This is a genomic window from Thioclava sp. IC9, assembly GCF_002213225.1.
GTDB classification, from domain to species: Bacteria; Pseudomonadota; Alphaproteobacteria; order Rhodobacterales; family Rhodobacteraceae; genus Thioclava; species Thioclava nitratireducens.
Genome location: NZ_NBNX01000005.1, coordinates 110,866 through 167,892, shown reverse-complemented (window position 1 = coordinate 167,892; position 57,027 = coordinate 110,866). Strand labels below are relative to the sequence as shown.

The 57,027-nt window shown below is 64.9% G+C and carries 51 protein-coding genes (2 of these 51 cut by a window edge); 18 read left to right on the top strand and 33 right to left on the bottom strand.

Annotation, left to right across the window (positions count from 1 at the left end; genetic code table 11):
- The 12 genes from lpxC to B6V76_RS14370 form a co-directional block, all read right to left on the bottom strand.
- Window positions 1-652, bottom strand: partial view of a UDP-3-O-acyl-N-acetylglucosamine deacetylase gene (gene lpxC, locus B6V76_RS14425; protein ID WP_088722592.1) — the 5' portion only. 269 nt of this gene lie to the left of the window's left edge; only the first 652 of its 921 coding nucleotides appear in the window; the start codon lies at window positions 650-652; its stop codon lies beyond the left edge, outside the window.
- A gap of 234 nt (window positions 653-886) precedes the next feature.
- Window positions 887-2,590, bottom strand: a complete 1,704-nt coding sequence (gene ftsZ / locus B6V76_RS14420) for a cell division protein FtsZ (protein ID WP_088727771.1) — start codon at window positions 2,588-2,590, stop codon at window positions 887-889.
- A 269-nt stretch (window positions 2,591-2,859) separates the two neighbouring features.
- Window positions 2,860-4,185, bottom strand: coding sequence for a cell division protein FtsA (gene ftsA / locus B6V76_RS14415; RefSeq protein ID WP_075775601.1), 1,326 nt, complete (start codon window positions 4,183-4,185; stop codon window positions 2,860-2,862).
- A complete protein-coding gene (locus tag B6V76_RS14410; protein WP_075775739.1) occupies window positions 4,182-5,081 on the bottom strand; it encodes a cell division protein FtsQ/DivIB in 900 nt (299 codons plus the stop codon). The genes ftsA and B6V76_RS14410 overlap by 4 nt, the downstream gene beginning before the upstream one ends.
- A 53-nt stretch (window positions 5,082-5,134) precedes the next feature.
- Window positions 5,135-6,049, bottom strand: coding sequence for a D-alanine--D-alanine ligase (locus tag B6V76_RS14405; protein WP_088727770.1), 915 nt, complete (start codon window positions 6,047-6,049; stop codon window positions 5,135-5,137).
- Window positions 6,050-6,115: 66 nt separating this feature from the next.
- Entirely contained in the window at window positions 6,116-7,048 is a 933-nt protein-coding gene (gene murB / locus B6V76_RS14400) for a UDP-N-acetylmuramate dehydrogenase (protein ID WP_088727769.1), read from the bottom strand.
- Between the two features lie 48 nt (window positions 7,049-7,096).
- Window positions 7,097-7,348: a DUF2484 family protein gene (locus B6V76_RS14395; RefSeq protein WP_075775604.1), complete on the bottom strand. Its 252-nt coding sequence runs from the start codon at window positions 7,346-7,348 to the stop codon at window positions 7,097-7,099.
- A complete protein-coding gene (locus tag B6V76_RS14390) occupies window positions 7,345-8,535 on the bottom strand; it encodes an APC family permease (protein WP_075775605.1) in 1,191 nt (396 codons plus the stop codon). Before B6V76_RS14390 ends, B6V76_RS14395 begins: the two co-directional genes overlap by 4 nt.
- Window positions 8,536-8,619: 84 nt before the next feature.
- Window positions 8,620-10,029, bottom strand: coding sequence for a UDP-N-acetylmuramate--L-alanine ligase (gene murC / locus B6V76_RS14385; protein ID WP_075775606.1), 1,410 nt, complete (start codon window positions 10,027-10,029; stop codon window positions 8,620-8,622).
- Window positions 10,026-11,129, bottom strand: coding sequence for a UDP-N-acetylglucosamine--N-acetylmuramyl-(pentapeptide) pyrophosphoryl-undecaprenol N-acetylglucosamine transferase (locus B6V76_RS14380; protein ID WP_088727768.1), 1,104 nt, complete (start codon window positions 11,127-11,129; stop codon window positions 10,026-10,028). The genes murC and B6V76_RS14380 overlap by 4 nt, the downstream gene beginning before the upstream one ends.
- A gap of 18 nt (window positions 11,130-11,147) precedes the next feature.
- Window positions 11,148-12,314 carry a putative peptidoglycan glycosyltransferase FtsW gene (locus B6V76_RS14375; RefSeq protein WP_075775608.1) on the bottom strand — a complete coding sequence of 389 codons (1,167 nt, stop codon included), beginning with the start codon at window positions 12,312-12,314 and terminating at the stop codon, window positions 11,148-11,150.
- Between the two features lie 155 nt (window positions 12,315-12,469).
- Window positions 12,470-13,702 carry an FAD-binding domain-containing protein gene (locus B6V76_RS14370; protein WP_346426012.1) on the bottom strand — a complete coding sequence of 411 codons (1,233 nt, stop codon included), beginning with the start codon at window positions 13,700-13,702 and terminating at the stop codon, window positions 12,470-12,472.
- 943 nt (window positions 13,703-14,645) lie between these two features.
- Here B6V76_RS14370 and B6V76_RS14360 point away from each other — a divergent pair.
- The 5 genes from B6V76_RS14360 to B6V76_RS14340 all read left to right on the top strand — a co-directional run bounded on the left by B6V76_RS14360 (window position 14,646) and on the right by B6V76_RS14340 (window position 18,993).
- Complete coding sequence (locus B6V76_RS14360) at window positions 14,646-15,041, top strand: cupin domain-containing protein (protein ID WP_088724885.1); 396 nt, start codon at window positions 14,646-14,648, stop codon at window positions 15,039-15,041.
- A 248-nt stretch (window positions 15,042-15,289) separates the two neighbouring features.
- Complete coding sequence (locus B6V76_RS14355; protein WP_088727766.1) at window positions 15,290-15,946, top strand: TetR/AcrR family transcriptional regulator; 657 nt, start codon at window positions 15,290-15,292, stop codon at window positions 15,944-15,946.
- Window positions 15,939-16,892 (top strand): biotin/lipoyl-binding protein, encoded by a 954-nt coding sequence (locus tag B6V76_RS14350; protein WP_088727765.1) that lies wholly within the window; start codon window positions 15,939-15,941, stop codon window positions 16,890-16,892. Before B6V76_RS14355 ends, B6V76_RS14350 begins: the two co-directional genes overlap by 8 nt.
- Complete coding sequence (locus B6V76_RS14345) at window positions 16,889-17,863, top strand: ABC transporter ATP-binding protein (protein WP_088727764.1); 975 nt, start codon at window positions 16,889-16,891, stop codon at window positions 17,861-17,863. Before B6V76_RS14350 ends, B6V76_RS14345 begins: the two co-directional genes overlap by 4 nt.
- Window positions 17,860-18,993, top strand: coding sequence for an ABC transporter permease (locus tag B6V76_RS14340; protein ID WP_088722584.1), 1,134 nt, complete (start codon window positions 17,860-17,862; stop codon window positions 18,991-18,993). Before B6V76_RS14345 ends, B6V76_RS14340 begins: the two co-directional genes overlap by 4 nt.
- 109 nt (window positions 18,994-19,102) lie before the next feature.
- Here the strand turns inward: B6V76_RS14340 and B6V76_RS14335 are convergent, their stop codons facing one another.
- Entirely contained in the window at window positions 19,103-21,367 is a 2,265-nt protein-coding gene (locus tag B6V76_RS14335) for an adenosylcobalamin-dependent ribonucleoside-diphosphate reductase (protein ID WP_075775614.1), read from the bottom strand.
- Window positions 21,368-21,526: 159 nt separating this feature from the next.
- Here B6V76_RS14335 and B6V76_RS14330 point away from each other — a divergent pair, with 159 nt between their 5' ends.
- Window positions 21,527-21,952, top strand: a complete 426-nt coding sequence (locus B6V76_RS14330) for a DUF1489 domain-containing protein (protein WP_075775615.1) — start codon at window positions 21,527-21,529, stop codon at window positions 21,950-21,952.
- On the opposite strand, the gene B6V76_RS14325 is transcribed toward B6V76_RS14330, so the two are convergent.
- From B6V76_RS14325 to B6V76_RS14295, 7 genes are all read right to left on the bottom strand, one after another.
- On the bottom strand, window positions 21,949-22,269 hold the full coding sequence (locus tag B6V76_RS14325) for a hypothetical protein (RefSeq protein ID WP_088724881.1): 321 nt from the start codon (window positions 22,267-22,269) through the stop codon (window positions 21,949-21,951). The genes B6V76_RS14330 and B6V76_RS14325 overlap by 4 nt on opposite strands.
- 113 nt (window positions 22,270-22,382) lie before the next feature.
- Window positions 22,383-23,990, bottom strand: a complete 1,608-nt coding sequence (pgi, locus tag B6V76_RS14320; protein WP_088727763.1) for a glucose-6-phosphate isomerase — start codon at window positions 23,988-23,990, stop codon at window positions 22,383-22,385.
- 16 nt (window positions 23,991-24,006) lie between these two features.
- Entirely contained in the window at window positions 24,007-24,678 is a 672-nt protein-coding gene (pgl, locus tag B6V76_RS14315; protein ID WP_088727762.1) for a 6-phosphogluconolactonase, read from the bottom strand.
- Window positions 24,675-26,129, bottom strand: coding sequence for a glucose-6-phosphate dehydrogenase (gene zwf, locus B6V76_RS14310; RefSeq protein WP_088727761.1), 1,455 nt, complete (start codon window positions 26,127-26,129; stop codon window positions 24,675-24,677). The genes pgl and zwf overlap by 4 nt, the downstream gene beginning before the upstream one ends.
- 106 nt (window positions 26,130-26,235) lie before the next feature.
- On the bottom strand, window positions 26,236-26,736 hold the full coding sequence (locus B6V76_RS14305) for a DUF2478 domain-containing protein (RefSeq protein WP_088722580.1): 501 nt from the start codon (window positions 26,734-26,736) through the stop codon (window positions 26,236-26,238).
- A gap of 64 nt (window positions 26,737-26,800) precedes the next feature.
- The gene (locus B6V76_RS14300; RefSeq protein WP_088727760.1) at window positions 26,801-27,343 is read right to left on the bottom strand and encodes a PIN domain-containing protein; all 543 of its coding nucleotides are present in this window, start codon (window positions 27,341-27,343) and stop codon (window positions 26,801-26,803) included.
- Window positions 27,343-28,551, bottom strand: a complete 1,209-nt coding sequence (locus tag B6V76_RS14295) for a class I SAM-dependent rRNA methyltransferase (RefSeq protein ID WP_088727759.1) — start codon at window positions 28,549-28,551, stop codon at window positions 27,343-27,345. The genes B6V76_RS14300 and B6V76_RS14295 overlap by 1 nt, the downstream gene beginning before the upstream one ends.
- 240 nt (window positions 28,552-28,791) lie before the next feature.
- On the opposite strand from B6V76_RS14295, the gene edd reads away from it, so the two are divergent.
- Together edd and eda are read left to right on the top strand one after the other, a co-directional pair.
- Entirely contained in the window at window positions 28,792-30,597 is a 1,806-nt protein-coding gene (gene edd, locus B6V76_RS14290; protein ID WP_075775623.1) for a phosphogluconate dehydratase, read from the top strand.
- Between the two features lie 133 nt (window positions 30,598-30,730).
- A complete protein-coding gene (eda, locus tag B6V76_RS14285) occupies window positions 30,731-31,372 on the top strand; it encodes a bifunctional 4-hydroxy-2-oxoglutarate aldolase/2-dehydro-3-deoxy-phosphogluconate aldolase (protein WP_088720197.1) in 642 nt (213 codons plus the stop codon).
- Between the two features lie 8 nt (window positions 31,373-31,380).
- Here eda and B6V76_RS14280 read toward each other — a convergent pair whose 3' ends face one another.
- Together B6V76_RS14280 and B6V76_RS14275 are read right to left on the bottom strand one after the other, a co-directional pair.
- Window positions 31,381-31,647: a hypothetical protein gene (locus B6V76_RS14280; protein ID WP_088727833.1), complete on the bottom strand. Its 267-nt coding sequence runs from the start codon at window positions 31,645-31,647 to the stop codon at window positions 31,381-31,383.
- Window positions 31,648-31,662: 15 nt separating this feature from the next.
- Entirely contained in the window at window positions 31,663-34,437 is a 2,775-nt protein-coding gene (locus tag B6V76_RS14275; protein ID WP_088727758.1) for a glutamine-synthetase adenylyltransferase, read from the bottom strand.
- A gap of 126 nt (window positions 34,438-34,563) precedes the next feature.
- On the opposite strand from B6V76_RS14275, the gene B6V76_RS14270 reads away from it, so the two are divergent.
- The 5 genes from B6V76_RS14270 to B6V76_RS14250 all read left to right on the top strand — a co-directional run bounded on the left by B6V76_RS14270 (window position 34,564) and on the right by B6V76_RS14250 (window position 39,321).
- A complete protein-coding gene (locus B6V76_RS14270; protein WP_075775626.1) occupies window positions 34,564-35,031 on the top strand; it encodes a YbaK/EbsC family protein in 468 nt (155 codons plus the stop codon).
- 127 nt (window positions 35,032-35,158) lie between these two features.
- Window positions 35,159-35,614 carry a DUF2852 domain-containing protein gene (locus B6V76_RS14265; protein ID WP_075775627.1) on the top strand — a complete coding sequence of 152 codons (456 nt, stop codon included), beginning with the start codon at window positions 35,159-35,161 and terminating at the stop codon, window positions 35,612-35,614.
- 139 nt (window positions 35,615-35,753) lie between these two features.
- Window positions 35,754-36,584 carry an arginyltransferase gene (locus B6V76_RS14260; protein ID WP_075775628.1) on the top strand — a complete coding sequence of 277 codons (831 nt, stop codon included), beginning with the start codon at window positions 35,754-35,756 and terminating at the stop codon, window positions 36,582-36,584.
- A gap of 234 nt (window positions 36,585-36,818) precedes the next feature.
- Window positions 36,819-37,916, top strand: coding sequence for a TRAP transporter substrate-binding protein (locus B6V76_RS14255; protein ID WP_075775629.1), 1,098 nt, complete (start codon window positions 36,819-36,821; stop codon window positions 37,914-37,916).
- Between the two features lie 292 nt (window positions 37,917-38,208).
- Window positions 38,209-39,321: a TRAP transporter substrate-binding protein gene (locus tag B6V76_RS14250; protein ID WP_075775630.1), complete on the top strand. Its 1,113-nt coding sequence runs from the start codon at window positions 38,209-38,211 to the stop codon at window positions 39,319-39,321.
- A 76-nt stretch (window positions 39,322-39,397) separates the two neighbouring features.
- Here B6V76_RS14250 and B6V76_RS19990 read toward each other — a convergent pair whose 3' ends face one another.
- The 4 genes from B6V76_RS19990 to B6V76_RS14235 form a co-directional block, all read right to left on the bottom strand.
- On the bottom strand, window positions 39,398-39,565 hold the full coding sequence (locus B6V76_RS19990) for a hypothetical protein (RefSeq protein ID WP_157771598.1): 168 nt from the start codon (window positions 39,563-39,565) through the stop codon (window positions 39,398-39,400).
- Between the two features lie 99 nt (window positions 39,566-39,664).
- Window positions 39,665-39,835: a hypothetical protein gene (locus B6V76_RS19985; protein WP_166504604.1), complete on the bottom strand. Its 171-nt coding sequence runs from the start codon at window positions 39,833-39,835 to the stop codon at window positions 39,665-39,667.
- A gap of 76 nt (window positions 39,836-39,911) precedes the next feature.
- Complete coding sequence (locus tag B6V76_RS14240) at window positions 39,912-41,663, bottom strand: TRAP transporter large permease subunit (protein ID WP_075775631.1); 1,752 nt, start codon at window positions 41,661-41,663, stop codon at window positions 39,912-39,914.
- Window positions 41,663-42,235, bottom strand: coding sequence for a TRAP transporter small permease subunit (locus B6V76_RS14235; protein WP_075775632.1), 573 nt, complete (start codon window positions 42,233-42,235; stop codon window positions 41,663-41,665). Before B6V76_RS14235 ends, B6V76_RS14240 begins: the two co-directional genes overlap by 1 nt.
- Before the next feature lie 549 nt (window positions 42,236-42,784).
- Between B6V76_RS14235 and B6V76_RS14230 the strand changes: the two genes are divergently transcribed.
- From B6V76_RS14230 to B6V76_RS14220, 3 genes are all read left to right on the top strand, one after another.
- Window positions 42,785-44,530 (top strand): acetolactate synthase 3 large subunit, encoded by a 1,746-nt coding sequence (locus B6V76_RS14230; RefSeq protein WP_088720194.1) that lies wholly within the window; start codon window positions 42,785-42,787, stop codon window positions 44,528-44,530.
- A gap of 86 nt (window positions 44,531-44,616) precedes the next feature.
- Window positions 44,617-45,177 (top strand): acetolactate synthase small subunit, encoded by a 561-nt coding sequence (gene ilvN, locus B6V76_RS14225; protein WP_075775634.1) that lies wholly within the window; start codon window positions 44,617-44,619, stop codon window positions 45,175-45,177.
- A gap of 11 nt (window positions 45,178-45,188) precedes the next feature.
- Window positions 45,189-46,172, top strand: coding sequence for a glycosyltransferase family 2 protein (locus B6V76_RS14220; protein ID WP_088727757.1), 984 nt, complete (start codon window positions 45,189-45,191; stop codon window positions 46,170-46,172).
- Here the strand turns inward: B6V76_RS14220 and B6V76_RS14215 are convergent.
- The 5 genes from B6V76_RS14215 to B6V76_RS14195 form a co-directional block, all read right to left on the bottom strand.
- Window positions 46,169-47,569 carry an O-antigen ligase family protein gene (locus B6V76_RS14215; RefSeq protein WP_088727756.1) on the bottom strand — a complete coding sequence of 467 codons (1,401 nt, stop codon included), beginning with the start codon at window positions 47,567-47,569 and terminating at the stop codon, window positions 46,169-46,171. The two genes, B6V76_RS14220 and B6V76_RS14215, sit on opposite strands and share 4 nt — an antisense overlap.
- Entirely contained in the window at window positions 47,569-49,710 is a 2,142-nt protein-coding gene (locus tag B6V76_RS14210; protein WP_088727755.1) for a right-handed parallel beta-helix repeat-containing protein, read from the bottom strand. Before B6V76_RS14210 ends, B6V76_RS14215 begins: the two co-directional genes overlap by 1 nt.
- Before the next feature lie 133 nt (window positions 49,711-49,843).
- On the bottom strand, window positions 49,844-50,704 hold the full coding sequence (locus tag B6V76_RS14205; protein ID WP_088727754.1) for a glycosyltransferase family 2 protein: 861 nt from the start codon (window positions 50,702-50,704) through the stop codon (window positions 49,844-49,846).
- Window positions 50,704-51,867: a polysaccharide pyruvyl transferase family protein gene (locus tag B6V76_RS14200; RefSeq protein ID WP_088727753.1), complete on the bottom strand. Its 1,164-nt coding sequence runs from the start codon at window positions 51,865-51,867 to the stop codon at window positions 50,704-50,706. The genes B6V76_RS14205 and B6V76_RS14200 overlap by 1 nt, the downstream gene beginning before the upstream one ends.
- The gene (locus B6V76_RS14195) at window positions 51,864-53,102 is read right to left on the bottom strand and encodes a Coenzyme F420 hydrogenase/dehydrogenase, beta subunit C-terminal domain (protein WP_088727752.1); all 1,239 of its coding nucleotides are present in this window, start codon (window positions 53,100-53,102) and stop codon (window positions 51,864-51,866) included. Before B6V76_RS14195 ends, B6V76_RS14200 begins: the two co-directional genes overlap by 4 nt.
- 198 nt (window positions 53,103-53,300) lie before the next feature.
- On the opposite strand from B6V76_RS14195, the gene B6V76_RS14190 reads away from it, so the two are divergent.
- Together B6V76_RS14190 and B6V76_RS14185 are read left to right on the top strand one after the other, a co-directional pair.
- Window positions 53,301-54,692: an oligosaccharide flippase family protein gene (locus tag B6V76_RS14190; protein WP_166504603.1), complete on the top strand. Its 1,392-nt coding sequence runs from the start codon at window positions 53,301-53,303 to the stop codon at window positions 54,690-54,692.
- A 74-nt stretch (window positions 54,693-54,766) separates the two neighbouring features.
- Window positions 54,767-55,792 (top strand): SH3 domain-containing protein, encoded by a 1,026-nt coding sequence (locus tag B6V76_RS14185; protein WP_166504602.1) that lies wholly within the window; start codon window positions 54,767-54,769, stop codon window positions 55,790-55,792.
- Between the two features lie 456 nt (window positions 55,793-56,248).
- Here B6V76_RS14185 and B6V76_RS14175 read toward each other — a convergent pair whose 3' ends face one another.
- Window positions 56,249-56,590 carry a zinc ribbon domain-containing protein YjdM gene (locus tag B6V76_RS14175; RefSeq protein ID WP_075775641.1) on the bottom strand — a complete coding sequence of 114 codons (342 nt, stop codon included), beginning with the start codon at window positions 56,588-56,590 and terminating at the stop codon, window positions 56,249-56,251.
- Window positions 56,591-56,684: 94 nt separating this feature from the next.
- Window positions 56,685-57,027, bottom strand: partial view of an HD domain-containing protein gene (locus B6V76_RS14170; RefSeq protein WP_240497872.1) — the 3' portion only. Its footprint extends 272 nt past the window's final position; 343 of the gene's 615 nt are visible here — the last part of the coding sequence; its start codon lies off the right edge, out of view; its stop codon occupies window positions 56,685-56,687.

Below are 57,027 nucleotides of genomic sequence, written 5' to 3'. Positions count from 1 at the left end.
CGCCATCGACGACCACGGCATTCTCGAAGGTGCCGCCGAGGCTCAGCCCCTTCTCGCGCATCGCATCGACATCGGCGAGGCGGCAGAAGGTGCGGCTGTCCATCAGCTCGCGCACGAAGGCGCCGTTGGCCATCTTGAGACGCTTGCTCTGACGGCCGATGGCGGCGTCGGTGAAGTCGATCGCGAAATCGATCTCGAGGCTGGCGGCCGGTTCGAGCCGCGCGACGGCCTTGCCGTTGCGCACTTCGACCGGCTTGAGGATGCGGATCGCGCGCAGTTCCGCGGCGAGGTGCCGCAGACCGGCTTCGCAGAACTCGGCGACGAACGGGGCCGAAGAGCCATCGAGGATCGGCACTTCAGGCCCGTCGAGCGAGATCAGCGCATTGTGAATGCCCGAACCGACGAGTGCCGCCATCAGATGCTCGATCGTCGAGACCTGGACGCCATCCTCGTTTTCGATCAGCGTGCAGAGCGTCGCGCTCGGCACGTTGTTCCACAAGGCGGGTACGCGAGGGTTCACGCCGGACACATCGGTGCGACGGAACACGATGCCATGGCCCGACGGCGCCGGATGCACTTGCATCTCGACCGGGGCGCCCGAATGGAGCCCAACGCCGGAAAAGGCCACGGATTTGGCAAGCGTCGTCTGCACGATAGACCTCACAACTTTTTTCTCTGGCGATCAACGAACACACGGGTTCGGGAGCCGCAGCATCAGTTAGTCAGAGAGGGCGCGGTTAACAATTCACTCTTTGTAACGGCCTGAAACATTGCGACCGTGATCTGGCGGAACACCGCGTATGAGGACGTAAACCTTTGTTCTCCAATAGAAAAGGGCCCGCTCGCGCAGGCCCTTTTCGATGTTTCGTGAAGTCTTTGTGACCGATTAATTTGCCTGACGACGCAGGAATGCCGGGATTTCGATGCGATCCTGATCGTCGGATTGCTCGTCATCGTAGGCTTCCGCGCGCGGCTGAGCGGTCTGCGGGCGCTGCTGGTGGGGCTGCGGCGCAGGCTGCTGCGGAGCGTGCTGCTGCGGCGCGTGGCCCTGCTCGCCATGGCCGTGACCGGTCATGCGGTTGATCAGCGAGTTGATCCCGAAACGCGGACGCTCTGCCTGCGGCTGCGGCTGCTGCTGCGCTGCGGGGCGAGTCGCAGCCATCGGACGCTGCGCGGGCGCGTTCGACGGGGTCTTGTTCACCGCCGCCTCGAGGCGACGCAGCGCCTCCGGCGAAGGGGTGCCGGGCTGACGCGGACGCGGTGCGACATAGTCATGCGCGCCGTCTTCGACATGCAGGTCCTGCGTCGGCGCAGGCTGCGGACGGTAGGCCGGCGGCGGCAGATCGTCGGCGGCCTCGTGGGCGCGCGGCTGATCCATCGTGGCGCGCGCCGCGGGCGCATCGAACAGGGTCCGCTCTTGCGCGGTCTGCTGCGGTTGCGGCGCAGGCTGCGGGGCAGCCTGAGCGGCCGGCGCGTGCTGCGGCGCAGGCTGGGGTGCCGGTTGCGGCGCCGGAGCGGCAGCCGCGGCGGGTGCATGCTCGATGGTGGCCTCGGCTGCGGTTTCCGCGGGCTTCAGCGGCTCGGCCAGCGAGCGGCGCGGCACCGGGATTTCCGCCGGGCTCGCCAGCGCGTCGATGCCGGTCGCGACGACGGAGACGCGCATCGCGCCTTCCATCTCGGGATCCAGCGTCGAACCCACGATGATGTTTGCGTCCGGGTCGACCTCTTCGCGGATCCGGTTCGCCGCCTCGTCGAGTTCGAACAGCGTCAGGTCGTAGCCGCCGGTGATGTTGATCAGCACGCCTTTCGCGCCCTTGAGCGAGATCTCGTCGAGCAGCGGGTTCGCGATCGCCTTCTCGGCCGCCTGAACCGCGCGATCCTCGCCGGTGGCTTCGCCGGTGCCCATCATTGCCTTGCCCATCTCGTCCATCACCGCGCGCACGTCGGCGAAGTCGAGGTTGATCAGGCCCGGGCGGACCATCAGGTCGGTCACGCCTTTCACGCCCTGATATAGAACGTCGTCGGCCATCGAGAAGGCTTCGGTGAAGGTGGTTTTCTCGTTGGCCAGACGGAACAGGTTCTGGTTCGGAATGATGATCAGCGTGTCGACGACCTTCTGGAGCTCCTCGAGGCCCTGCTCGGCCTGACGCATCCGCTTGGAGCCTTCGAACTGGAAGGGCTTGGTCACGACGCCAACGGTCAGCACGCCAAGCTCGCGCGCGGCCTGCGCGATGATCGGCGCCGCGCCGGTGCCGGTGCCACCGCCCATGCCGGCGGTGATGAAGCACATATGCGCCCCGGCAAGGTGATCGACGATCGCCTCGATGCTCTCTTCGGCCGCGGCCGCGCCCACCGTGGGACGCGCGCCTGCGCCCAGCCCCTCGGTGACCTTGGTGCCCATCTGGACCCGGGCCTGCGACTTAGACTGCTGCAGCGCCTGAGCGTCGGTATTCGCGACCACGAACTCCACGCCCTCAAGCTGCTGCTCGATCATGTTGTTGACCGCGTTCCCGCCCGCGCCCCCGACGCCGAATACGGTGATCCGGGGCTTGAGGTCCTCGTGCTCTGACATCATCAAATTCAACGCCATGTGGTATGTCCGCCTGTTGTTGCTGCCCGACCCTGTCCCAGGCCGATTTCGATGGAAATTAGGCCGATTTTAGCGATGAATCGCCGCAGCGTCACGCAAAAAACCGTCCCGAACCACAAAATCTGGAGCTCCAGATTCCGTGACCAGCGGTATTTCGCGCAAACGTCAGGATATTGTGTGGATCGTGCGGTCAGACCGCCGCCGCTACGCGAACTTGAAGTTCGCGCGACAGGCGTCTGAGATCAGTCGATTTTCACTTTTGCAACATTTCACCAATTATCGCGGAACCAGCGGATGGCCCGGCGCAGCGAGCGCCCGCCCAGCGTTTCGGGCGGCATTTCGAAATCCCACCATTCGTCTTGCGGATGCGCCGCGAAAAGCGAGAGCCCCACCACGGAAGAGAAGCCCGCCCCGGTCGCGGCCTGCGGCAGCCCCTGCACCCGCATCGGTCGCCCGAGCCTTACATTCTGGCCGAGGATTCGCGCAGCCAGCCCGTCGAGGCCGGGGATCTGGCTCGCCCCGCCGGTCAGCACGATCTGCTTCGAGGGCAGATGCTCGAACCCTGCGGCATCGAGGATCGCACGCACGTCTTCGAGGATTTCCTCGACGCGCGGACGCATGATGCCGATCAGTTCGGCCCGGCTTACCTGGCGGCGATCCTTCTCCCAGTCGCCGGAGTCGCCGCCCAGCTCGATCATCTCGCGATCGTCCATGCCGGTGGCGACAACGCCGCCGTGGAAGGTCTTGATCCGCTCGGCGACCGACATCGGCACCCGCAACCCCGCCGCGATGTCGCGGGTGACGTGCTCGCCGCCCAGCCGCACCGCGTCGGCATAGATCATGTGCTTCTTCATGAAGATCGACACGCCGGTCGCACCGCCGCCCATGTCGATGCAGGCAGCGCCCAGTTCCTGCTCGTCTTCAACAAGGCTGGAGACGCCGGAAACATAGGCCGAACTCGCAATACCCGCGAGTTCGAGATCACAGCGCCGGATGCAGTAAATCAGGTTCTGGATCGCGGTGTCGGAGACGGTCAGCAAATGCATGTCGACCGCGAGCCGTTGCCCCGCATGGCCCCGCGGATCAGCCAGACCCGAGCGATGGTCGAGCGCGAAGTTCACTGGCTGCGCATGGAGCACTTCGCGCCCTGCCCCGAGCGGTGGGATATCGCACGACGCCAACACGCGGCTCACATCCACCTCGGTGACCTGATCGCCCTGCACTTCGATCTCACCGGCGAGACCATAGGAGCGCGGTTCGGCGCCCGCGAAACAGGCGATGACGTGATCGACACGGGTATTGGCCATCTTCTGCGCCGCCTGCACGGCGGTCCGGATCGCGCGCTCGGTCTCGGCCATCGCGTCGATCTCGCCGAAGCGCACCCCGCGCGAGCGCGTCGTCGCGGCCCCGATCACACGCACGGAGGCGTGACCCGCCAGCGAGCCTTCATCCTCGGTCCCGTTGGGATTGTCGAACTTCAGAACGAGGCAGGCGATCTTGGAACTGCCGACATCGAGGAGCGCGATCACGCCCCGTTGCATCGCTGCCTTACGCATGTTGCGCATTGCGCGCTGGAACTCGTAGAGATCGGTCATTGCGTGGCCCTCGCTTTGAGAATGTCTGACTGCACCCGGCGGAATTCGGCGAGCGCGTTATCGCTGAGCCGGATCGTCGGACGGTCCTTGTTTCGAAAATCAATCACGGTGAAATCGCGGGCGAGCAGATCCTCGGCGGTATTGAGCGCGAGGATGCGGTCGAGAGCGGCGACGGGATCGGTCTCGGGGAGCATGATGCGCTGATCGTGATCGAGCACCATGTCCCAGCGCCGCTCGCCCAACCGCTCCAGCCCGCGCAGGCGCGGCAGGATCGGACCGGCATCGGCGATGATCTCCAGCGCCTCGGGCACCGCCTTGTCCGCGCCCATGCCGGAAATCACCGGCAGATCGGGGCGCGCGTCGCGCGAAATCAGCGTGGCGACCCGGTGGCCGGAGGCGTCGAGCATTTCCAGACCCGCTGGCTGCCGCCAGAGGATCGCGGGCACGCGCTCGGTCACGTCGGCCTCGAGCACGCCACCGGGGCGGATCACGAGGCGCGCATCGGCCACCGCATCGAGCCGGCGGATCGTATCGCGATAGGCATCAAGGTCGATGTCGAAGCTGGACGCGGGCAGCCCCACCGGCAGCATCGCGCGCACGGCATGCGCGACCTCGGGGCTCGCACCCTCGATCTTGAGCAGCTTGACCATGAATTCGGGGCGATGCTCGATCGCGTCCTTCACGTCCTGCACCTGCGCGACCAGCTCGGCGCGGCGGCCGGGATCGCCGAGCCATACCCCAAGGCCCGCAACGATCAACACGAGCGGAAGGCCGATCCGGGTGAAGGCGCGCACGGCGGGCGTCAGCCACAGGCGTTCGAGCTTGAAAGCGAGCCGCGACGGCGCGGGATCGCGGCGCGCGGGACGTTTGGAGCGTTGGTAAACGCGAGGAGCCATGCCGCCCGGAGGGCCTTTGCGATGCCCGGGGGCTTCGCGCGGCGGGGTCCCGTTCAGCGGCCGCATGAGGCGTCCTCCACCAACCAGGCGCAAAGCTCCGGGAAGTCGATGCCGCAATGGGCCGCCTGTTCGGGCGAAAGCGAGGTGGGCGTCATGCCGGGCTGGGTGTTGGTTTCCAGCAGCACGAGACCGGCGAGCCCCCTGCCCTCGTCCCAGCGGAAATCGGTGCGCGAGAGCCCCCGGCAGCCCAGCACCTGATGTGCGCGAATTGCGTAATCGAGACAGGCTTCGGTGATCTCGACGGGGATTTCGGCGGGAAGGACGTGACGCGATCCGCCGGGGCGGTATTTCGCGTCATAGTCATACCAGCCCTCGGTGATGATTTCGGTCACGCAGAGCGCGCGCTCGCCCATCACGGAAACGGTCAATTCGCGGCCCGGGGCGTAGGTCTCGACCATCACCTCTTCGGGCATCTCGGCCGACAGCTGCGGCGGAGAATTCGCGCCGTCCATCACCAGGTAGACGCCGACGGACGATCCTTCGTTATTCGGCTTCACGACGTAGGGCGCGGGCAGCACGTGCCGCGCCACCACGTCACCCCTGGAGGCGATCACCGATTGCACAATGGGCAGGTTCGCGGCGGCATAGGCCTGCTTGGCGCGGGCCTTGTCCATGGCCAGCGCAGAGGCCAGAACGCCGGAATGAGTATAGGGGATACGGAGCCATTCGAGCATGCCCTGAACGCAGCCATCTTCGCCCCAGCGCCCGTGCAAAGCATTGAAAACACAGTCAGGCGCGGCATCGTTCAGCCGTTGCGGAAGATCCTCTCCCGCGTCGATCTCGATCACTTCGAAACCCGCCGTGCGCAATGCCTTGGCGCATTCGCGCCCCGAGGACAGAGACACCTCCCGCTCAGCAGAAGGGCCGCCCAGAAGAACCGCCACACGGTGGGATGCCCTGCTCGACATACCCGCTACTTTCGCCTCATGCGGGGGTTGGCCCCCGTCCGGTAATTGCGTTGAAGGGTGGAGGTCTTATGCCTCGAATTCTCCTACACGCATGATTTCCCACTCTAGCGAAATTCCGCTCGATTGCACAACCTTTTTGCGCACCTCTTCCCCGAGATTTTCGAGATCGGCCGCGGTCGCCCCGCCAGTGTTGATCATAAAGTTACTGTGTTTTTCCGACATTTGCGCGCCGCCGATGCGCGCGCCGCGCATGCCGGCGTCGTCGATGACCTTCCACGCCTTCAACTCATGCGTGTCATCGGCGCGTCCCGTCGAGGAAAAGCCCGCCGGGTTGCGGAAGGTCGATCCGGCGGTGCGCTCCTTGGTGGGTTGGGTCGCGTCGCGCTTGGCCAGCTGTTCAGCCATATGCGCCTCGAGCGCCGCCGGATCGCCGGGTTCGGCGCGGAAAGTCGCGCCCGTCAGCACCCAGCCCTCGGGCAGATCGCTCTGACGATAGGCGAAGTTCAGATCGGCGGGCGTGAGCGTGACCCGCTGCCCTGCCCGCGTGATCGCACGCGCCTCGATCAGGTGGCCGGCCACGTAACTGCCGTAGCAGCCCGCGTTCATCCGCACCGCGCCACCAATCGCGCCGGGGATCGTGCGCAGGAAAGTCAGATCGAGCCCCGCCTGCGCCGCTTTGCGCGCGACATGGGCGTCCAGCGCCGCCGCACCTGCGGTGACGGTCTCGCCCTCGCAGTCGATGCCGTTGAAACCGCGCCCCATGCGGATCACCACCGCGCGCAGACCGCCATCACGCACGATCAGGTTCGAGCCGACGCCCATCGGGAAGACCGCGATCTCTTCGGGCAGGCCTTTCAGGAAGGCGGCAAGGTCATCCTCGTCGGCAGGCTGGAACAGCCAGTCGGCCGGGCCGCCCACGCGAAGCCAGGTCAGCGAGTCAAGCGGACGGTTCGGCGTCAGAGCGCCGCGCGGAGTATAGGTCGAGGGGCAATCGGTCATGGCGCGTTTCGTAGCCTCGCGCGCGGGGCGAAGCAAGCGATCGTGAGATCACTCAGCGGTGTCGCGCGTGCCGCGCAGCGCCCGGACGAGGAAAATGACCGGCCAGCGCAGCACGGACATCCCGCCCGCCATGACCAGCAGCCCCCAGATCGGACCGTTCTGATAGGTCACCCAGCCGACCAGCGGCACCCCCACCGCGATCAGCCCCCACGCGCCCGGCCAATGAAACCGCCGCGGCCCCATCGCGATCAGCGTGGCTATGAGTGCCCAGACACAAGCGAGAAAGAGCGAGACGGTCATGAGAAACCTCCCAAGGCTGCAATCAGGGCCGCTCCGGCGACCAATGCGCCCACCACCGGAACCGCCATCGGCACCTTGAACGGCGCATAGTCGGACCGGCTTTTCAGCGCGACGAGCGACAAGTTAACGAGAAGGAAGACGCCCAGAAGCACCTTCGAGGTAATACCGGCCAATTGCTCGACCGGGGCGGCGAGCGCAAGCGCAATCATCGCCACGCCGCAAAGAAGTGTCGCGAGAACCGGCGTGCCAAAGCGCGGATGCGCCTGATGAAAAACCGAAAGCGCGGGGCTGCGGCGACCGAGACCGAACAGCACGCGCGCCGCCATCACCACCTGCGCGAGCACCCCGTTCAGCGCCGCCGCCACCGCGATCGCGGCGAGGATTCCGGGCGCGTGCCCCGCCGATTGCCATACCAGCGCCAGCGGCTGTTCGGAGCGGGCGAGATCGGCCAGCGGCACCGCACGCACGGCGGCATAGCTCACGGTCAGATACAGAACGGCGGTGATCGCGAGCGCGGCGAGGATCGCGCGCGGCATGTCACGGATGGGGTCGCGCATCTCCTCGGACATGTTCACCATGTCCTCGAAACCAATGAAGGCGAAGAAAGCGAGCGAGGCGGCCGCCGCGATCCCGGCCCAGTGCGGCGCGGGCAGCGGCGTGAGATCGGGGCTCGGATCGGCGGAGAGCCCCGCCCAGATGACCAGCGCGAGCCCGACCACCTCGACCAGCGTCAGCGCCGCGGCGAGACCGACGGATTCGAGCACGCCGAGGCATGCGACGCCGATCAGCGCCAGCCCGAAGGCGATCATCACGCCCTCGACCGGCAACGGCACCAGCAGCGTCAGGTACCCCGCCCCACCGCGCAGCACCGCCGCCGCGGAGACCGTGCCTGCCACGACAATGCCCAGACCCACGATCAGAGCCAGCGCATGGCTGCGCAGCCCTTCCTCCACATAGGCCGCCTCCCCGGCGGCTTCGGGGATGCGCGAAGAGAGTTCGGCATAGGAAAGCGCCGAGGGGGCCGCGATCAGCCCCGCAAGCACGAAGGCCAGCGGCGCCCAGATCCCTGCCTGCGCCGCGACCGCGCCGACCAGCACGTAGATACCCGCGCCCACCATGACGCCGACCCCGTAGCCGGTCATCAACCACGGACCCAATCGACGTTTCAGATGCGCCTCGTCACGCATAGTGTGGCTTTCCTTGCCCACATGAGACGACGTGGCAGCGCCGCAAGCCTTTTTGATGTCGTGCCGGGTCACCCCGGCGCCTGCTCAGCCCCCCAGCTTCGCAGGCAGGTTGTTCGCCCAGGTCGAGATCGTCCCCGCCCCGAGGCAGACGACGATATCGCCGGGACGCGCCTGTTCACGCACCAGCCGGGCCAGATCATCTTCCGACAAGATGGCACGAGCATGACGGTGACCATGCGCGATCAGACCGGCGACCAGATCGTCGCGCGTCGCCCCCTCGATCGGCTCCTCGCCCGCCGAGAAGACCTCGGCGATGGCGACCACATCGGCCTCGTTGAAACAGGTGCAGAAATCGTCGAACAGCGAATGCAGACGCGAATATCGGTGCGGCTGGTGGACCGCGATCACACGCGCACCGGGCTTCACCGCCTGACGCGCCGCTTTCAGCACCGCGGCGATCTCGACCGGGTGGTGACCGTAATCGTCGATGATCGTCACCCCGCCCAGCACGTCGCCCACCTTGGTGAAGCGCCGGTTCACACCGCCGAAGCCCGCAAGCGCCTCCTTGATCTCGCCCATCTTCATCCCGAGGTGGCGCGCCACCGCGACGGCCGCCAGCGCGTTCGAGACGTTATGATCGCCCGGCATCGGCAGCGTACAGCCCTCGATCACCGGCTTTCCCTCTTCGCCCTGCAGCGCGATGTCGAAATGCGCGACGCCCGCCTCGTAATGCAGGTTGATCGCGCGGATATCGGCCTGCGCGTTGAAGCCGAAAGTCACGACGCGGCGGTCATTGAGCTTGCCGACCAGCGTCTGCACCTCTGGATGATCGGTGCAGCAGACAGCCAACCCGTAGAACGGGATGTTCGAAACGAAATCGTAGAAGCCCTTGCGCAGCGCGTCGAAGGACCCCCAGTGCTCCATATGCTCGGGGTCGATATTGGTCACGATGGCGATGGTCGCGGGCAGACGGTTGAACGAGCCGTCGCTCTCGTCGGCTTCCACCACCATCCACTCGCCCGCGCCTGCGCGCGCATTCGAGCCATAGGCGTGGATGATCCCGCCATTGATCACGGTCGGGTCGAAATTGCCCTTGTCCAGAAGCGTCGCGACCAGTGTCGTGGTCGTCGTCTTGCCGTGGGTACCGCCGATCGCGATGTTCGATTTCAGGCGCATCAGCTCGGCCAGCATCTCGGCGCGGCGCACGACCGGAAGACCGCGGCGGCGCGCTTCTTCCAGCTCGGGATTGCCCGGCTTGATCGCGGTGGAGATCACCACGACTCCAGCCTCCCCGATATTCTCGGCGCGCTGGCCTTCGAAGATGGTCGCGCCCAGCGTGGCCAGGCGGTCGGTGATTTTCGAGGATTTCGCATCCGAGCCCTGAACCGTAAAGCCCTGCGTCATCAGCACTTCGGCGATGCCGGACATGCCGATCCCGCCGATACCGACGAAATGGATGGGGCCGAGTTCTCCGGGCAGTTTGGTCGCGTTCATTGAGTCTTTCCTGCTAGGTCTTCGACGAGGGCGACAAGCCGCTCGGTGGCGTCCGGCACCCCGTAGGAGAGGGCCGCGCGCGACATCTGCAGCGCGCCCTCGGGGTTGTCCAGCACCAGTGAAATTTGATCCGCGAGGCTCTCTGCCGAGAGCTGGCTTTCGGGGATGGTGATCGCGCCGCCGGTCTTCGCGAGACCGCGCGCATTGGCCGCTTGGTGATCGCCAGCGGCGGCGGCATATGGGATCAGGATCGCGGGCCGCCCGATGACGGAGATATCCGCGACCGATGATGCGCCCGCGCGCGAGATCACCAGCTGACATTCGCTGAGGCGGCGCGGCACGTCGTTGAAGAAGGGCTCGACCTCGGCGCTGATGCCCGCGGCCTCATAGGCGGACACGACCCGGTCGAGATCTTCGGGGCGCGCCTGATGGGAGACGCGCAGATTGGCGCGGGCGGCTTCGGGCAAGCTCGCCATCGCGGCCGGAACCGTGTCAGACAGGATGCGCGCGCCCTGCGAGCCGCCGATCACGAGGACCGACATCGGGTAATCGCCCGGTGGAATATAGGCAGCCCCCGCACGCTCCAGCACGGAAGCCCGCACCGGATTGCCCGTGTGCTCGCCCTGCACGCCCTCGGGCAGATCGGTCGGCCAGGTGCCGCAGGCGAAGCGGTTCACCCTCTTGGCGAAGACGCGGTTCACCTTGCCCATGATGCCGTTCTGTTCGTGAATGGCACGGGGGATGCCCAGGAACACCGCCGAGGACAGCGCCGGGATCGTCGGATAGCCGCCGAAACCCACCACGACCGTCGGCTTGTCCGACAGGTTCTTGCGGATGGCCGAAGCCACGCCGCCCGCGATCTTGAATGGCACGCCCAGCTTGCCGAGTGCGCCACCGCGCGCGAATGTCGCCGAGGCGATCTGTTCGACCGTCACCGTATGGGGAAAGCCGCCCGCGTAGCGCGCGCCGCGCGCATCCGTGGATAGCTTGACGCGCCAGCCCCGGCGCACGATCGCCTCGGCCAGCGCCTGTGCGGGGAACATGTGCCCGCCGGTGCCGCCAGCGGCAATCAGCAGTAGCGGGGTCGTGTCCTTGGCCATGTCCCCCTCCTGAGGGTTTTAGCGACCGCGCCGGGCGAGAATATCCGAAATCTGCCCCTGCGGCCGGGTCCGAGTCAGCGCGAGCAACATACCCACCGCAATCCCCGAAGCAATGACCGAAGAGCCCCCGTAACTGACGAACGGCAAAGTCATGCCTTTCGCGGGCAGAAGGCGCACCGCGACGCCCATGTTGATGATCGCCTGAACGCCGAAGGCGCATGCCAGACCCGCGCCTGCGAGCCGGGTGAACGGGTCGCGCTCCCGCATCAGGCGCAGCAGCGACCGGATCACGACCGTCGCGTAGAGCGCGATGATGACGAGGACAAGGATGAGGCCGTATTCCTCGGCGGCGACCGCGATGATGAAGTCGGTATGCGCATCGGGCAGCGACCATTTCACCGACCCCTGCCCGACGCCCACGCCGAAGAACCCGCCCTCCTGGATGGCGTTCGTCGCGTAGCCGATCTGGGTGCGCGGGTCGACATCCGTCGACAGGAACCCGTTGATCCGGCGCGCGAAGTGTTCCGAGAAGTTATAGGCGAAGAAGCCGCCTGCGACGGTCATCGCCCCGATCCCCGTCAGCAGCGCGATCGGCGCGCCCGAGATGAAATACATCACCGACCAGGCGAAGAGCACCAGCGAGGCCTGACCGAAGTCGGGCTGCAGCGCGAGCGCCACCACGATGATGACCATCAGCAGGAAGGAATAGAGCCGCCCCTTCGGCCCGCCGACCTCATGCGCTGCGGCCATGAACCAGCCGGTGATTATGACGAAACCGGGTTTCAGGAATTCGGAGGGCTGGATCGAGGCGAAGCCGAAGGAATACCAGCGCACCGCGCCCTTGCCGAAATCGGTGCCCAGCACCGGCAGCAGCATCACCGCGATGAACGCGCCCACGAAGCCGATCACGCCGAGCCTGCGCACCTGTTTCGGATCGAGCATCGAGATGCCCAGCATCACGCACAGCGCCAACACGCCGAAGGCCGCCTGTCGTTTCACGTAATAGAAGGGTTCGAGTCCGTTGCGCTCTGCCAGCGGCACCGAGGCTGCGAGCCCCAGAAGCATGCCAAGGCCGAACAACGCCAAAACGGCGCCGAGCGCCCATTTGTCGATCGTGCGCCACCATTTCGGTAAGACGGGTTCACCGACCCGCACGGGGACGGTGCCGAATGCCATTTCTGTCATGGGCTATACTGCCGTTACTGCCTCGAATACGCCCGTTTTCCGGGTCTGAATGGAATCGTAGCCCAAAAGCTTTGAGATGACTAGGAAAATTCAACTGCGACGCGATCACTCGGCGATGATCGGCAAGGGCAGGTGCGATGGCCACCGCCCTCAGGTCAGGTCAAGCTCCTCGAGGATGCGCGGGAGCTTCTTCTTGATCTTGAAGAAACCGGCCGTGGCATGGGCCAGATAGCGCGATCCCAATCCCTATTGACCTCGCACAGCGCAATACCGTGCTGGCCCAGCGCCGCGTCCGCCCTCTCCCGCCAGTCGCCAAGCGGACCGACCGGGATAAAGGGCGTGACGATCTGCTTGGCACCAAGGCTTAGCGCCCATTCCACGAGCACGGCCAGATCGTCGGCTCCCATGGGCCGCCCTTCAGAGATTCCTGAGCGAACCGTAGCATCGGCGAGCGCGTCACGCTCGAACCGGGCGACATGTTCGGCCACCGCGCGCGGCGAGCGCAGATGGCTTGCGCTTACGGTCGCCACCCCGCGCAGGTCAAGCGCGCCCAGATCGAAATCCTCGACGCGGCAGTCTTCCTCGGTAATCAGAAGCGCCGTGGGCAGCCCCGGCTGCGGGGCGCGCGGCGCGCGTAACGGGGCGACCGGGGGCAGCCCCTCTGGCTCTTGCACCTCCAGCCCCGCACTCACCGCCGCAAATTGTGCGGGATCGGGCGCGAACCGCCCGCCGGTATAGCGCGCGATATTGGCAGCTTCGGCGGCATAGAACTTGCCCCGCGTATGCAGCCCCGCCACCCAGCGCCAGCTGAGCGTGTTCGAGGCCGGATCGCCATCGAGCAGGTTGCGATAGAAGAAATCCGCCCCGATCCGCCACGGCAGCCGAAGCGTGAAAATCCAGATCGAGGCGAACCACATCCGGGCGTGGTTGTGCAGATAACCGGTCTCTCGCAGCTCTGTCGCCCACGCGTCGAAACAGGCGATACCGCTGCGTCCCGCCTCGGCGTCGTTCACAAGCGCCGCTAGCTTGGGGCTATCCTCGAGCGTCGCGAGGTCGTGCGCCAAGCCGTCGCGATAGCGCATCCAGATTGCCGGACGATGCTCCATCCAGCCTTTGAAGTAGCCTCGCCAGAGAACCTCCTGCACGAATTTCTCCGCAGCTTTTGCCCCATGGGCGTCAAGTGCCCGCGCCACTGCATCCCGCTCCAGCACGAGACGGCGGCGCAGATAGGGAGAGAGTTGCGAGACATCCCTGTGCCGACCGGCCCCGTGATCGAAATTGCGCCCCTGCGCGTAAGCCGCGCCCATCCTCGGCGTGAAGCGCGCGAGGCGCTCTTCGCCCGCAGCGCGGGTGGCGGCAGGACATGGCAAAGGCTCGGCTGCAGTCACGGCGTCTCCTTTTGTGTCAGGACTACCGATCTACGCCGCGAAGAAGATATGCGATCACTCGGCCAGTTCGAACCGCACCGTCGGGTTGCTCATCAGCACCTCGACCGACCCGTCGAACGTACCCAGCCGCACGAGGCTCGGCGAGTTGGCGAAGGGCTTGTAGAAGATCGCGAGATTGCCCCACGGCGCATCAAGCGTGATGTCGCCCGTCTTCGGCTCATAGCTCCGAGGCGCGTTGGTCGTGTCGAGTTCGCGCGGAAGGTCGGCGATCTTCTCGACGCCGTGGACGTCTCACAGGGTCAGCCCCAGCGGATCAGGCTCGCGAAATCGCGCTCCCGCGGGCGTGTCGTCCAGCTTCGCGGTCAGCACCGTCTCGCCTGCGGTCACGGTCACTATGATCGGGATCATGCTGTCTCCTTTCGCTTCCTGAGCGCTGGCCATGCTCGCGACGATGAACAGCGCCGCGACGGGTCTGAGAAACCTCGGAAAGCGCATGGCCGGTGCCTCACGCTGCTGGAGGCAATACTGCCACAGATGAACGGCGCTCATCTGTTGCGACCTGGGGCGCGCAGGTAAGCGACGCAGGCTACCTGAAATGACGCACTGTATAATCCGTGGACGTCATGAACCACGCGCCACCTCTATTACCCCAGCCGACAGCGCACGTCCTCCGCCTTCGGGGCGGTTCTGGAAGCCCTGCGGGAGCGCAGTTGACCGGGCTCCCATTATCACGCTCGGTTGAATGAACCTGCACATTCATGGCTCTTGCTCATGAGTGCTGTAAAGATTCCACCGATTATCCTGTCGCCCCTGCCGCACTAGGTTGCAGGGCATGAACCGAAGTCGTGCACTTCAAACGTCCCGTCTATGGCGGGCAGCTCTGATTTCGAGAACCTGCGCGGCTGAGCCCCGCACTCCCGTACCCCAAGAAAGGAGTTTTCCCATGAAGATCATTCGCTCCGGCACCAACGCCTCGATGCAGGGCCCCGAAGACTGGTTCACCGGCACCGTCCGCGTCGACCCGCTGTTTCAGGCCGAAGAGCCCGGCCGCACCTCGGGCAGCCATGTCACGTTCGAGCCCGGCGCGCGCACCGCATGGCACACCCACCCGGCGGGCCAGACCCTAATCGTCACCTTCGGGCGCGGCCGCGTCCAGCGCGAAGGCGGCCCCGTCGAAGAGATCAGCCAGGGCGATGTCGTCTGGTTCCCGGCAGGCGAAAAGCACTGGCACGGCGCCTCGTCCGAGACCGCGATGAGCCATATCGCGATTCAGGAGAGCATCGACGGCTCGCCGGTCACATGGCTCGAGAAAGTCGCCGACGAAGACTATAACGGCTGACCCTGATGGCCGGGCCCGCGCGGCTCGGCCTTCTCTCCAAGAACGAAACGATGCGAGCGGCTTCCGCGAGTACCGCTCGTCGCAAGCGGCTGGATCCGCTCTCCATCTCCCGCACTCCCGACCGCACCTTTATCCAGCGACCACAGCGTGGCCGGCACCGAGCCCTACTCTTTCGCGGACTGCATTGAACCGGCGAAGAAGTATTCAAAGTCGTTGCTACTGACCGACCGGTCAGTTACTTTCTTTCCATGACGACCTCCGACTCGCCCGAGCCCAAATTCCGCCGTCGCGCCGAGGCGCGGCCCGACGAGGTGCTCGACGCGGCCCTCACGCTCTTCGAAGAGAAGGGATACGCCCATACGTCCGTGGCCCAGATCGCCAAGACCGCAGGGCTCTCCAAGGGGGCGGTCTACCTCTATTTCCCCTCCAAACAGGCCATTCTCGAAGGCTTGGTGCGGCGGGCTGTCTCTCCGATCGCCGCGCGGGCGCAAGCCCTTGTCGAACTGAGCTCCGACGACGCGCGCGGCACGTTGCGCGCGCTGTTCTCGCTGATAGCGACCTCGCTTTCGGACCCGAAGGTGCTGGCGATCCCCAAGGTCGTGATCCGCGAAGCCGTCGTCGCCCCCGAGATCGCCGCGATGTATCGGCGCGAGGTGTTCGACCACGTCCTGCCCGCAGCGACTGAAATGGTGCGGCAGGGCATCGCGTCAGGCCAACTACGCCCGGTCGATCCCGAACTGACCCTGCGCTCGGTCATCGGTCCGATCGTCGTGCATCTCATGCTTGCGGAAATCTTCAACGTCGTGCCGGAGGGCGGGCTCGCGATCGACCAGTTGATCGAGAACCACCTCGATATCCTGTTCCACGGCGTTTTCCTGTCCACAGAAGGTTCGACCGATGCTTGATACCATCCTCGCTTGGATCAGCGCACTGCTCGCCGCGATCATTCCCGGCTATGGGGACGCCCCGGTGCCGCATTACTCGGGCTATGTCGAAGGCGAATACGTCTACGTCGCCCCCTCGGTCACCGGACGCATCAAGACGCTGGCGGTGGTGGAAGGCGACACGGTGAAGGCCGACCAGTTCCTATTCGACATGGATTCGACCAAGCAGCAGGCTGCGGTCCGCGCCGCCGAAGCCAAGATCGGGACCGCGAGCGCCAATCTGAACAACCTCGAAACCGGATCTCGCGATCCGGAGATCGAGGTAATCAAGGCCTCGCTGGAACAGGCCATCGCGCATCGCAATCTCGCGGAATCCGCTTTGAAGCGCACCGAAGATCTGTTCGCCCGCGAGATCGTCGCGCAGGCCAAGGTGGATGTCGACCGCGCTGCGCTCGAAGAGGCCGAGGCGCAGGTCGCCCAACTCAAGGCTCAGCTCGAAGTGGCCGCCCTGCCCGCGCGCAGCGCACAGCTTCTGGCTGCCCAGAAAACCCTCGAGGCAGCACAGGCCGATGCCGATCTCGCGCGGTCGCAACTCGATGACATGACGGTCGCCGCGCCGGTGGAGGGGCGGATCGAGACGGTCTATTACAAGGCCGGGGAAGTGGCCGCAGCGGGGGCGCCCGTGCTGTCGATCCTGCCGCCGAACGCGCTAAAGGTCCTGTTCTTCCTGCCCGAGGCCGAGCGCGCCGACTTTGCGCTCGGCGATCAGCTGGAGATGGAATGCGACGGCTGTGACACCGGCATCAAGGTGGCGATCAGCAAGATGGCTTCCGAGCCGCAATACACGCCGCCAATCATCTATTCCCGCGAAGAACGGTCGCGGCTCGTGTTCCGCGCGGAGGCGCGCATTCCTGCGGGCGCGACGCTCCTGCCCGGCCAGCCGGTCAGCCTGAGGCGAGTGAAATGACCACGACGCCGGCTGCGACCTCCGAGACCGAGCCCGCGATCGAGGTGCGCGGGCTAACGAAAATCTATGGTGGCAAAAAGGTCGTGGACGCGGTGGACATGTCGGTGCCGAAAGGCGCGATCTACGGCTTTATCGGACCCAACGGCTCGGGCAAGACCACCACGATCCGGATGATGTGCGCCCTGCTCACCCCCGATGGTGGCGAAGGTCACACCCTTGGCTACGACATCCGCAAGGACGCGCGCCTGATCAAGGAAAACGTCGGCTACATGACGCAGAAGTTCTCGCTCTATGGCGATCTGACGATCCGTGAGAACCTCGACTTCATGGCTCGGATGTATCGGGTGAAAAACCGCAAGAAGGTGGTGGACGAGACGCTGCGCACGCTCGGCCTCGAGGGGCGCGGCAAGCAGTTGGCAGGCACGCTGTCGGGGGGCTGGAAACAGCGCCTCGCGCTGGCTGCGTGCATGCAGCACAAACCCGCGCTCCTCTTGCTCGACGAACCCACCGCCGGGGTCGACCCGAAGGCGCGACGCGACTTCTGGGACGAGATCCGCCAGCTCAGCAAGCAGGGCGTCACGGTGCTGGTCTCGACGCATTACATGGATGAGGCGGTGCAATGCGACTACATCGCCTATATCGCCTACGGGAAGAAGCTGATCGACGGGCCGGCGGCCGAGATCCCCCATCAGGTCGGCCTGACCACCTGGCGGGTCTCCGGCCGCGATCTGATCCAGCTAGAAGACGATCTGCGCGCCGATCCCAGGGTCGAACAGGTGGCGCGGTTCGGCGCCCAGCTTCATGTCTCCTCGACCGACAGCGCCGGGCTTGACGCGGTCGTCGCTGAAAAGCGGAACGAAAACGACGCACGCAAATGGGAGAAGAAAGAGGCCGAGCTCGAAGAGGTCTTCATCTACCTGATGGCGACAGCGGCCGACAATTTCGGTGTCAACGGAGGCCCCTCCGCATGAGCTGGTTCTCTCTGTCGCGTTTCGGAGCGGTGCTCTACAAGGAATTCATCCAGATGCGGCGCGACCGGATGACCTTCGCGATGATGATCGGCATCCCGATCCTGCAGCTGATCATGTTCGGCTACATCATCAATTCCGACCCGCATCACCTGCCAACCCTGATCGAGATGGCCGACGAGAGTCCGGTGGCGCGCGCGGTGCTGTCAGGCATGGAAACCTCGGATTACTTCAAATTCGAGGGCATCGTGACCAGCGCCGAAGAGGGCGCTCGCGCGCTTCGCGACGGCACCGCGAATTTCGTCGTGGTCATTCCGCCCAATTTCGAACGCGACATCGTGCGGGGCCTCTCGCCGAAGCTGCTGGTCAGCGCCGATGCCTCCGACCCGACGGCGGTGGGGACGGCCGTAGGCGCCCTGGCGGGGATCGTCGACACCGCGGTGAAGCAAACGTTCGAGGGCCCCCTCGCCCCGGTCGCAGGGCAGTCGCCGCCGTTCTCGGTCGTCGTGCACAAGCAATTCAACCCGGCAGGCGAAACCTCCCTGAACATCGTGCCGGGGCTGATCGCCGTGATCCTCGCGATGACCATGGTGCTGATCACGGCCATCGCGATCGTACGAGAGACGGAGCGCGGCACGATGGAGACCCTGATCGCTACACCAGTCCGACCGCTCGAGGTGATGCTGGGCAAGATCCTGCCCTATGTTGTGATCGGCTACATCCAGACCATAGTGTTCCTGATCGCCGGGAAGCTTCTGTTCGGGGTGCCGTTCCTCGGATCGGGTCTGGCCTTCTTCATCGGCTTCAACCTCTACATCGTGGTGAACCTCGCCCTCGGCTTCCTGATCTCGACCCTCGTGCGCACCCAGATGCAAGCGATGCAGGCGAGCTTCATGACGATCCTGCCGACCATCCTGCTCTCGGGTTTCATGTTCCCCTATGCAGGCATGCCCGGCTGGGCACAGGTAATCGGCGCGGCGATCCCGGCCACGCATTTCCTGCGGATCGTGCGCAAGGTGATGCTCAAGGGCGCCCACCTGGCCGACATCACCGGCGACCTGCGCGCGATCCTGATCATCGGCGTGGCGATCATCGTCATCTCGCTGCTGCGCTACCGGCAGACGCTGGATTGATGCCGGTCCAGCGAATGAAATCAGATCGAAGATCGTAACCCTCTGGAACAGAAAAGCCCCTGACCAGACGGTCAGGGGCAGATCTTTTCAAATCAATAGCCGGATCAGCTCAGCCGCATTTCGAATGGCCGCAATCGGCGCAGGTCATGCAGCCTTCGACCATCCGGAGGGCGTAGGAGCCGCAGGACGGGCAGGCCTTGCCGCGGGGGGCTTCGCCGATGGCCATACGGTCGGCCTCGGGGTCGGATTTCAGGCCCATGCCCTCGCCTTCGAGAAAGCCGATGGAGATCATGTGACGCTCGATGACGCCGCCGATCGCCGCGAGCATGGAGGGGATGTATTTGCCCTGCATCCAAGCGCCACCGCGCGGATCGAACACGGCTTTCAGCTCCTCGACCACGAAGGAGACATCGCCACCGCGCCGGAACACCGCCGAGATCATCCGGGTCAGCGCCACGGTCCAGGCGAAATGCTCCATGTTCTTGGAGTTGATGAAGACCTCGAAGGGACGGCGATGGCCGCCTTGGACGATGTCGTTAATCGTGATGTAGATCGCGTGCTCCGAGCCCGGCCACTTGATCTTGTAGGTCGAGCCTTCGAGCGCCGCGGGACGGTCCAGCGGCTCGGTCAGGTAGACCACATCGGCGCCCTCATCGACTTCCGGCGCGTCTTCGGACTTCTCGGAAACGCTGAGAACCGAGCCGGTGACGTCGTTCGGACGGTAGGTGGTGCAGCCTTTGCAGCCGGTGTCCCAAGCTTCCATATAGACCGATTTGAACGCCTCGAAGGGGATATCCTCGGGGCAGTTGATGGTCTTGGAGATCGAGCTGTCGATCCATTTCTGCGCCGCCGCCTGCATCCGGACGTGGTCCATCGGCGCGAGCGTCTGGGCATTGACGAAATAGTCGGGCAGCGGTTTGTCTCCGAACTTGTCGCGCCACATCTGCACCGCGTAATCGACCACTTCTTCCTCGGTGCGCGAACCGTCGGGCTGAAGCACCTTGCGCTTGTAGGCATAGGCGAAGACCGGCTCGATACCGCTGGAGACGTTGCCCGCGTAGAGCGAGATCGTGCCCGTGGGCGCGATGGAGGTCAGCAGCGCATTGCGGATGCCGTGCTCGCGGATCGCTTCGCGCACGTCGTCATCCATCTGCATCATGTTGCCCGAGGCGAGGTATTTCTCGGCGTCGAACAGCGGGAACGGCCCCTTCTCCTTCGCGAGATCGACCGAGGCGAGATAGCTCGCCCGCGCGATCTGCTTCATCCAGGCTTCGGTTTGTGCCGCGGCCTCTTCCGAGCCATAGCGCAGGCCCAGCATCAGGAGCGCGTCGGCCAGACCGGTCACACCCAGCCCGATGCGGCGCTTGTTCTGCGCCTCTTCGCGCTGCTGCTCCAGAGGGAAGCGCGAGGCGTCGACCACGTTGTCCATCATGCGGATCGCAAGGCGCACCATCTCGTCGAGCTGCTCGGGATCCAGCCCGGCATCCGCCTCGAACGGGTTCGTCACGAGCCGCGCGAGGTTGATCGAGCCCAGCAGGCACGCGCCATAAGGCGGCAGGGGCTGCTCGCCGCAGGGGTTGGTCGCGGCGATCTGCTCGACATAGTTGAGGTTGTTCATCTTGTTGATGCGGTCGATGAAGATCACGCCCGGCTCGGCGTAGTCATAGGTCGCGCGCATGATCTTGTTCCACAGATCGCGGGCGTTCAGCGTGTGATAGACCTTGTCGCCGTATTTCAGATCCCACGGACCATCCGCCTTCACGGCCTCCATGAACGCGTCGGTCACCAGCACGGACAGGTTGAACATTCGCAGACGGGCCGAATCCTGCTTGGCGGTGATGAAGCTCTCGATATCGGGGTGATCGCAGCGCATCGTCGCCATCATCGCGCCACGGCGCGAGCCCGCCGACATGATGGTGCGGCACATCGCATCCCAGACATCCATGAAGCTCAGCGGGCCGGAGGCATCGGCGGCGACACCCTTCACCTCGGCCCCGCGCGGACGGATGGTCGAGAAGTCGTAGCCGATTCCCCCGCCCTGCTGCATCGTCAGCGCGGCTTCCTTGAGCATGTCGAAGATGCCGCCCATGTTGTCGGGGATCGTGCCCATGACGAAACAGTTGAACAGTGTCACGGCGCGGCCCGTGCCGGCACCTGCGGCGATCCGGCCGGCGGGGAGATATTTGAAATCTTCCAGCGCGCCGTAGAATTTCTCCTCCCATTTCGCGGGCTTATCCTCGACCTCGGCCAAGGCGCGCGCGATACGCCGCCAGCTGTCTTCCACGGTGGCGTCGATCGGGGTCCCGTCCTGTTCCTTCAGGCGGTATTTCATGTCCCAGATCTGTTCGGCAATCGGGGCGGCAAAACGGCTCATGAGGTCCTCGTGGCAGCAGTTCGAGTGAGGTCAGAAATCGAAAGCCCCCGCCGCATATCGTGCGTCGGGGGCGGGCTGACACTATACCTAAGGCCTCTTCGCATGACCAGACGCAAATCGGACATTGCCGTCGCGGGACCGAAAACCTAATTAGGGAGCATGGGTGACAAAGTGGTGAATCTGATCAAACTGTGCGTCGGCGCCGAGAAGGTCGAGGACCTGATCGCGTGGCAGGCCAGCCGTTATGGCAAAGGGCCGGCGATGCATGTCACGCGCATGTGGCCGAAACGCGCGGACGAAATCCTCAACGGCGGGTCGCTGTACTGGGTCTTCAAGGGCGCGGTGCTGGCGCGCCAGCGCATTCTGGAACTGTCCGAGGTGATGGGCGCGGACGGGATCGCGCGCTGCGCCATCGTGCTCGACCGCGAGGTGATCCGGACAGAGGCTTTATCGCGTCGCCCCTTCCAGGGCTGGCGTTATCTCAGCCCCGAGGATGCACCCCGCGATCTGCCCAAAGGCCGTGCCCGCGAAGAGGCTCTGCCCCGCGAGCTTGCAGTGGCGCTCTCGGAAATCGGCCTGCGCTAAGAGCCGAGCCAGCGTTCAGCCTCCGCCTGCACGGTAAAGATGCGGAACGCGCCGCCCTCGCCCTGCAAATCCGCCTCGGAGCGCATATCCTCAGGCACGACCAGCGCGCAGCGCCCGGCCTGACCGTCTTCGCAGCTTTGGCGCAGCCCGCCGATCAGTTCGGCCATGTAGCCATCGAAGCGCGGCGCGACGACGACCATCATCCGGTCCGCCGTGCCTACGAGGCGCATCGCCTCGGTCACGTCATGCTTGAGAACGGTGCCCGACGCGCGGAGTGCCGCGACGCCTTCGGGTCCATCTTCCATCTTCTCGATCATCGCGAAAATCCTTCACTCGAACCTAGGCGGGTGGAGCGTCCCGGCCTGCAAGATGAACGGAAGGATAACCGACGCGGTTCCGCCCGCAGGCGGGACCGCCGAACACGTTTGGATCAGCCGCGCAGCGACTGGACCCGGGCGACAAGCTGCCGGGTCGAGCCGTCCTTGCCCTCTCCCGCATCCTCGCCTTTGAGCACCGGCGCAAGCGCAAGCGCCAGTTCCTTGCCCAACTCCACGCCCCATTGGTCGAAGCTGTTGATGCCGAGGATCACGCCCTCGACGAAGACGCGATGCTCGTAAAGCGCGACGATCCCGCCGAAGACCTCGGGGGTCAGTTTCGGATAGAGCAGCGTCGTCGATGGCCGCGAGCCCGGGAAGACGCGGTGCCGCGCCTGACGGTCCAGCTCATCGCCCTCGAAGCCTTTCTCGCGCATGATCTCGGTCGCCTCGGCCAGCGAGCGGCCCCGCATCAGCGCCTCGGATTGGGCAAGGCAGTTGGCCACGAGCAACATGTGCTGATGCGCCAGATCGGGCTCATGCCCCTCGGCCGCGACCATGAATTCGCAGGGAATGACCCGCGTACCCTGGTGAATCAGCTGGTAGAATGCGTGCTGGCCGTTGGTGCCCGGCTCGCCCCAGACGACGGGGCCCGAATTGTAAGGCAGGTTCTTGCCATCCATGCTCACGCGCTTGCCGTTGCTCTCCATCTCCAGTTGCTGAAGATAGGCCGGCAGCCGCGCAAGCCTTTGATCATAGGGCAGAACCGCACGGGTAGCGTAGTCGCAGAACTGGTTGTGCCAGATACCCACCAGCGCCAGCATAACCGGCAGGTTGTCCTTGTAATCGGCGGCGCGGAAATGGGCATCCATCTTAGCGGCGCCTTTGAGGAAATCTGCGAAATCCTCCGGCCCGATCGCAATCATCAGCGACAGCCCGATCGGCCCCCACATCGAATAGCGCCCGCCAACCCAATCGGCGAACCCGAAGACGCGTGCCTCGTCGATGCCGAAGGCGGCGGTCTTGTCGGCAGCGGTCGAGAGCGCTGCGAATTGCTGCGCCGGGTCCGCGACCTTCTCGGCCATCCAGCGCTTCGCCGTCTCGGCGTTGGTCATCGTCTCGATCGTGGTGAAGGTCTTGGAGGCGACGATCACCAGCGTCGTTTCCGGGCTCAGACCTGCCAGCGTGTCATGGATATGCGCCCCGTCCACATTGGACACGAAATGGCAGCGGGGACCGTCGTGATAAGGCGCAAGCGCCAGCGTCGCCATCGCCGGGCCAAGGTCCGAGCCGCCGATGCCAATATTGACCACATCGGTGATCTTGCCGCCCTCCCCCTTGAACTTGCCCTCGCGAACGTCGCGGGCGAACGCTTCCATACGGGCATAGGTTGCGCGGACATCGGGCATGACGTTCTCGCCATCGACGAACACGTCCGTGTCGAGATTGCGCAGCGCGGTATGCAGCACTGCGCGGCCTTCCGTGTCGTTGATTTTCTCACCGGTGAACATCGCTTCCGCGCGGGCCGCGACGCCCTTCTCCTCGGCCAGCTTCACCAGCAGGTCGAGCGTTTCCGAGTCGATGTTGGTCTTGGAGAAATCGAACAGGAATGGCCCGGTTTCGCGGCTGAAACCGGACGCGCGATTGTCCTTTTCGAACAATTCCGCGATTTCGCGGGACTGCACGGATTGCGCCTTGTCGAGGAGGTCTTGCCAGATGGTCATCGGTGAAAGTGCTCCCTTATTCAGCCCAGTGCACGGTCGCGTCCTTGAGAACGGCGCGCACCGGCGCCTGTTCCACGGGGAGCTTTTCCGCCGCTTCGATCGCCGCGCGCTTCTCCGGCCCTGTGATCAGGATATGCGTGTGCATCGCATCGCGCAGCACCGGTGCCGAGAGCGTGATACGCGGCTCGCCCGCAGCTTCGGCGCGCATCGGCAAAAGGATCGGCGCGTCGTTCGACAACGCCTCTTTCAGGCGGTCAGCACCGGGGAACAGGCTCGCCGTATGCATATCCGCGCCCATACCCAGAAGCAGGACGGAGATCGGCAGATGCGGCTCGATCCCGGCAGCCAGTTCCGTCATTTTGTCCTCGGGCTGCTCCGCTTCGGCATAGAGCGGCACCAGCGTCGCCGCCGCCGCCCGGCCCGTCAGGAGCCGCGCGCGGATCAGGCGCGTATTCGACCGCTCCGAGGTTTCGGGCACCCAACGCTCGTCATTGAGCAGCACCGCGACCTTGGACCAGTCCAGATCGATATCCGAGAGAATGTCGAATATCGGTCCGGGCGTGGAGCCGCCCGGCACCGACAAGGTCGCGCGGCCCTCGTTGTTGATTGCCGCGCGAAGCTGGCTCGCGATGCGGTCCGCAAGCCCCATCATAAGCATCTCGCGATCGGGGTAACTTTCGAAATTCATTCGCGAATCTCCCGCCAGCGGCGGCCGTCCCGATGCATCAGCATCAACGCGTCATCGGGGCCCGACGAACCGCTGTCATAGCTTTGAGGTTTGTCGCCGCGCGACTCCCAGCCTTCGATGATCGGATCGGTCCAGGCCCAAGCCGCTTCAACCTCGTCGCCGCGCATGAACAGCGTCTGGTTGCCGCGGATGACGTCCATGATCAGCCGCTCGTAGGCGTCGGTGATGTCGGCCTCTTCGCCCAGAGCTTCCGCGAAGGACATATCGAGCGGCACCTGCACGAGGCGCATGCCGCCCGGCCCCGGCTCTTTGATCATCATCTTCAGGTTCATGCCCTCGTTGGGCTGGAGCCGGATCACGAGCACGTTCTCGCGCCACTCGCCCTCGGCCTCGTCGAAGATCTGGTGCGGCGGCTGCTTGAAGGTGATCGCGATCTCGGACGTGCGGGCCCGCAGCCGCTTACCGGTGCGCAGGTAGAAGGGCGTGTTGACCCAGCGCCAGTTCGCGACATGGCATTTCATCGCGATATAGCTCTCGGTCGTCGACTCCGGGTCCTCGGCATCTTCCAGATAGCCGGGCGCGTCCTTGCTCGCCACGTATTGGCCGCGCACGATATCGGCAGGTGCGACAGGCTGCAGAGCCCGGATCACCTTGAGTTTTTCGTCGCGCACCGCATCGGGGTCGAAGTGGTAAGGCGGCTCCATCGCGATCAGGCACAGAAGCTGCATCAAGTGGTTCTGCACCATGTCGCGCATCGCGCCCGACTTGTCATAATACGATCCGCGACCGCCTACGCCGACCGTTTCGGCGACCGTTATTTGCACATGATCGACAAATTGGCTGTTCCAGAGCGGCTCGAACAGGATGTTGGCGAAGCGTACCGCCATCAGGTTTTGCACGGTTTCTTTGCCGAGATAATGGTCGATCCGGTAGATCTGTGTCTCGTCGAAATACTCCGCGAGGACGGCGTTGAGCGCCTTGGCAGAGGCGAGGTCGCGCCCGAAGGGCTTTTCCACGACGATCCGGGCATCCGGCCCCGCGATCCCGCGCTTGTGCAGCCGCTCCGCGAGGTCGCCGAACAGCGAGGGCGCCACCGAGAAGTAGAACGCGTTGACCGTGTCGCCGCGGACTTTCGATTTCAGATCATCCCAGCCGCCATCGCCTTTCGCGTCGATCGCGACATAGTCGAGCATCGGCAAGAACCCGTCCAGCGCTCCTTCGTCGTCGCATTTGCTGCCACCGAATTCGGCGATCGCCGCGCGGACCTGATCGCGGAATTCATCCGGGGTCATCTCCGAGCGCGCGGCACCGATGATGGTGGAGCCTTCGGGAATCTGTCCCGCGCAATAGCGCCGAAACAGGCCGGGGAGAATTTTGCGATTGGCGAGGTCGCCAGTGGCGCCGAAAATCACCAGGTCGAAACGTTCGACGGGAATGACGCGCGAAACCATGGGCTGCTCCGTGTTTGGGGTCCGTTAGCGCTAACGACCCCCTTGTACTCACCTTAGCGGAACAAGTCTAGCATGGCAGCGGCGCGAGACAACGTAAGGGCGCGGATTAAGCGCTCTCACGCGAGAGAAATGCCTCAAGCGCCTGAATATCCGGCAGGATTTCTTCGGCCAAACCATCCGTGAACGCCGCGAAATCCGCGCGCGTTTCGGGCGGAACGGACAGAAGCACCGGAAAATCGGAGGCCATCGCCTGGGCGATCAGGTCGCGACAGCCGCGCCCCGCGGCTTCCTGTTTGCCGAACTTGTTGAGGATCACGATGGTGCCCGGTTGCGCCATCTCGAGCGCATGGCCGACCTGTGCGACGACCTCTTCGAGCGCACCCGCGTCGAGCGAACACGCCCCCGCGCCCTGCCCCAGATCCTGCGAAATCGTGCGGGTTTCGCCATCGGGGAGGATGCGCAGATGCATCTCGCACTCGAACCGCTGCGGCACCTCGGCGCGCACCATGCCAATCACGTCGCGCCCCTGCGACAGCAGCCTGTCGGCGAGCTGGGCAAGGAGCTTGTCGGCCGCGCCGCGCTCTTGGCATGTGATGAACCCGATCATTGCGCCTGTTTGGCGAGGCTTTCGCGGGCGGTCAAGGGGCCACGCCCTGAGACGGAGCGCAAGATCACGCCGCCAGCGCCTTGCCGAAGCGCGGCAGACGCGCCCGTTTCATCAGCGCCCGGATCGGCTGCGGCTCGCCCGACAAACGCTCTGCCTCGGCGCGTACGGATTCGGTGATGGCACGCATCTGCTCGGGGTGCTCGGACAGAAGCTGCCAGAGGAACCCGTCCGGATCGCGCCGCTCCAGCCCCTCGCCCGCCAGTGTCCCGCGCGGGAAGTCCTGCGCGTTGAAGGTCAGGATCGCATCGGCGCTGCCCGCGATCGCCACGGCCAGAACGTGCAGATCGTTTTCGTCGGGCAGGACCAGCCGGTCCTCGATCCCCGGCTGCGCCGCCACCTCGGCCTGCGGGAAGGTGGCGCGCAGCAGCGCGATCTCGCCCCGCGCAATCGCTTCGTCGGCGGGCGCGCGGCGCGCGGCGGCCCGCGCCCATTCCTCGAGAATCCGCGCCGACCAGAGCGGACGATAGAGCCCCGCCTTCGCCGCCCCGATCAAAATTTCGCGCAGCACCGTCGGGTAGAGCACGCAGGCATCGAGCACGACCCGCATCAGTCGAGCCGGAAGAACAGTGATTTCAGGTAACCTGATTCCGCCAGCTGCGGCAGCATCGGGTGGTCCGGCCCGGCATAGCCGGTGTGGATCAGCTGCGCGGACCGCCCCGCCTTGCCGATGCCACGCGTGCAAGCTGCGCGGAATTGCGACAGATCGGCGGCGTGCGAGCAGGAGCACAGCACCAGATAGCCGCCCGGTTCGACCAGCGGCGCGGCCATCCGGGCGATCCGCTCATAGGCACGCAGCCCCGCTTGCAGCGCGGGCTTGGCGGGGGCGAAGGCGGGCGGATCGCAGATCACCAGATCGAACTGCTCATCTTCTTGACCCAAAGCGTCGAGCGAATCGAAGGCGTCCCCCTGACGCGTCGCGAACCGGGCGCTGGCGCCCATCGCCTCGGCGCCCTTGCTTGCCAGCTCGAGCGCCGACGCAGACGCATCGACCGACAAAGCGGATTGCGCGCCACCGGCCAGCGCGGCCAAGGCGAAGCCGCCCACGTGAGAGAAGACATCCAGCACCCGCGCGCCCTCGGCCAGCCGCGCCGCAAATGCATGGTTCGGGCGCTGGTCGTAGAAAAGCCCAGTCTTCTGCCCGCCCATCAGATCGGCGAGGTAAATTGCACCATTCATCGGCACCTCGACCGGGGCGTCGATCCCGCCACGGAGCGTGACCGTCTCCTCGTCGAGACCTTCGAGATTGCGGGCCCGGCCTGCGCCGTTTTTGATGATCGTGGTGACGCCCGTGACCTCGGCCAGCGCGGCCTCGAGATCGGCGATCATCACCTCCGACCATGCCGCGTTCGGCTGGATCACCGCCGCGTCACCGAACCGGTCGATGATGACACCGGGCAGCCCGTCCGCCTCGGCATGGACCAAGCGATAGAAAGGCGCATCGAACAGGCGCACGCGCATCTCGAGCGCCCGGGCCAGCTTCAGAGTGATCCAGTTGCGATCGATCACCGCCTCGGCGTCGCGGCTCATCACCCGCGCGATGATTTTGGAGTTCGGATTGACCGTAACCGTCGCGAGCGGACGGCGCTCGCCATCCTCCAGCGTCGCGATCGTGCCGGGCGCGATCGCCTTGGTGCGGCGGTCGGTCACCAGCTCGTCCGCATAAACCCAGGGAAAGCCGTGGCGGATCGCGCGGGCCTCGGCTTTCGGGCGCAGCCGGACGGTCGGACGGGTGGCGGGATCTTCGGACTGGCTCATCGGGGGCTCCTTGCGCGCGCTGTCTCAGGCGCGGCCTTCCTAGCGCCAAGCGACCCGGCGCGAAAGCCCTCGCGCTTGCCGCATCCCCGCTCTGCCCCAGATAATCGACAAAGGGAACGGGTTGCGACGTTAGCGCTAACATGATAGCGAGGACGCAACCGCGATCCGCGCCCGCTGCGCGAGCGGCCCTTACGGGCTGCATGTTCCGCATCAGATGCATAGCAAGGAAAGGCCCCGCCGATGACCCTCGATGCCACAATCGCCCGTGTGACCGACCGAATCCGCGCCCGCTCCGAAGGCCCGCGCGGCGACTATCTCGCCCGGATGCAAGCCGCCGCCGATGCAGGGCCCGCCCGGGCGCATCTCAGCTGCGGCAACCAGGCCCATGCCTATGCCGCGATGGGAGAGGACAAGGACAAGCTCGCCGGCGAACGCGCCCCCAACGTGGGCATCGTGACCGCCTATAACGACATGCTCTCGGCCCACCAGCCCTTCGAAACCTTCCCGCAGACGATCAAGGCTGCGCTGCGCGAGGTGGGGGCGACGGCACAGGTCGCGGGCGGGGTGCCCGCGATGTGCGACGGCGTCACACAGGGCCAGCCGGGTATGGACCTGTCGCTCTTCTCGCGCGACGTGATCGCGATGGCCGCGGCAGTGGCGCTCAGCCACAACACCTTCGACGCGGCGCTCTACCTCGGCGTCTGCGACAAGATCGTGCCCGGGCTCATCATGGCCGCCGCGACCTTCGGGCATATCCCGGCGATCTTCATCCCCGCGGGGCCGATGACGACCGGCCTGCCCAATGACGAGAAGGCCAAGGTGCGCCAGCAATTCGCCGCCGGCGAAGTCGGCCGCGACGCGCTGATGGCCGCAGAGATGGCTTCCTATCATGGTCCAGGCACCTGCACTTTCTACGGCACCGCGAATACCAACCAGATGCTGATGGAGTTCATGGGTCTTCACCTGCCCGGCGCCTCCTTCGTGAACCCGAACACGCCGCTACGCGAGGCGCTGACGGTCGCAGGCGCGAAACGCGCCGCCGAGATCACCGCGCTCGGCAATGACTACCGCCCGGCGTCGGAAGTGCTCGACGAGAAGGCCTTCGTGAACGGAATGGTGGGGCTGATGGCCACCGGTGGCTCGACCAACCATGTGCTGCACCTGCCGGCGATGGCGCGCGCCGCCGGGATCGTGCTCGATCTGGAAGATTTCGACGAGATTTCCTCGGTCGTGCCGCTGATGGCGAAAGTCTACCCCAACGGCCTCGCCGACGTGAACCACTTCCACGCCGCGGGCGGTCTGCAATTCATGATCCGTCATCTGCTCGACGCGGGCTTGCTGCACGAGGACGCCAAGACCGTCGCGGGCGACGGGCTGACCCGCTACACGCAGGAGCCGAAGATCACCGAGGACGGCCTGGTCTGGGAAGAGGCCGATCCCGAGAGCCAGAACGAAAAGATTCTGCGCAAACCCGCCGATCCGTTCCAGAAGACCGGTGGCCTGAAGCAGCTCGAAGGCAATCTCGGCCGCGGCGTGATCAAGGTTTCCGCCGTCGCGCCGGAGCGCCATGTGATCGAGGCGCCGGTCCGCGTCTTCAAGGAACAGCACGAGGTGAAGGACGCCTTCAAGGCGGGCGAATTCACCTCGGACACGATCGTCGTGGTGCGCTTCCAGGGACCTAAGGCGAACGGGATGCCGGAGTTGCACTCGCTCACGCCGACCCTCGCAGTGCTGCAGGATCGCGGGCTGAAAGTGGCGCTGGTCACCGATGGCCGGATGTCGGGCGCATCGGGCAAGGTTCCCGCAGCAATCCATGTCTCCCCCGAGGCCGCCGATGGCGGGCCGCTTGCGAAGCTGCAGGACGGCGATATGGTGCGGCTCGACGCAACGACGGGCGAGCTGACCTGCCTGAGCGAAGGCTTCGAGAGCCGCGCGCCGGTCGAACCCGACCTCAGCGGCAACCAGTTCGGCCTCGGTCGCGAGCTGTTCGGCGCCTTCCGCACCCATGTCGGCCCGTCCACCAAAGGCGCCTCCGTGGTGCTTTGAGTTTTCTTGCCTCCGGCGGGGATATTTCCACCAAGGCGAAAACAGGGTTCTGCTTTCGGCTTGGCAAGAAATATCCCCCGCGGAGCGTCCTTCCCTCTCCGCCCGCATGGGCGACCCAGACTGGAGTGATCCGATGACCCCGAGTGAACAATCCGCATCCGCCCGCAAGATCTGCGAACTGGCCCCGATCGTGCCGGTGATCGTGGTGAAGGACGTGTCTCATGCCGCGCCGCTGGCCAAAGCGCTCGTCGCGGGCGGCCTGCCCGCGCTGGAGGTGACGCTGCGCACGCCCTGCGCGCTCGACGCGATCCGCGCCATGGCCGATGTCGAAGGCGGCGTGGTCGGCGCGGGGACGCTCCTGACCCCCGCCGATGTGAAAGCCGCGAAAGCCGCGGGCGCGAAATTCGGCGTCTCGCCCGGCGCGACCGAAACGCTGGTGAAGGCCTGCGAAGATGAAGGCCTGCCGCTGCTGCCCGGTGCGGCCACTGCATCCGAAGTGATGAAGCTTCTCGAGATGGGTTACGACGTGCTGAAGTTCTTCCCGGCGGAAGCTTCGGGCGGCGCGCCTGCGCTGAAGGCGATCGGGGCCCCGATCCCCCAGGTCAGCTTCTGCCCGACGGGCGGCGTCAGCATGAAAAACGCCAATGATTACCTGAGCCTGCCCAACGTTCTTTGCGCGGGCGGCTCGTGGGTTGCGCCCGATGCGATGGTGCAATCGGGCGACTGGGCCGGGATCGAAGCGCTTGCGCGCGAGGCGGCGGCGCTGCCGCGCTAATCACCCTGCTAGGGACGACGCGCCCGCCAGCCGCCGCGCCGCATCGGCGGGGCGCTTTCGCGGGTCAGACCTTCTTCGAGCACCTGGGTCATCGGGTGCTCGGGCGGCGCCTGATACGCCGCGAGCACGGTGCGCATCGCTTCGCTCGCATCCATCCCCGGCCCGAGGCTCAACGCCCAGTCCATGAAGATCGAGCGGCACTCTTCCATAGTGATCCCGTCGATCTTGAAGCTCTCGCGGATCAGCCCTTTCGGGTCCGCCTCGCTCAATTCCATAAGTTTGCGCGCCATTCAGCCCTCCAGAGCCCTGTCCACGATGGCGGCTGTCTCGGTCGTGACCTCGTTCAGACGCGCCGCCAGAGCATCGAGATCATCCAGCCCCGTCTCGCGCAACAGGAAAGCGCGGCCGCCTTCTCCGATCGCCGCCATATCCAAGGGCTTCTCGCTCAGCAAGCGCCCGCCTGCCTGCAGTCGCCACAGCAGACGATAGGCCGAGGCAAGCGCCTCACCCTCTTCGCGGGTCACGAACCCGCCGCGGGGGCCTGCGCGCAGTTGCGCCTCGACCTTGCGCGCCGGGACGCCCGCGCGGAGCGCAAAACTCTGGGCGAGCAGTTCGATATCCTGCAATCGCCCGGGGCCGACCTTCGCCTCCCAATCGCCATCGGGAGCCTTGGCCGCGAAGATCCGCGCCCGCATCTGCGCCAGATCGCGCAGCACCTCGGCGCCGCCGCCTTTCGCCTGTAGAACCTTCAGCCGGATCGCCTCGACCCGATCGGCCAGATCGGCGCTGCCGGCGACCGGGCGCGCCCGGGTGAGCGCCAGATGCTCCCAGGTCCAGGCCTCCTCCATCTGGTAGCTCTCGAAGCTTTGTACCGAGGTCGCGACAGGCCCCTGCTTGCCCGAGGGGCGCAGCCGCATATCCACCTCGTAGAGCGTCCCTTCCGGCATCGGCGCGCTGAGCGCGGTGATCAGCGCCTGCGTGAGCTTCGCATAGTAAGCCCTTGAGGCAAGTGGCTTCTTGCCATCCGAGAACTCCTCCCCATCGGCGTCATAGATCACAATCAGATCGAGATCGGATTGCGCATTCAGCCGCTCGGCCCCGAGGCTACCCATGCCCAGAACTACCGCCCCCTTGCCCGGGCATGACCCGTAGCGGCGCGCGAATTCGCCCTGCACGACCGGCCAGAGCGCGCCCAGCACCGCGCCGGCCACATCGGCATATTGGCCCGCGGCTTCTGACGCATCGACGAGACCGCGCAGATGATGCACGCCCACGCGGAATTTCCACTCTTTCGCCCAACGCCGCGCCGCAATCAACGCGGCCTCGTAATCGTCGGCGCGCTCCATCAGCCGGGCGAGATCGGCTTCCAGCGCAGATTTTCCCGGCCAGGGCGCGAAGAACGAGCCGCCGAGAACCGCGTCCAGCACCCCGGCATTGCGCGACAGGTAGCTCGCGAGCCCCGGCGCAGTGGCGCAGATGTCGACGATGAGATCGACCAGTTGCGGATTGGCTTCGAACAGAGAGAACAGCTGCACGCCCGCGGGCAGCCCTTTGAGGAAGCCGTCGAACTGGGTGAGTGCTTCCTCCATGTTTGCTGCGCGCCGCATCCGGTCGAGCAGTTCCGGCTCCAGCCGCTTGAAGATCGCGCGCCCCCGTTCGGATCGGAGCGCCGGATAGCCCGTCCAGCCCTCGACGATCTCACGCGCGGCGTCGCTCAGTTCGGGGCGCTCGGCGGCGGCATCGGGGGCGAAGAAATCATTCGTCAGGCTTTCGACCCGCTCCAGCCGGTCGCGCAGCCGATCGCGCCAGCGGGCCACATCGCCCTCGCCCATCATAGCGGCGATCCGGGCGAGCCCTTCTTCATTGCCGGGCAGAATCTGGGTCTGGGCGTCGCCCACCATCTGCAGACGGTGCTCGATCTCGCGATGCTCGCGGTAATGACCGATCAGTTCCTCCGCGACATCCTCGGCCACCCAAGTCTTCGCGGCGAGCGCACGCAGCCCGCCCACCGTGGTCCGGTCGCGCAGCGTCTCGTCGCGCCCGCCTGCGATCAGTTGCCGGGTCTGGGTGAAGAACTCGATCTCGCGGATGCCGCCCTGACCGAGCTTGATATTGTGGCCTGCCACCTCGATCGGACCGTGCAGCCCCTTATGTTCGCGGATGCGCAGGCGCATGTCGTGTGCGTCCTGAATCGCCGCGAAATCGAGATGCTTGCGCCAGACGAAAGGCCGCAGGCGTTCAAGGAACTGCTCTCCCGCCGCAAGATCCCCCGCGCAGGGACGTGCCTTGATATAGGCCGCGCGCTCCCATGTCCGGCCTTCGGCCTCGTAATAGAGCTCCGCCGATCCCATCGAGATGCAGACCGGCGTGACGGCGGCATCGGGGCGCAGGCGCAGGTCGGTGCGAAAGACGTAACCCTCGGACGTGCGATCGTTTAGCATCGCCGCCATCTTGCGCGTCGCCCGGATCAGTGCGCTGCGCGCCTCCATTGCGTCATCGGGGTCGTACCGGCTTTCATCGAAAAGGCAGATCAGGTCGATATCGGAGGAGTAGTTCAGCTCCCCTGCCCCCATCTTGCCCATGGCGAGCGCGACCATCCCGGCGGCGCTCTCGGCATCATCGTCGCTCGCACCGGGTATCTTGCCGCGGCGGATTTCCTCGGCCACCAGCCGCTTCATCGCGAGATCGACCGCGATATCGGCAAGCCGCGTCAAGGCGCCGGTCACTTCCTCGAGACACCAGACGCCACCGAGATCGGCCAGTCCCGCGAGCAGCGCGACCCGCCGCTTCGCCCGGCGCAGTTCGCTCGGTAGATCGGCGAGGCTGACGGGCGTGATCCGAGCGAATTCATCGGCCAGCGCAGCTTCCGGATTGACTGAAATCGCAGACCGCAGCCACTCGGCCTCTTTCTCCATCAGGCCTTTGAGATATGGGCTGCAACCCGCCGTGCCCCCTAACAATTCGCGCAACTCCGGCGCGAGATCGGAAAACAGCTCTTCGGCCTCGGCGGCGCGGTCGGGCTCGAAAGGCAGGGGCGAACGGGTGAGACGCGAGGCAAACGGCATGGCGCCATGCTTACGCCGCCAAGCGGGCCGGTCAATGGGGATTGCTGTCACGCGCCATCTGGCCATAACTACACCCCGCCCCGGGGCGCATCCGCGCCCTGACCGCAGACCGTCCGGAGCCTCGCCATGAGCAAATCCCTGAAACGCGTTCGTGCCGCCCTCGAAGCCGCAGGCGCGCCTTTCGAGATCACCGAACCGGGCGAGGCCCGAACTGCCGAGATGGCGGCGCAGGCGGTGGGCTGCGAGGTCGATCAGATCGCGAAATCCATCATCTTTCGCGGAGAAGACAGCGGCCATGTCGTGCTCTTCATCACCGCAGGCGGCAACCGGGTGAGCGCCGAGAAGGCGAGCGCTGTCGCGGGCCAGCCCTTGGGCAAGGCAGACGCGGGGCTGATCCGCGCGGAGACCGGCTTCGCGATCGGCGGCGTCGCGCCGCTGGGTCATGTCGGGCCGGTAACGGCTTTCCTCGACCCCCGGCTGTTCGATTTCGATACCGTCTGGGCCGCAGCGGGCACGCCTCGGCACGTTTTTGCCATCGCCCCGGCCGACCTGGAACGGATCAGCGGCGCGAAACGGGCCGATTTCACCGAATAAAACAAAGCAATTTCGGTGCCTTGCGGCAAAAATGTAAAAATCGTTTACATCCCCCCTTGCAAGACACGGTCCGACTTCCGATCTTGGAGATGTGAAAGGAATTCACATACTCAACCCGGAGGTTCCAATGTCCGCCTATTCCACCAACTCCATGCCCGTCGCGGTTGGTAACTGGTTTACCCGCGCCGTTAACTGGATGGATGGGAACGGCCCCGGCGCCTGGATCGCGCTGATGGTGGCCGGCTTCATCTTCGCAGGCCCCCTCGGCCTCGTCATTCTCGCCTTCATCCTGTTCACCGGCCGCTTCGGGCGTCGCTGGCGTACGGGTCAGGCGGTGCAGAAACGCGGCTTCGGCTGCTACGGCGCCGGTGGCGTCCATGTTTCGCGCTCGACCGGCAACGCCGCGTTCGACGCCTACAAGGCCGACACGCTCGAGCGACTGCAGCGCGAACAGCAGGAATTCGAAGAGTTCCTCGGCCGTCTGCGCGAAGCCCGCGACAAGGCAGAGTTCGACCAGTACATGGAAGAGCGCGCCAAGGAAGCGGCCCAGTCGGAGAACACCTCCGAAGAGGCGAAAGCCTAACCATATAGACAGTTCGCGACGCGAATTCAGCGCCCCGGTTGACCTGACCGGGGCGCTTTCTATGTCGTCACCATGAAACACTTGGCGGGTGAGCGCTCCTTTGCTAGCCTGCCGCCACCCCTCCCCAACGAGGCTTTTGATGCGCCATTCGCTTCCGCTTGCACCGCAGTTCTATGTAACCGCGCCGCAGCCCTGCCCCTATCTGGACGGCAGGTCGGAACGAAAACTGTTCACCGCCTTGCAGGGCGAGTCCGCCGAGAAACTCAACAACGCGCTGTCGCGCCAAGGCTTTCGCCGGTCACAGAACGTGCTCTATCGGCCGTCCTGCGCCGATTGCACCGCGTGCCTGTCGGCCCGCATACGGGTCGCCGATTTCAAACTGTCGAAATCGCAGCGCCGGGTGATGAAGAAGAACGGCGACCTGCGGCGCACCGCGACGTCTCCCTGGGCGACAGAAGAGCAATTCGCCCTGTTCCGCCGCTATCTCGATGCGCGCCACGCCGATGGCGGCATGGCCGACATGGATATCTTCGAATTCGCCGCGATGATCGAGGAGACGCCCGTGAAATCGCGCGTCATCGAATATCGCGAGACCGCGGCCACTCCCGACAGCATGCGCGCGCTGATCGCGACCTGCCTGACCGATGTGCTCGATGACGGGCTGTCGATGGTCTATTCCTTCTACGAGCCTGAACGCATCCGCGACTCCCTCGGGACATACCTCATTCTCGACCATGTCGAGATCGCGAAGCGCGTGGGCCTTCCTTACGTTTATCTGGGCTATTGGGTACCCGGCTCGCCGAAGATGAACTACAAGGCGAACTTCTCCGCGCTCGAGATCTACAAGGGCGGCAAGTGGACCGATATCGGTGATCCCGCCAAGCACGAGACCGAGACGCATCCGCTCTCGGTGCCGCCGATCGCAGAACAAGTCGCGCGAATCCAGCTCCCCGACACACGCAACAGTTGAGCGACCACCACGCGCCGCCTGCGCTCTCGCAGACGACTGCTCAACCGTTCGGCACTCGCCGTATGTCAAATGATTTTTTTAAAACTTTTCCACGACTTCCGTTGATTACGCGCGCGTGAACTCTGGACACTCCCGGCCTGTGGTGAAACGGTCCCGGCAGACCCGCCACGGAGGATACGAGGTGGGTGGCGAGGCGCGTCCTCGCGCAACGGAGCAATAATGGGAGGATCCTAAATGGACCGTCGTTCCTTTCTGACGAAAGCCGCGCTGGGTGGTGCGGCTGCGAGTACGCTGGCAGCCCCCGCGATCGCACAAAGCAACCCGCAGATCACCTGGCGTCTCGCCTCGTCCTTCCCGAAGTCGCTCGACACGATCTATGGCGGCTCGGAAGTCCTGTCGAAGATGGTCGAGGAAGCCTCGGACGGCAACTTCAAGATCCAGGTCTTCGCCGCAGGCGAGATCGTCCCCGGCCTTCAGGTCGCAGATGCTGTGATGAACGGCACGGTCGAAGCCTGCCATACCGTGGGTTACTACTTCTGGGGCAAGGATCCGACCTGGGCGCTCGGCGCGGCAGTGCCGTTCTCGCTCAACGCGCGCGGCATGAACGCGTGGCACTACCACGGCGGCGGTATCGAGCTCTATAACGAGTTCCTCGGCAAGCAGGGCCTCTACGGTCTGCCGGGCGGCAACACCGGCGCACAGATGGGCGGCTGGTTCCGCAAGGAGATCTCGACGGTCGAGGATCTCAAGGGCCTCAAGATGCGCGTTGGTGGCTTCGCGGGCAAGGTGATGGAAAAGCTCGGCCTCGTGCCGCAGCAGATCGCTGGCGGTGACATCTACCCGGCGCTCGAAAAAGGCACGATCGACGCGACCGAATGGGTCGGCCCCTACGATGACGAGAAGCTCGGCTTCTATAAAGTCGCGCCCTACTACTACTACCCCGGCTGGTGGGAAGGTGGCCCGACGGTCCACTTCATGTTCTCGAAAGAAAAGATGGAAGGCCTGCCGAAGCAGTATCAGCAACTTCTCCACACCGCCGCTCAGGCCGCCGATGCGGACATGCTGCAGAAATACGACATGAAGAACCCGAAGGCGCTCAAGACCCTGGTCGCCAACGGCACCCAGCTGCGCGCCTTCTCGCCGGAGATCATGCAGGCCTGCTTCAAGGCGGCCAACGAGGTCTATTCGGAGATGGAAGCGAACAACCCCGAATTCGCGAAGATCTGGGGTTCGATCAAGGACTTCCGCAAGGACTGGTTCACCTGGGAGCAGCTGGCCGAGTTCAACTACGATTACTTCATGATGAGCGAAGCCAACAAGGGCGAGCTGTAAGCCGCCCAAACTGGTCAAGCCAGAGAACCGAAGCCCCGGCGCGCTGCGCGCTGGGGCTTTTTCTATGCCTGCACGAGACCAGGCGCCGGGCGGACATTCTGCGCGCGCAATGCTACATTGCAGCATGGTTTCGGAACTGTGACCACACACGACATAAAATTGCGTGATGCCCGGTTTACACCCGGAACCGGTCAAGTAAAGTGACCGCAATGTCCACACCGGAGGGAACGCCATCAATGGAGCGGTGTGGTCAGAAAAATTGACAGACATCCACGACTTGGGAGGAAACCATATGGATCGTCGTTCTTTCCTGCGCAAAGGTGCGCTTGGCGGGGCAGCCGCAGCTGCCAGTAGCGCACTCGCCGCACCTGCTATCGCGCAAGAAACCCCTACCGTGACGTGGCGCATGACCTCGTCTTTCCCCAAATCGCTCGACACGATCTACGGCGCCGCCGAGACGATGGCGAATTACGTCAAGGGAATGACGGACGGGAAATTCAACATTCAGGTCTTCGCGGCGGGCGAAATCGTGCCCGGCCTGCAGGCCATGGATTCGGTGTCGAACGGCACCGTCGAGGCTTGCCACACCGCGTCCTACTACTACTGGGGTAAGGATCCGACCTTCGCCTTCGCAACCGCAGTGCCGTTCGGCCTGAACATGCGCATGCAGAACGCCTGGTTCTACTATGGCGGCGGCAATGACCTGATGAACGAGTTCTACGCGAACTACGGCATCACCGCATTCCCCTGTGGCAACACCGGCGCCCAGATGGGCGGCTGGTTCCGCAAGGAGATCAACACGCCCGAAGACCTCAAGGGCATCAAGATGCGGATCGGCGGCTTCGGCGGCAAGGTCGTGGAGAAGCTCGGCGTCGTGCCGCAGCAGATCGCCGGCGGCGACATCTACCCGTCGCTCGAGAAAGGCACGATCGACGCCACCGAATGGGTCGGCCCCTATGACGATGAGAAGCTCGGCTTCTACAAGGTCGCACCCTATTACTACTATCCCGGCTGGTGGGAAGGCGGCGCCTGTCTGCACGCCATGTTCAACAAGAACGCTTACGAGCAACTGCCCGAGGCCTACAAGGTCGCACTGCAGGCAGCGACGCAGGCGGCGAACTCGGATATGATGGCGTCCTATGACTACAAGAACCCGACCGCGCTGAAGAAGCTCCTCGGCCAAGGGGCACAGCTGCGTCCGTTCAGCCAGGATATCCTCGAAGCCTGCTTCAACGCCGCGAACGAGGTCTACGACGAGATCAACAGTTCGAACGAGGCGTTCAAGAAGATCTACGACAGCCAGTTCAGCTTCCGCAACGACGCCTATGGCTGGTGGCAGCTGTCGGAGTTCAACTTCGACTACTTCATGATGCGCCAGCAGGCTGCCGGCAATCTGAAGATCTGAACCACGCCCAGCGTGAAACGAGAAGGCCCCGGGGTTCGCGCCCCGGGGCCTTTTTCGATCCGGGTGCGGCCCGACCTCACTTCGTGGTCGCGGCCCCTGCCGTCGCGCCTGCCACGGCGCCTACGGGTCCGGCCACGACAAGCCCGCCGACGCCGCCAGTGGCTGCGCGTTCGGTGGTGGTATCTCCACAGGCTGCGAGCGAAACCAGCAGGCCGCCCGCCATCACAATCGTCGCAATTCGCATCTTCTCGTCCTTTCGATAGCAGCCGCAACGCGCGACCTTCTCAAGGACAAGACGCCGAGACGCCTTTCGCGGTTCCCAAGCTCCGCGAAAGGCTGCTCGTCAGTTCCTGCGCGTCACCACACCTAGCCCGGCCCCGACGACCGCTCCGACAGGGCCCGCCACGACGAGACCGGCCACGCCACCCGTCGCCGCCCGCTGCTCCTTGGTCTCACCACAGCCCGCCAGCGCAAGCAACGAAACCCCGAAAATCACCAGAAGAGGATACCGCATCCCTCGCCCTCCATTCTCTCTCTATAAAAAAGGGGCGGCCCCTGAAGGCCGCCCCGATCTTTCATTTTACGGTCGATCAGTTGCTGCCCGGTGTGGGAAGCGGGGGCAGCCCGCCCGGAGCCGCGCTTCCCGAGCTTGACCCGCCAGAGGTCGACCCACCGAGCGGCGCCAGAGACGGCAGTCCACCGAGGCCGCCCCCATCGCCCATGCCCGGCATCTGGGGCAGCTTGATCTCGACGTCCTTCAGATCAACCTGCGGCCCCTTGTAGTGCATCACCATGGCCGGGAAGGCGATCACGATGGCGATCATCGCAACCTGGATGAACACGAAGGGAATGGCGCCCCAGTAGATCTGCGAGGTCTTCACCGGCTCCATCTTCTTGCCGGTAACCTTGTCGATATAGGGCACCTTGGCCGCGACCGAACGCAGGTAGAACAGCGCGAAGCCGAAGGGCGGGTGCATGAAAGAGGTCTGCATGTTCACGCCCAGGATCACGCCGAACCAGATCAGATCGATCCCCAGCGCCTGCGCGGCAGGCGCCAGAAGCGGCACGATGATGAAGGCCAGCTCGAAGAAATCGAGGAAGAAGGCGAGGAAGAACACAAGGAACGACACCACGATCAGGAAGCCCAACTGGCCACCCGGAAGCGAGGTCAGCAGGTGCTCGACCCAGACCTGCCCGTTCACCCCGTAGAAGGTGAGCGAGAAGACCCGCGCGCCCAGCAGGATGAACAGCACGAAGGCCGACAGGCGCGTCGTCGCCGCCAGCGCGTCACGCACGACGGGGAAGGTCAGACGCTTCTTGACCGCCGACAGCACCAGCGCGCCGACCGCGCCCATGGCGCCGCCTTCGGTGGGGGTCGCAACACCCAGGAAGATCGTGCCCAGCACCAGGAAAATCAGCGCCAGCGGCGGGATCAGCACGATGACCACCTGCTGAGCCAGACGGCTCATCAGGTTGATCTTCAGCGCCTTGTCGAGCAAGGCCACGATATAGACGACGATCACGGCCGCACCGGCAGCCAGGATCTCGGAGTTGTTGACGCTCGACCCGCTCGCCTCGAAATACTTCTCGGCGAAGATAAAGACCGCGACCGCACCTGCCAGCGCGACAAGGAGCGACATCACACCCGAGCCGAGCGTACGCGCCTCTTTCGGCAGGGCCGGCATCGACTTCGGCTTGATGATCGACATCACGAGCACGTAGCCGAGGTAGATGCCGGTCAGCACCATACCGGGGATCAGCGCGCCCTTGTACATGTCACCCACCGAAACACCCAGCTGGTCAGCCAGAACGATCAGCACCAGCGAAGGCGGAATGATCTGCGCCAGTGTCCCAGACGCCGCAATGACACCTGTGGCCACCTTCCGATCATAGCCGTAGCGCAACATGATCGGCAGCGAGATCAGGCCCATAGCGATCACCGACGCCGCGACCACGCCCGTGGTCGCCGCCAGAAGCGCGCCCACGATGATCACCGCATAGGCTAGACCGCCGCGCACCGGACCGAACAACTGACCGATCGTGTCGAGGAGATCCTCGGCCATGCCCGATTTCTCGAGCACGATGCCCATGAATGTGAAGAATGGAATGGCAAGTAGGGTCTCGTTCGACAAGACCCCGTAGAACCGTTGCGGCATCGCATTCAACAACGGCCAGTCAAGATTGATCGTCCCGCCGGAATAACCCGACAGTTCAACGCCGATGACGAAGAACAAAAGACCGTTGGCCGCGAGCGCGAAGGCCGCAGGATAGCCGATCAGCAGGAAGACGATCAGCGAGATGAACATGATCGGGGCCATGTTCTGAGCAATAAGCTCGAGCATTACAGACCCTCCTCTTCGGCGATGGGATCATGGCCGTGATGGCCCGCGCTGTCGGCATGGGGATCCGCGATCAACCCACGCATCACGCCAATCTTCTTGATGATCTCGGACACGCCCTGGAAGAACAGCTGCCAGAAACCGATCAGCAGCAGGAGCTTGGCCGGCCACAGGATCAGACCGCCCGAATTCGTCGACATCTCGCCCGAGCGGATCGAGATCATCACGAAGGGAGTCAGCTTGAACAGCATCAGCACGACGAACGGCATCAGGAAGAAGATATGCCCGAGCAGATCGATCCAGTGCTGCACTTTCCGCGAGAACGCACCATAGATGATGTCGATGCGGATATGCTCGTTTTGCTTGAGCGTGTAAGCGGCAGCGCCCAGAAACGCCGCGCCGAAAAGATACCATTGCAATTCCAGCCAAGCGTTCGACGACATGTCGAAGGCTTTGCGTACAATGGCGTTGGTCGCACTCACGAGGACCGACACCAGAATAAGCCACGACACCGCCTTGCCGATGGTCTCGTTTATCCGGTCGATCGCGCGTGAAAGGGCCAGCAAAGCGCCCATCTCACTTCCTCCCTAATTTTGTCCCGAAAGCCTGCCCGAGGCTTTGCCCGTGATTGGCCGAGTGGAGGCGAAAGGTCAAGCAATTAAGGCCCTATCTGGTCTGTTCACTTGACCAGATCGACCTAAAAACATCGCTCCCCAGCGCCGACCTGGCGACTGACGAAGCGTCAACGGGATCACTTTGATGCGACTGACCTAGCGGCACCCGCGTCGCATGCCGCTTATGATTTGTCAAAGTTGCGACTCACAGGTCGCGATGCGCAACAATCGGGAAGAAATTTCCTCCCTTCGCGACATTTTATTCAGCGTTTGGGCATTGACGCCTCCTGCACCCGCTCATAATGTCCGCGCAAAGCAGTCCGAAAGGGATCCGCAATGGATGCGATTCTTCTTGTCGTCGTAGGAGCCAAGCGCATGGGCCGGTAACGGTTAGACCATGAAGGTTCCCATGCGCCCCCGCCTCAAAGCCGGGGGCTTTTTATTGGACGATTGGACGCTTGAGAGGTAGCGGCGGGCGGCGTGGCCCTCGCGCAAGGATGGAGTGAGCATATGGCACGGCAGATGACCGGCGCGAAGATGGTGGTTCAGGCGCTGAAGGATCACGGGGTCGAGGTAATTTTCGGCTATCCCGGCGGCGCGGTCCTTCCCATCTATGACGAGATTTTCCAGCAAAACGACATCCGTCACATCCTCGTCCGCCACGAGCAGGCCGCGATCCACATGGCCGAAGGCTATGCGCGTTCGACCGGCAAGCCGGGCGTGGCGCTGGTGACCTCGGGCCCGGGCGCGACCAATGCGGTGACCGGGCTGACCGACGCGCTGATGGACTCGATCCCGCTGATCGTGCTGTCGGGTCAGGTGCCGACCTTCCTCGTGGGCACCGACGGTTTCCAGGAGGCCGACACGGTGGGCATCACCCGCCCCTGCACCAAACATAACTGGCTGGTGAAAGACCCTGCGAAACTCTCCGAGACGATCCATCAGGCTTTCCACGTGGCGACCTCGGGCCGCCCCGGCCCGGTGCTGATCGACATGCCCAAGGACGTGCAATTCGCGGTGGCCACTTACTGCGAGCCGAAAGCCGCGAAGGTCGACCATTACCAGCCGCAGGTGAAAGGCGATCTCGACGCGATCACCAAGCTGGTCGAGCTGATCGAAACCGCCGAGAAGCCGGTCTTCTATACCGGTGGTGGCGTGATCAATTCGGGCCCTGCCGCGAGCCAGCTGATGCGCGAACTTGTCGACGCGACCGGCTTCCCGATCACCTCGACGCTGATGGGTCTGGGCGCCTACCCTGCCTCGGGCAAGAACTGGCTCGGCATGCTCGGGATGCACGGCCTCTATGAAGCCAACCTTGCGATGCATGGCTGCGACCTGATGATCAACCTCGGCGCGCGCTTCGACGACCGTATCACCGGCCGCGTGGCGGACTTCTCGCCGAAATCGACGAAGGTGCATGTCGATATCGACGCCTCCTCCATCAATAAGATCATCGCCGTCGACCTGCCGATCCTCGGCGACATCGGCCATGTGCTCGAAGACGTGCTCAAGGTCTGGAAATCGCGCGGGCGCAAGGTGAACAAGCCCGCGATCGAGAAATGGTGGAAGAAGATCGACGAGTGGAAGAAGGTGAACTGCCTCGCCTACACCAACTCGGAAAAGACGATCAAACCGCAATATGCGCTGCAGCGTCTCGAAGAGCTGACCAAGGGCATGGATCGCTACATCACCACCGAGGTGGGTCAGCACCAGATGTGGGCCGCGCAGTTCCTCGGCTTCGAGGATCCGAACCGCTGGATGACCTCCGGGGGCTTGGGGACGATGGGCTATGGCTTCCCGGCCTCGATCGGCGTGCAGATCGCCCATCCCGAGAGCCTCGTGATCAACGTGGCAGGCGAGGCGAGCTGGCTGATGAACATGCAGGAGATGGGCACCGCGACCCAGTTCCGCGTACCGGTGAAGCAGTTCATCCTCAATAACGAGCGTCTGGGCATGGTCCGCCAGTGGCAGGAACTGCTGCATGGCGAGCGCTACTCGCACAGCTGGTCCGAAAGCCTGCCCGATTTCGTGAAACTCGCCGAGAGCTTCGGCTGGAAGGGGATGCAGGTCTCCGACCCCGCCGATCTCGACGATGCGATCATGGAGATGATCAAGCATGACGGCCCGGTGCTGTTCGACTGCCTCGTGGAGAAGCACGAGAACTGCTTCCCGATGATCCCGTCCGGCAAGCCGCATAACGAGATGCTGCTGGCGGCCGATGCCGATGTCTTCAAGGAAGGCGCGGCGCTGGTGTGAGCGACGCCGGGGGCTCTGCCCCCGGACCCCCGGGATATTTGGACCAAGCCGAAGATCGGGTCCGAACTAGGAAAAGGAGAGAGGCAATGGCCGCTCTGAAAATCAAGAAAGGCTCCTCGAGCCATTCCGCTTACGACCTGCGCGACAGCCACGATCAGATTGAGCGCAGCCATACGCTCGCCGTGATCGTGGATAACGAGGCCGGGGTTCTGGCCCGTGTGATCGGGCTGTTCTCGGGCCGCGGCTACAACATCGACAGCCTGACCGTGGCCGAGGTGGACCATAAGGGCCATCGCAGCCGGATCACCGTCGTCACCCGCGGCACCGAGAACGTGATCGACCAGATCAAGGCGCAGCTGGGCCGCATCGTGCCGGTTCACGAAGTGAAGGACCTGACCGTCGAGGGCTATCCGGTCGAGCGCGAACTGGCGCTGATCAAGGTTGCGGGGACCGGCGACAAGCGTATCGAAGCGCTGCGTCTGGCCGAGATCTTTCGCGCCAATGTGGTCGACTCGACGCTGGAGAGCTTTGTCTTCGAGATCACCGGCACGCCCGAGAAGATCGACGCTTTCGCCGATCTGATGCGCCCGCTGGGTCTGGCCGAAGTGGCCCGCACCGGGGTCGCAGCGCTGTCGCGCGGGGCCTGAGCCCGAGCGACATGGCCGAGCCGCGTCCCGCCACCGATCCTGCTCTGGGTGTCGTCATCGTCACCTATCGGTCTTCGGACGTGATCGCGGCCTGCCTCGCCTCGCTGCGGGCGGCGACCGGCGTTGCGCTGCATGTGGTGGTAGTCGACAATGCCTCGCCCGATGACACGGTCGAGGTGATCCGTTCAGCCGTCCCCGATCTGATGGGGGCCGCGGAGGCGGGTCAGGACGGCATCGCGCTGATCGAGGCGGGGGCCAACGGCGGGTTTGCTGCGGGCGTCAATCTGGGGCTGGCAGGGCTCGCGGCCAATCCCGCGCTCGACCGGTTCTGGCTGCTCAACCCCGATTGCGTGGTGCCGCCCGAGACGCCTGCCGCCCTCGCCTCGCATGATCCCGGACCGCGAGGCGCCGCGATGATCGCGCATCGGGTGGTCTATGGTGACGCGCCCGATACGATCCAGATTGACGGCGGAGTGATCGACCGGCGCACCGGGATCACCCATAACCTGAACCAGTTTGCCCCCGCGGACAGCCCTGCTCCGGACCCGGAGCACATCGACTTCGTCACCGGCGCGAGCCTCGTCGCCACCCGCGCCCATCTCGAGCGTGCAGGGCCGATGACGGAGGACTATTTCCTTTACTACGAAGAGGTCGACTGGGCGCTGCGCCGGGGCAATCTGCCGATCTCCTATTGCGAAGGCGCAATCGTTCATCACGTTGCGGGCACGGCGATCGGCTCGCAGCGGATGGGCTCGGTCGCCTCGCCGTTCTCGCAATATTTCAAGCATCGCGCACGCGCGATGTTCCTGCGCCGCCATTTCCCCGCCGGGCTGATCGGCGGCGCGGCGTGGTCGCTTGCCAAAGCCGCGCAATTGCGGGCGCAGGGGCATGGAGCGGAAGCCGCGGCCCTGTTGCGGGGTTTCTTCGGAATGGCACCGCCCGATCCGGTTCTGGCCGCGCTCAGCCCGGAGGCACGGGCAAAGATCGGCCGTTAATCCCGCCGATGACTCTGTGCAAACCGCGTGTAGCTGGTGGCACGCGCCTCAGGCCGCGCCGCGTCCTCGGGGGCGTCGGCCCGCTCTTTCACCGCTTCGGTCAGCATCCACATGCCGGCGCCGAACAGGAAGAAGGTGAAGGCGTAGATCGACTCCCAGACATAGACGGTGCAGAGCGTGAAGGTCATCCCCGCGAAGGTGAACACCCAGGAGCGACGGAAATTCTGCATCCGCGTATCGCCGCTGAAATCCCGGAACATCACCTTGAACAGCCCCCAGACATAGCCGCTCGTGACCAGCAGGAAGCCGGGGATGCCATAGCGCACCGCCATCACGAGCCAGAAATTATCCATCGAGCCGGAATACATGTACCACGGTCGCACCCAGTCATTCAGGCCGATCCCGAAGACCGGGTTGGCCCAGACATTCTTCAGCCCCCACTCGAAGATGATCGTGCGCCAATAGGCGGTATGGGCCGAGAAGGTCGCGTAGCTGAGAAACACCATGATCGGCGAGCGGTTCGACAGCAGGTCAACCGTGACATAGGCGAAAGCGAAGAGCCCCGTCAGCAGCCACCAGCGCCATTCGATCCGCACGAAGGTGATATACCAGCCGATCAGCCCCAGTTGCAGCAGCAGCGACAGAAGCGCGCCCGAAGAAAGCGCAAGAAAGCCGTTGAGCAGGATCATCCCGCTCGCCACCACCCGCCACCCGAGCGATTTGATCCCGTCGAAGGCCACGAAGGCGAAGGCGAAGACGACCGAGCAATAGAGCCCGAAATGGATCGGATGGGCGAAGGGGCCCTGCACACGCTCCAGCCCCAAGCGCGGCTCCTGAAAGTTGTGGGTGATCGTGCTCATTCCCGGCAGTTTGTCGATCAGCGTCGGGATCAGGGTCGTGCCGGTCTTGGTCTCGTAAAGCGAAAATGGCGTCAGGATCAGCACCGACCAGATCAGCACCTTGCCCAGCGCCGCGAAATCCTCGCGCGAGCGGATATAGGCGCGCCCGATCAGGTAGCCTCCCAGCACCTCGAGCCCCACCGAGCCCGCTTGCTGAATGACGCGATCCGGGTTGTTGACCGCGAGCGCGACCGACAGCCACAGCGCATGGAACAGGAACAGCCAGTCCACCGGCAATATCCGCCCCGCGCGCCCGCTGAAGACCCGCGCGAAGGCGGGCAGGATGAAGAACATCAGCACGAGACGGCTTCCGGTGATCGCAAGCGAGCCGAGGTTGAACTTGAAGGGCAGCAGGATCGACAGCACGAACAGCAGCACCGGCCACGGCAGTTTCGCGGTCGCGAGCGCGGCGGTCTCGGCAATGCGGTTTCGCCCACCCGCACGGCGTGTCGGGCGCGCATGCTCCGGCATGGTGCCACCGATCGCCCCGGCGCGCATCAGCGCATCGCCCCGCTCACCGCCGGGCGGCTCGCGATCAGATCAAGGGCTTCAAGCTCGCCGTGGAAGCTGCCCTTGCCGAAGGGATTGCCCAGCGCAAGGCCCCAATATTCCATCGGCTTGAGCCGCCCCGAGACGGTGCCTTTGCCGATCACCTCCTCGCCCGCCAGCACCTCGAAAAGACTATCCTCCGAGGCGTAGCGGAAGGTGATGTCGTGCCATTTTCCGTCATAGATCGGCACGCGTTTGGTGCGAAGGAACAGCCGCTGCCCACTCTCGGGCCAGAACTCGACCTCGAAGGTACCGCGCCCGGTAACCCGCACGATCAGCGATTGATGCAGGCGCAACAGTTCTCCCGCGGATTTGTAATCGCCCATCGCTCGCAGGCTCATATGCAGCGAGAAGCGATCTGCTCCGAAGAGAGGGGCGACCATCTCGCGCGGGATCACCACTGCGCCCCCGCCGAGCCCGAATTCCAACGCGCCGGGGCTGAGCGGGATCGAGTCGAGCACTTTCGGCTGCGACCCGGCATGCGAGATCACCCGGCCCAGTTGCGGATCGTAGCTGAGGATACGGTCGTCGCGGACCATGACGTAGCCGGTGCTCTGCGCGCTCCGCCCATCGGGCAGCGTGAGCGAGAGGGTCGCTTTGTGCCGACCCGGCATTCGGAAGCCCACCGGCACCTGCGAACCTTCGAGACTGGCCTGCCCGTCGATCTGCCATTCATAGGCGACCTCGGCGGGGTCCACGCCTTCGGGAAGCACACTCGCGCGCGCATCGAATTGCAGCGTCGTGCCGCCTCCCTCGCCGCGGGCAAACCGCATGACCGGCTGGAACGCATCCGGACCGCCGAGGATATCCAGCATCGGCGCACCGATCCCGCTCCCGGCCAATGGACCACTCGGCAGATAGGCGTAATTCGCGATCTCACGCGGCGCACCGGTGCGCGCGGCGACGAAAATATCGTCGTAATAGCCCGCCCGCTGCGGCGTGACGTCCTGGATCAGCAGGTTGTCCCGTACCCTCCAGTCGGGCTGCCCCGCAGGCCCTGCGATCTCGCTCACCACATTGCGGGCGATCTCGACGGCGCGGGCGTCGCGCGCCACGCGGATCTGCGGAATCCAGAGAACCGGATCGCGTTTCTCGCCCTCGGAATAGACATCATGGATGAGCGTGTTGTTGGCGATCTTCACGCCGTCCGCCTCCCCCAAAGTGATCCCGTGCAGGTGGGCGTTGATGATGACGTTCCCGCTGATCTCGACGTTGCGGTAGAACATCTCCGCCCCGGCCTTGCCGCGATCGACCAGCTCGTTGCGCATCAGGATCGACTGGGTGAAGCCGCCCTCCCCGGAATTGAGCAGATTGCCCCGGATCGCGATGTCGCGGCTGGGGCGTTCGGTGCCTGCGGTCCAGAACTGGATCATGTCGGCATGATCGCCGGACGCGACCGCGCGACGGAAATCGTGAATGTGGTTGCCCGCGATCTCGGCGCGCTCGATCTGGGCGAAGTTCAGCCCGTCCATCCGCATGTCGTGGATATCGTTGCCGACCAGATTCAGATCGGTGCAATCGGTGAAGATCGCGCCACGATAGAAGCGTCGGAACTCGGAGCTCTCGACCCTGATCCCTGTCGAGGCGCGCACGGCGAGGCCGAAAGCAGTCGGCAGCGGGCCCTGCTCGATCAACTCGGGATCGGGCGGCGCGAGGTCACCGTCGAACACTACATTGCGGATTGTCAGATTGCGCGTGGTAAAGACCTGAAACGGGCGCGTGTTGGACCGGTCTCCCTCTGCGTAACGATAGTCGAAAATCACCGCCTCGATCACGACATGACTGACCTCCTGCAGGTCCATTCGCGCGATCACCGCCGGGTTGCCCGGATCGGCAGAGCGAAAGGTGATCGGCGCATCCTCGCGCCCCGCCATACCCCGCAGCTCGAGAGCGTCATAGTCGCCCGGCGCGATCAGGACCGTATCGCCCGGCTCCAGCTTCGCCCCGATCCGCGCGAGTGCTTCCGTATCCGAGACCTGCCAATCGCGCGCCATTGCGGGCCATGCGCCGAGCATGACAAATCCGACGGCCAAAAGCCCAAGCCATCCGACGCGGGCCGCATGCCTCGTGGTGAATGCGATCTGCTCCATCGCTGCCTGCCTGTTCCGGGCCGCTTCTTGCGGCTCTGATGTCTTGACGTCACGCTAGCGTGAGGGCGATCAAGGCAGCAAGCGCTTTAACCCAGATTTAACTTTTCACGTCGCCTTTGTGGCCTTCGCGCCGCTAAAGCCGCCCGAAAATCGCCTGCCGCAGCATCCAGCCCATCCGCGCGAGCCGCAGCCTTGCGAGCGTCCCCACCGCGCGGCGACGCTCGGTCGCACCGTTCAGCTCGGGATGGCGCAGGACCTTCGGCAGATGGGCGAGTATCGACACCGGCATCAACAGCGCCTTCGCGCCCCAACGCAGCCGCGCGGGCAAGCTCGCGCCATTCACGCCGAAGCCTTCCTCGGTCAGGCGCCGCCATTTGCGCGACAGCGCCGCCCAATCCTGCCGCGACGGGTGGCCCACGCGCAGCCTTTCTGCATAAACCAGAGAATACCCCTTCGCGGTCGCCCGACGGCACCAGTCCAGATCCTCCGACAGCCCGGCGATGAAGGGGCCGGTGGCCTCATAAACATCGCGCCGGGTCAGCAGGTTGCCGGTGCCGGAGAAGCCTTTCTCCTCGATATAGCGGCGGAAATCGAATGCGAAGACGGTCTCGAACGCCTCCGCGCCGGAACGCGGCGGCGGAGTCTCTTCGAAGACGAAGACATGCCCGCCGACCAGATCGCCCTGCCCGGCCACGTCGAAGGCAGTCGCGATCCAGTCCGGGTCGGCCACGCAATCGCTGTCGATGAAGAACAGCCGCTCCGCCGTCGTCTCCGCCACGCCGCGATTGCGGGCCTCTGCCGCGCCCTTCTTGGTCTCGGTGACGATCCGAAGGTCGGGATAGGCCGCGCGGACGGGGGCCAGATCATCGGTCGAACCATTGTCGACCACGACCAACTCGCAACGCGCATCGAGCTGCGGCGCAAGCGTCTCGAGGCAGCGCATGAGCCGCGTGACATCGTTGAAATGCGGGATGATGATCGCGGCCTCGGCCATCACAGCGCCTTCATCAGGTTTAACAGCGCCGCGTCATAGGCGGCGAGCCGGTCGATCCCCCGCGCCAGCGCCGATTGCGCCTCTGCGGCCAGCGTCTCGCGATTGGCGAACCCTCGCTCCAGCGCCGCCATCACCGTATCCGCATCCGCCGTGGTCGCATCGACCGTGTGATCGTAGCCAAGCGCTCCGAACAGCCCCGCGAACTTTCGGCTATAGGCAAGCGGCACCACCGCGACACCCGCCGAAAATGCCGCGATACAGGCATGCATCCGCGCCCCGGTGAAGAAATCGAGCCCGGCGATATAGCTCTTGGCCTCGGAGGGGCTTGCGAAGGCAGGCGCGCAGATCGCGTCATGCTCGGCCGCCAGCGTCTCACAGGCGCGCAGGTCATCCTCGATCACCATCGGGCCTTCGGGCACGATCACATGCGGGACCAGATGGACCTCCGCTCCCTGCCCCTTGAACCAGTCGATCGCGCGCGCGATCAGCGCGGGATAATCCAGCGCCATCCCGAAATCATTGCTCCCGTGATAGCCCCCCGCCATCAACAGCCCCGAGACATTGAGACCGACGCGCACCGGCCCACCATCACGCGGCGCGGGCGGATCAAAAGGCAGCCGCAGCGCCAGATCGGAGGCCAGAACCGGAGCGCCGCGATAGCCCAGATCGTCCAGCGCCGCGCGCGAGCGTTCGTCGCGCACCGCCACCAAAGCCGAACGGTTGAGGCTCATCCGCGCCAGCCGCTTCGACCAGCCCTTGGTGAACGGCCCCACGGTCTGCGGCGCGACCACCAAAGGCGTGCCCGCGAGATGGGCGGCGAACTTCATCCAGAACATCTTCACCAGCCGCGAGGTGCCGTAGATGTCCGCGAAACTGTCGCCGCCGCCAATGTCGATCACCAGATCGGCTGCCTTAACTTCGGCCCACAACCCTTTGGGCGATTTCAGAAACGCGCCATCCACCTCGATCAGCCGCAGGTCATCGCCCGCGACATAGGGCGCGCGCCGGTCCTTCCAGTCGAGCACGGTAATCGCGATCTCGCGCCCCGCTTTCGTGGCCAGATCGCGCAGCAGGGCGATCTCCGACACGGTCAGTGCGCCAACGCCAAGATTGTCCGAGCGCGTCGAGTGGAAGATCAGGCAGACGCGCAGCGTGCGGCTCATATCCGTCCTCGCCAGACGCGGCGCATCGTGCCTGCGAAGTTGCGCAGGTTCCGCGTCACGGGGTTCTGCAAGGCGCAGGCGCGCAGGTTCATCCCCTCATAGCGCGGGATCGGGCGTGCCATCAGCTTGAGCGCCGCGAGACGCGCGAAAAGGGCCCGGCGGCGTTCGCGCTGACCGGGTTGGATCGCGGCGAGTTCCGCCACATCGAACGGCGCGGTCTCAACCGCCTCTGCCGCCTCGGCCTCCCTCAGAATGTCCGCGCCGAGCCGCGTGCGCGCCACGATCAGGCTGCGCCCCGGCGCCTCCTCGAACAGCGGATAGCCTTCGTCATCGGCTTCCCACGCATCGGCGCAGACCAGATCGGCGGCAACCCCGGTGCCATCAGCGCAAATCTTGCAGCGATGCTGGACATGGCGCGAGAGCACCCCGCCCCAGGCCGCGTGATAGCTCGTCTCGCGGGTGGCGCCATCATGCAGCGTGGCCACCGTCTTGCCCGGCCAGCCATTCCCGCGATAGCGCAGGCCTGTCAGTTGATCCTCGGGCGCGCCCATCTCCGCCAGCAACTCCCGCGCGCCCTCCGCGCCGGGAACGCCCGCGCAGAAGAAGGACAGGATCACCGGGAAAGTCCGCGCGAGTTTCGGATCGCGCGCCACAAGCGCCCGCAGTGCGACCGCATCGCAAGGCTTCCCGATCACCGCGAAGCGCCGTCCATCCGCGATCAGCGACGACAGATCGGCCAGTGGGGCCGAGGGCGCATAACGCGAACCCGCCGCCCCCAGAACCTCGTCCCGCGTGGTACTCAGCCGCATCCGGTTTCCGATCGGCTTCTCGGGGTCGGGTTCGATCTGGGCGATGGCATCGACACGACCCGATTGCAGCAGATGCAGCGCCAGCGCCGAGAGCGCCCCGCCCGAAGCGCCTGCGTGGCGCAGGTCCGGGTCGGTGGCATGGCCGCTCTTCATCTCCATGAACCGCCCCCAGAGCGGCTCCTCTCCGGGCGCGACGCGCTGCGCGCTCTGGCCCAAGCCGGGGCAACAGGCGGCGATGGCGGCCTCGGCGCGGGCGGAAATCTCGGCGCTTTGCAGCGGGCGCAGGAAGCCGCGCGTATCCGGAGCCATGGCGATCTCGTCAGGCGCGACCGCCGCGCAAAGCCCGCAGCCTGCACAGAGATCACCCGCAGCGACTTGCGAGAGCGCATCGCTCGATGGTGTCGGAAAATGGCTGTGATGGGTCATGCTCGGCCGCTCTGCTTTTTCACGAAGTTGAACAGCAAAGCCGGGAATCTGGCAAGGCGGCACACCGCCGGAGACCTCGGTTGACGTGGCCGTCAGGCCACAGCCGTAATGCCGCGCTTGACCAAGCGGTACCCGGGGCGGGATTATGGGCGCAAAACATGCGCGGGCGGCCAAACCCCGCCCCATATCGGACAGTACATGCTTCGCACCGCGATCCTCATCCTTAGCGGGAACGCCGCCACCTCGGCGCTGATGCTCGCGCGCAACCTCGTAATCGCGCGGCTGATCCCGGTCGCCGATTACGGCGTGGCCGCGACCTTCGCGATGGTGATGGCGGTGATCGAGATGGGCTCGACGCTGGGGCTGCAGCAGCAGATCGTGCAGTCGAAGCGCGGCGACGACCCGGCGTTTCAGGCCGCACTGCAAGGTTTTCAACTGCTGCGCGGCGTGATCGCGGCGGCGGCGCTGTTCGTGCTGGCGGGGCCGATCGCCGACTTCCTCGCGATCCCGGAGGCCGCATCTGCCTATCGCTGGCTCGCGCTGGTACCGCTCCTGACGGCGGCGCAGCATTTCGACATCCACCGCGCCCAGCGCAGGGGCCACTATCGCCCGATGCTGCTGACAGGCGCCCTGCCCGCACTGGCCGCGCTGATCGCAATCTGGCCGCTCTCGCGTCTCTTCGACGACTGGCAGGTGGCGCTTTGGGCGATCCTGTTGCACGCAGCCCTCGGGGTTCTGGTCTCGCACCTGATGGCCGAGCGCCGCTACCGCCTGCGCCTCGACCGCGCCGAGATGCGCGCGAACCTGCGTTTCGGCGCGCCGCTTCTGGCCAATGCGGCCCTGATGTATCTCGTCTTTCAGGGCGACAAGATCATCGTCGGGCGACTGGCAGGAATGGAGGCGCTGGCGGTCTTCGCGATGGGCATGACACTGACGCTGACGCCCACGCTGATTGGCGCGAAGTCGGTGCAGAACCTCTTTTTACCGAAACTCTCGGTCGCACATGGCCGTGCGGACGCCTCCGCGCATCGCCAGCTTGCCGGGGCGACATTCGAGGGGATGTTCCTCACCGGATCGACCCTCCTGCTGGGCACGGTCCTGATCGGACCGTTCGTCGTCACCGCCCTTCTGGGGACGAAATATGCAAGCCTCCTGCCGCTCCTGATCCCCTTCGCGCTTATGAACGCGCTCCGCGCGATCAAGAACGGGCCGAGCACGGTCGCGCTCTCGGCGGGGCAGACCGATAACGGCTTTTGGGGGAACCTGCCCCGGATCGCGGTTCTCCCGCTGAGCTGTTGGGCGCTTGCCCAGACCGGCTCGGTCGTGCCGGTGATCTGGCTCGGGGTCACGGGCGAGGCGATCGGTCTCGGCGTGGCGCTCTGGCGGCTGTCGCGGGTCATGGCGCTGCCACAGGTTGGCCGCGCTGCGCTGACGACCGCACTCGTGCTGGTCGCGATCCCGCTGATTACACTTGCCGCGCCCGGCACGCTGCTGATCTGGCCGATCGCGCTGCTCCTGATCGCGGCGCAACTTGTCGCCCTGCCCCATCTGCGGGCCTATTTCGGACGCCCGCAGATCGGCACTGCCTGACTCCGCGCCTCTGTACGATTTTCGTGCTACACTCTCCGATGACGCGCGCCATAAACCAAAGATGGAGGATCGGTATGAACCGATTTCTGGGTTATGTCTTCGTCGCGGCGCTCTCATTCGCTACGCCTGCCCTCGCGGAGGAGATGCGCGAGGTTCCGGTGTATTTCTCAGCCGGAGCGGATAACGCGGTTCTGAGCGATCGCATCAAGGGCTATGACAGCGTGATCTACACGATCGGCGCCGAGGCCGGTCAGACGATTGATATCAAGCTGTCCACGAAACACACCGCCACGTATTTCAACCTCTACGGCCCTGGGAGCGGGCCCGGCGATCAGGCGATCATGAACAGCCAGTTCACGCCCGAGCTGAACCACTACACCGGCACGCTGCCGAGTTCGGGGACATACAAGATCTCGGTCTACATGATGCGCTCGGCGGCGCGGCGCGACGAGGTTGCGAATTTCGACATCCGGATCGGGATCACCGGAAAGACCGGCGCCATCGTGCAGGGTGATTATGCCGACGGGCTGCAGGGCGGGCCGGATTTCTGGCAGGTCCAGACCGGCGATATCAACGATCCGCTGAACCTGCGCGCGAGGCCCTCGACCGGGGCTACGATCCTCGGCCGGTTCCCCGAGGGGGCGATCCTGCGCAACATGGGCTGCCGAATGGCCGAGGGTCAGCGATGGTGCCAGGTCGCGGCCACCGAAGGCTCTCTGACCGGCTGGGTCGCAGGACGCTATCTGCGAGAAGGCTCTGCCCCGCCACCGCGCGTGGCCGAACCCGAGACCCGCGATCAGCAGGTCCAGTTCGCCCCCGGCACGAGCGGCGCGGTGCTGAGATCGACCCTCGACCCCGGCGCTGCGGTCAACTACCGGCTCGGCGCGCGGGCCAAGCAGTTCCTGACGGCACAGCTCCAGACAGGCTCGCCTGCGGTGCATTTCAACATCTTCACCCCGGACGGCCAGCTTCTCTACGAGAGCCGCGGCGGTAGGCGCGACTATCGCGGACAGCTCTGGCTCAACGGCGAAAACCGGATCACGGTGTACAATATCGGCGACGCCCCTGCCCCCTTCACGATGATCGTCGGGATCGAGTGAGCGCGGGCGCAAACCCGGAGGGACAATCCAATGACCAAGAGGACGACACTCACACGCAGGGCCGCCACCGCGGCCCTGGCGGGCGTGACCCTGAGCGCGCTCGCAGCCTGCGTTCCAGAGCCACCCGACGGACGGCCAAGCCCGCTCGACGGGCACTGGGTCGGTAGGTACACCCCTCAGAGCATGCGTGTGATGGATCGGCCCTGCACGCCGGGCTACGGCGGGATATTCATCCGGGACGGCCGGGTTTCGGGCCAGGCCACCAACACCTACGGAGCTTCCTACAGGGTAACCGGGCAAGTCGTCGGAGCCGACCGGATCGTCGGGAATTTCTACTTCCGAACGCGCTCTGTCGGCTCACTCAAGGGGCACCTCGTCAAAGGGCGCCTCGTGGGGGATTATCAAAACGTCGACGGGTGCAGCGGCACCTGGGTCGCGACGCGACAATGAGGAGGCTTACTCGGAAACCTTCTTCACGAATTGCGACTTCAGCCCCATCTGGCCGATGCCGGGCACCTTGCAGTCGATGTCGTGATCGCCGTCGACGAGACGGATGCCGCGCACCTTGGTGCCGACCTTCACCACCGAGGAGGAGCCCTTCACCTTGAGGTCCTTGATCACGGTCACCGTGTCGCCGTCGTTCAGCACGTTGCCCACCGCGTCGCGCACCTCCGCGGGCGCATCCGCGTCACCCGAGGCCGACCATTCATGGCCGCATTCGGGACAGATCAGCAGGGCGTCCATCTCGTAGGTGAAGGACGAGTTGCATTCGGGGCACGGGGGCAAAGTATCGCTCATGGGTCATGCCCTTAGTCTCGCGCGCCTGTTATCGCCAGAAAAATCTTTCTCCTGCGACAAAAAGCGGGAAGCGATCTGTGCGGCTCCGGCCCGCTCAGGCTGGATCGGGCAAGCCGTGAACCTCGCCAGCGCGCAGGACCTCTGGCGCATAGGCCTTGCGGGAAAACACCTCGCGGACGTCCTCGACGAAGCTCTCCAGCGGGTCCATCGGATAGGCCGGATCGAAACTCGACTGATCCCAGCGCTCGCAGAATTGCTCGCAGCTGCGATAACAGGGGTGGTCCTTGAATTTCTGGCGCTCCTCCGGGTCCCAACCGTAGTGATGGCCGTAATAGGCGATCTGGAAAATGCCGTGATGTTCGACCACCCACGAGACCTCCTCGCGGACATAGGGCCGCAGAATTTCCGCCGCCATCCGGTCGTGGTTCTGGGGCGCG

Bases quoted from the DNA above. Each gene is read 5' to 3' on its own strand.
- ftsZ (WP_088727771.1), bottom strand. From the start codon at position 2,590: ATGGCGTTGAATTTGATGATGTCAGAGCACGAGGACCTCAAGCCCCGG.
- ftsA (WP_075775601.1), bottom strand. From the start codon at position 4,185: ATGACCGATCTCTACGAGTTCCAGCGCGCAATGCGCAACATGCGTAAG.
- B6V76_RS14410 (WP_075775739.1), bottom strand. From the start codon at position 5,081: ATGGCTCCTCGCGTTTACCAACGCTCCAAACGTCCCGCGCGCCGCGAT.
- B6V76_RS14405 (WP_088727770.1), bottom strand. From the start codon at position 6,049: ATGTCGAGCAGGGCATCCCACCGTGTGGCGGTTCTTCTGGGCGGCCCT.
- murB (WP_088727769.1), bottom strand. From the start codon at position 7,048: ATGACCGATTGCCCCTCGACCTATACTCCGCGCGGCGCTCTGACGCCG.
- B6V76_RS14395 (WP_075775604.1), bottom strand. From the start codon at position 7,348: ATGACCGTCTCGCTCTTTCTCGCTTGTGTCTGGGCACTCATAGCCACG.
- B6V76_RS14390 (WP_075775605.1), bottom strand. From the start codon at position 8,535: ATGCGTGACGAGGCGCATCTGAAACGTCGATTGGGTCCGTGGTTGATG.
- murC (WP_075775606.1), bottom strand. From the start codon at position 10,029: ATGAACGCGACCAAACTGCCCGGAGAACTCGGCCCCATCCATTTCGTC.
- B6V76_RS14380 (WP_088727768.1), bottom strand. From the start codon at position 11,129: ATGGCCAAGGACACGACCCCGCTACTGCTGATTGCCGCTGGCGGCACC.
- B6V76_RS14375 (WP_075775608.1), bottom strand. From the start codon at position 12,314: ATGACAGAAATGGCATTCGGCACCGTCCCCGTGCGGGTCGGTGAACCC.
- B6V76_RS14360 (WP_088724885.1), top strand. From the start codon at position 14,646: ATGAAGATCATTCGCTCCGGCACCAACGCCTCGATGCAGGGCCCCGAA.
- B6V76_RS14355 (WP_088727766.1), top strand. From the start codon at position 15,290: ATGACGACCTCCGACTCGCCCGAGCCCAAATTCCGCCGTCGCGCCGAG.
- B6V76_RS14350 (WP_088727765.1), top strand. From the start codon at position 15,939: ATGCTTGATACCATCCTCGCTTGGATCAGCGCACTGCTCGCCGCGATC.
- B6V76_RS14345 (WP_088727764.1), top strand. From the start codon at position 16,889: ATGACCACGACGCCGGCTGCGACCTCCGAGACCGAGCCCGCGATCGAG.
- B6V76_RS14340 (WP_088722584.1), top strand. From the start codon at position 17,860: ATGAGCTGGTTCTCTCTGTCGCGTTTCGGAGCGGTGCTCTACAAGGAA.
- B6V76_RS14335 (WP_075775614.1), bottom strand. From the start codon at position 21,367: ATGAGCCGTTTTGCCGCCCCGATTGCCGAACAGATCTGGGACATGAAA.
- B6V76_RS14330 (WP_075775615.1), top strand. From the start codon at position 21,527: ATGGGTGACAAAGTGGTGAATCTGATCAAACTGTGCGTCGGCGCCGAG.
- B6V76_RS14325 (WP_088724881.1), bottom strand. From the start codon at position 22,269: ATGATCGAGAAGATGGAAGATGGACCCGAAGGCGTCGCGGCACTCCGC.
- pgi (WP_088727763.1), bottom strand. From the start codon at position 23,990: ATGACCATCTGGCAAGACCTCCTCGACAAGGCGCAATCCGTGCAGTCC.
- pgl (WP_088727762.1), bottom strand. From the start codon at position 24,678: ATGAATTTCGAAAGTTACCCCGATCGCGAGATGCTTATGATGGGGCTT.
- zwf (WP_088727761.1), bottom strand. From the start codon at position 26,129: ATGGTTTCGCGCGTCATTCCCGTCGAACGTTTCGACCTGGTGATTTTC.
- B6V76_RS14305 (WP_088722580.1), bottom strand. From the start codon at position 26,736: ATGATCGGGTTCATCACATGCCAAGAGCGCGGCGCGGCCGACAAGCTC.
- B6V76_RS14300 (WP_088727760.1), bottom strand. From the start codon at position 27,343: ATGCGGGTCGTGCTCGATGCCTGCGTGCTCTACCCGACGGTGCTGCGC.
- B6V76_RS14295 (WP_088727759.1), bottom strand. From the start codon at position 28,551: ATGAGCCAGTCCGAAGATCCCGCCACCCGTCCGACCGTCCGGCTGCGC.
- edd (WP_075775623.1), top strand. From the start codon at position 28,792: ATGACCCTCGATGCCACAATCGCCCGTGTGACCGACCGAATCCGCGCC.
- eda (WP_088720197.1), top strand. From the start codon at position 30,731: ATGACCCCGAGTGAACAATCCGCATCCGCCCGCAAGATCTGCGAACTG.
- B6V76_RS14280 (WP_088727833.1), bottom strand. From the start codon at position 31,647: ATGGAATTGAGCGAGGCGGACCCGAAAGGGCTGATCCGCGAGAGCTTC.
- B6V76_RS14275 (WP_088727758.1), bottom strand. From the start codon at position 34,437: ATGCCGTTTGCCTCGCGTCTCACCCGTTCGCCCCTGCCTTTCGAGCCC.
- B6V76_RS14270 (WP_075775626.1), top strand. From the start codon at position 34,564: ATGAGCAAATCCCTGAAACGCGTTCGTGCCGCCCTCGAAGCCGCAGGC.
- B6V76_RS14265 (WP_075775627.1), top strand. From the start codon at position 35,159: ATGTCCGCCTATTCCACCAACTCCATGCCCGTCGCGGTTGGTAACTGG.
- B6V76_RS14260 (WP_075775628.1), top strand. From the start codon at position 35,754: ATGCGCCATTCGCTTCCGCTTGCACCGCAGTTCTATGTAACCGCGCCG.
- B6V76_RS14255 (WP_075775629.1), top strand. From the start codon at position 36,819: ATGGACCGTCGTTCCTTTCTGACGAAAGCCGCGCTGGGTGGTGCGGCT.
- B6V76_RS14250 (WP_075775630.1), top strand. From the start codon at position 38,209: ATGGATCGTCGTTCTTTCCTGCGCAAAGGTGCGCTTGGCGGGGCAGCC.
- B6V76_RS19990 (WP_157771598.1), bottom strand. From the start codon at position 39,565: ATGCGAATTGCGACGATTGTGATGGCGGGCGGCCTGCTGGTTTCGCTC.
- B6V76_RS19985 (WP_166504604.1), bottom strand. From the start codon at position 39,835: ATGCGGTATCCTCTTCTGGTGATTTTCGGGGTTTCGTTGCTTGCGCTG.
- B6V76_RS14240 (WP_075775631.1), bottom strand. From the start codon at position 41,663: ATGCTCGAGCTTATTGCTCAGAACATGGCCCCGATCATGTTCATCTCG.
- B6V76_RS14235 (WP_075775632.1), bottom strand. From the start codon at position 42,235: ATGGGCGCTTTGCTGGCCCTTTCACGCGCGATCGACCGGATAAACGAG.
- B6V76_RS14230 (WP_088720194.1), top strand. From the start codon at position 42,785: ATGGCACGGCAGATGACCGGCGCGAAGATGGTGGTTCAGGCGCTGAAG.
- ilvN (WP_075775634.1), top strand. From the start codon at position 44,617: ATGGCCGCTCTGAAAATCAAGAAAGGCTCCTCGAGCCATTCCGCTTAC.
- B6V76_RS14220 (WP_088727757.1), top strand. From the start codon at position 45,189: ATGGCCGAGCCGCGTCCCGCCACCGATCCTGCTCTGGGTGTCGTCATC.
- B6V76_RS14215 (WP_088727756.1), bottom strand. From the start codon at position 47,569: ATGCGCGCCGGGGCGATCGGTGGCACCATGCCGGAGCATGCGCGCCCG.
- B6V76_RS14210 (WP_088727755.1), bottom strand. From the start codon at position 49,710: ATGGAGCAGATCGCATTCACCACGAGGCATGCGGCCCGCGTCGGATGG.
- B6V76_RS14205 (WP_088727754.1), bottom strand. From the start codon at position 50,704: ATGGCCGAGGCCGCGATCATCATCCCGCATTTCAACGATGTCACGCGG.
- B6V76_RS14200 (WP_088727753.1), bottom strand. From the start codon at position 51,867: ATGAGCCGCACGCTGCGCGTCTGCCTGATCTTCCACTCGACGCGCTCG.
- B6V76_RS14195 (WP_088727752.1), bottom strand. From the start codon at position 53,102: ATGACCCATCACAGCCATTTTCCGACACCATCGAGCGATGCGCTCTCG.
- B6V76_RS14190 (WP_166504603.1), top strand. From the start codon at position 53,301: ATGCTTCGCACCGCGATCCTCATCCTTAGCGGGAACGCCGCCACCTCG.
- B6V76_RS14185 (WP_166504602.1), top strand. From the start codon at position 54,767: ATGAACCGATTTCTGGGTTATGTCTTCGTCGCGGCGCTCTCATTCGCT.
- B6V76_RS14175 (WP_075775641.1), bottom strand. From the start codon at position 56,590: ATGAGCGATACTTTGCCCCCGTGCCCCGAATGCAACTCGTCCTTCACC.